56 protein-coding genes, 1 tRNA gene, 1 other RNA gene and 3 pseudogenes are annotated in these 57,671 nt (G+C 40.4%); 32 read left to right on the top strand and 29 right to left on the bottom strand.

Annotated elements, in window-relative coordinates:
• Nucleotides 1–55: 55 nt before the first annotated feature.
• The 9 genes and pseudogenes from FTV38_RS05695 to pal all read left to right on the top strand — a co-directional run bounded on the left by FTV38_RS05695 (nt 56) and on the right by pal (nt 6,737).
• Nucleotides 56–538, top strand: a complete 483-nt coding sequence (locus FTV38_RS05695; RefSeq protein WP_180021910.1) for a hypothetical protein — start codon at nt 56–58, stop codon at nt 536–538.
• A gap of 24 nt (nt 539–562) precedes the next feature.
• Nucleotides 563–688 carry a hypothetical protein gene (locus FTV38_RS18040; RefSeq protein WP_257228669.1) on the top strand — a complete coding sequence of 42 codons (126 nt, stop codon included), beginning with the start codon at nt 563–565 and terminating at the stop codon, nt 686–688.
• A gap of 66 nt (nt 689–754) precedes the next feature.
• The gene (ybgC, locus tag FTV38_RS05700; RefSeq protein WP_078190367.1) at nt 755–1,162 is read left to right on the top strand and encodes a tol-pal system-associated acyl-CoA thioesterase; all 408 of its coding nucleotides are present in this window, start codon (nt 755–757) and stop codon (nt 1,160–1,162) included.
• Nucleotides 1,163–1,189: 27 nt separating this feature from the next.
• Nucleotides 1,190–1,888 carry a protein TolQ gene (tolQ, locus tag FTV38_RS05705; RefSeq protein WP_078192037.1) on the top strand — a complete coding sequence of 233 codons (699 nt, stop codon included), beginning with the start codon at nt 1,190–1,192 and terminating at the stop codon, nt 1,886–1,888.
• Nucleotides 1,888–2,337, top strand: a complete 450-nt coding sequence (gene tolR / locus FTV38_RS05710) for a protein TolR (protein ID WP_180021912.1) — start codon at nt 1,888–1,890, stop codon at nt 2,335–2,337. Before tolQ ends, tolR begins: the two co-directional genes overlap by 1 nt.
• 3 nt (nt 2,338–2,340) lie before the next feature.
• On the top strand, nt 2,341–3,684 hold the full coding sequence (gene tolA, locus FTV38_RS05715; protein ID WP_180021915.1) for a cell envelope integrity protein TolA: 1,344 nt from the start codon (nt 2,341–2,343) through the stop codon (nt 3,682–3,684).
• A 271-nt stretch (nt 3,685–3,955) separates the two neighbouring features.
• Nucleotides 3,956–4,261, top strand: a pseudogene (locus tag FTV38_RS05720) (cell envelope integrity protein TolA); the annotation flags it as partial.
• Between the two features lie 554 nt (nt 4,262–4,815).
• Entirely contained in the window at nt 4,816–6,099 is a 1,284-nt protein-coding gene (tolB, locus tag FTV38_RS05725) for a Tol-Pal system beta propeller repeat protein TolB (RefSeq protein ID WP_180021973.1), read from the top strand.
• Nucleotides 6,100–6,167: 68 nt separating this feature from the next.
• Complete coding sequence (pal, locus tag FTV38_RS05730) at nt 6,168–6,737, top strand: peptidoglycan-associated lipoprotein Pal (RefSeq protein ID WP_168378062.1); 570 nt, start codon at nt 6,168–6,170, stop codon at nt 6,735–6,737.
• 234 nt (nt 6,738–6,971) lie between these two features.
• On the opposite strand, the gene FTV38_RS05735 is transcribed toward pal, so the two are convergent.
• A complete protein-coding gene (locus FTV38_RS05735) occupies nt 6,972–7,169 on the bottom strand; it encodes an NF038105 family protein (RefSeq protein WP_078190373.1) in 198 nt (65 codons plus the stop codon).
• A gap of 184 nt (nt 7,170–7,353) precedes the next feature.
• Between FTV38_RS05735 and FTV38_RS05740 the strand changes: the two genes are divergently transcribed.
• From FTV38_RS05740 to FTV38_RS05760, 5 genes are all read left to right on the top strand, one after another.
• Complete coding sequence (locus FTV38_RS05740; protein ID WP_078192041.1) at nt 7,354–8,328, top strand: class 1 fructose-bisphosphatase; 975 nt, start codon at nt 7,354–7,356, stop codon at nt 8,326–8,328.
• Nucleotides 8,329–8,380: 52 nt separating this feature from the next.
• A complete protein-coding gene (locus FTV38_RS05745; RefSeq protein ID WP_078192042.1) occupies nt 8,381–9,157 on the top strand; it encodes an RNA methyltransferase in 777 nt (258 codons plus the stop codon).
• Nucleotides 9,158–9,317: 160 nt separating this feature from the next.
• Complete coding sequence (locus FTV38_RS05750; RefSeq protein ID WP_180021974.1) at nt 9,318–9,932, top strand: RNA polymerase sigma factor; 615 nt, start codon at nt 9,318–9,320, stop codon at nt 9,930–9,932.
• Nucleotides 9,929–10,249 carry a hypothetical protein gene (locus FTV38_RS05755; protein ID WP_078190377.1) on the top strand — a complete coding sequence of 107 codons (321 nt, stop codon included), beginning with the start codon at nt 9,929–9,931 and terminating at the stop codon, nt 10,247–10,249. Before FTV38_RS05750 ends, FTV38_RS05755 begins: the two co-directional genes overlap by 4 nt.
• Nucleotides 10,239–10,643 (top strand): DUF3106 domain-containing protein, encoded by a 405-nt coding sequence (locus FTV38_RS05760; RefSeq protein WP_078190378.1) that lies wholly within the window; start codon nt 10,239–10,241, stop codon nt 10,641–10,643. The genes FTV38_RS05755 and FTV38_RS05760 overlap by 11 nt, the downstream gene beginning before the upstream one ends.
• A gap of 88 nt (nt 10,644–10,731) precedes the next feature.
• Here FTV38_RS05760 and FTV38_RS05765 read toward each other — a convergent pair whose 3' ends face one another.
• The 4 genes from FTV38_RS05765 to cxpE form a co-directional block, all read right to left on the bottom strand.
• Nucleotides 10,732–13,146: a CSLREA domain-containing protein gene (locus FTV38_RS05765; RefSeq protein ID WP_180021917.1), complete on the bottom strand. Its 2,415-nt coding sequence runs from the start codon at nt 13,144–13,146 to the stop codon at nt 10,732–10,734.
• A 24-nt stretch (nt 13,147–13,170) separates the two neighbouring features.
• Nucleotides 13,171–14,982, bottom strand: a complete 1,812-nt coding sequence (gene rbtA, locus FTV38_RS05770; protein ID WP_180021919.1) for a rhombotarget A — start codon at nt 14,980–14,982, stop codon at nt 13,171–13,173.
• Nucleotides 14,983–15,100: 118 nt separating this feature from the next.
• On the bottom strand, nt 15,101–15,805 hold the full coding sequence (hda, locus tag FTV38_RS05775; protein ID WP_078190380.1) for a DnaA regulatory inactivator Hda: 705 nt from the start codon (nt 15,803–15,805) through the stop codon (nt 15,101–15,103).
• A gap of 18 nt (nt 15,806–15,823) precedes the next feature.
• Nucleotides 15,824–17,041: a chloramphenicol efflux transporter CxpE gene (gene cxpE, locus FTV38_RS05780; RefSeq protein ID WP_180021921.1), complete on the bottom strand. Its 1,218-nt coding sequence runs from the start codon at nt 17,039–17,041 to the stop codon at nt 15,824–15,826.
• Nucleotides 17,042–17,175: 134 nt separating this feature from the next.
• Here cxpE and purM point away from each other — a divergent pair, with 134 nt between their 5' ends.
• Both purM and purN read left to right on the top strand, forming a co-directional pair.
• Entirely contained in the window at nt 17,176–18,246 is a 1,071-nt protein-coding gene (gene purM / locus FTV38_RS05785; RefSeq protein WP_078190382.1) for a phosphoribosylformylglycinamidine cyclo-ligase, read from the top strand.
• A 9-nt stretch (nt 18,247–18,255) separates the two neighbouring features.
• A complete protein-coding gene (gene purN, locus FTV38_RS05790; protein WP_180021923.1) occupies nt 18,256–18,885 on the top strand; it encodes a phosphoribosylglycinamide formyltransferase in 630 nt (209 codons plus the stop codon).
• A 75-nt stretch (nt 18,886–18,960) separates the two neighbouring features.
• On the opposite strand, the gene FTV38_RS05795 is transcribed toward purN, so the two are convergent.
• Nucleotides 18,961–19,770: an alpha/beta fold hydrolase gene (locus FTV38_RS05795; protein ID WP_180021925.1), complete on the bottom strand. Its 810-nt coding sequence runs from the start codon at nt 19,768–19,770 to the stop codon at nt 18,961–18,963.
• Entirely contained in the window at nt 19,767–20,792 is a 1,026-nt protein-coding gene (gene sppA / locus FTV38_RS05800) for a signal peptide peptidase SppA (RefSeq protein ID WP_078190385.1), read from the bottom strand. The genes FTV38_RS05795 and sppA overlap by 4 nt, the downstream gene beginning before the upstream one ends.
• A gap of 127 nt (nt 20,793–20,919) precedes the next feature.
• On the opposite strand from sppA, the gene FTV38_RS05805 reads away from it, so the two are divergent.
• Nucleotides 20,920–21,891 carry a lysophospholipid acyltransferase family protein gene (locus FTV38_RS05805; RefSeq protein ID WP_180021926.1) on the top strand — a complete coding sequence of 324 codons (972 nt, stop codon included), beginning with the start codon at nt 20,920–20,922 and terminating at the stop codon, nt 21,889–21,891.
• Between the two features lie 31 nt (nt 21,892–21,922).
• Here FTV38_RS05805 and FTV38_RS05810 read toward each other — a convergent pair whose 3' ends face one another.
• The 3 genes from FTV38_RS05810 to FTV38_RS05820 all read right to left on the bottom strand — a co-directional run bounded on the left by FTV38_RS05810 (nt 21,923) and on the right by FTV38_RS05820 (nt 26,400).
• A complete protein-coding gene (locus FTV38_RS05810; protein ID WP_180021927.1) occupies nt 21,923–24,382 on the bottom strand; it encodes a DNA internalization-related competence protein ComEC/Rec2 in 2,460 nt (819 codons plus the stop codon).
• Between the two features lie 106 nt (nt 24,383–24,488).
• Nucleotides 24,489–25,172: a lipoprotein-releasing ABC transporter ATP-binding protein LolD gene (lolD, locus tag FTV38_RS05815; protein WP_180021928.1), complete on the bottom strand. Its 684-nt coding sequence runs from the start codon at nt 25,170–25,172 to the stop codon at nt 24,489–24,491.
• A complete protein-coding gene (locus FTV38_RS05820) occupies nt 25,165–26,400 on the bottom strand; it encodes a lipoprotein-releasing ABC transporter permease subunit (RefSeq protein ID WP_078190389.1) in 1,236 nt (411 codons plus the stop codon). The genes lolD and FTV38_RS05820 overlap by 8 nt, the downstream gene beginning before the upstream one ends.
• Nucleotides 26,401–26,426: 26 nt before the next feature.
• Here FTV38_RS05820 and FTV38_RS05825 point away from each other — a divergent pair, with 26 nt between their 5' ends.
• Nucleotides 26,427–26,996: a PilZ domain-containing protein gene (locus FTV38_RS05825; protein WP_078192054.1), complete on the top strand. Its 570-nt coding sequence runs from the start codon at nt 26,427–26,429 to the stop codon at nt 26,994–26,996.
• 7 nt (nt 26,997–27,003) lie between these two features.
• On the opposite strand, the gene FTV38_RS05830 is transcribed toward FTV38_RS05825, so the two are convergent.
• Nucleotides 27,004–27,909: a DMT family transporter gene (locus tag FTV38_RS05830; RefSeq protein WP_168378072.1), complete on the bottom strand. Its 906-nt coding sequence runs from the start codon at nt 27,907–27,909 to the stop codon at nt 27,004–27,006.
• A gap of 5 nt (nt 27,910–27,914) precedes the next feature.
• On the bottom strand, nt 27,915–28,403 hold the full coding sequence (locus FTV38_RS05835) for a YaiI/YqxD family protein (RefSeq protein WP_372491130.1): 489 nt from the start codon (nt 28,401–28,403) through the stop codon (nt 27,915–27,917).
• A 266-nt stretch (nt 28,404–28,669) separates the two neighbouring features.
• On the opposite strand from FTV38_RS05835, the gene FTV38_RS05840 reads away from it, so the two are divergent.
• Nucleotides 28,670–29,602 (top strand): hypothetical protein, encoded by a 933-nt coding sequence (locus tag FTV38_RS05840; RefSeq protein ID WP_168378073.1) that lies wholly within the window; start codon nt 28,670–28,672, stop codon nt 29,600–29,602.
• A 286-nt stretch (nt 29,603–29,888) separates the two neighbouring features.
• On the opposite strand, the gene FTV38_RS05845 is transcribed toward FTV38_RS05840, so the two are convergent.
• The 4 genes from FTV38_RS05845 to FTV38_RS05860 are packed head-to-tail and all read right to left on the bottom strand — an operon-like array spanning nt 29,889 to nt 32,944.
• Nucleotides 29,889–30,761 (bottom strand): alpha/beta hydrolase, encoded by an 873-nt coding sequence (locus FTV38_RS05845; protein ID WP_180008944.1) that lies wholly within the window; start codon nt 30,759–30,761, stop codon nt 29,889–29,891.
• A 25-nt stretch (nt 30,762–30,786) separates the two neighbouring features.
• Nucleotides 30,787–31,485 carry a BON domain-containing protein gene (locus tag FTV38_RS05850; RefSeq protein WP_078192932.1) on the bottom strand — a complete coding sequence of 233 codons (699 nt, stop codon included), beginning with the start codon at nt 31,483–31,485 and terminating at the stop codon, nt 30,787–30,789.
• Between the two features lie 60 nt (nt 31,486–31,545).
• Nucleotides 31,546–31,953: a YraN family protein gene (locus FTV38_RS05855; RefSeq protein WP_180021975.1), complete on the bottom strand. Its 408-nt coding sequence runs from the start codon at nt 31,951–31,953 to the stop codon at nt 31,546–31,548.
• A gap of 46 nt (nt 31,954–31,999) precedes the next feature.
• A complete protein-coding gene (locus tag FTV38_RS05860; protein ID WP_180021929.1) occupies nt 32,000–32,944 on the bottom strand; it encodes a penicillin-binding protein activator in 945 nt (314 codons plus the stop codon).
• Nucleotides 32,945–32,954: 10 nt separating this feature from the next.
• Between FTV38_RS05860 and rsmI the strand changes: the two genes are divergently transcribed.
• Together rsmI and FTV38_RS05870 are read left to right on the top strand one after the other, a co-directional pair.
• Nucleotides 32,955–33,797, top strand: a complete 843-nt coding sequence (gene rsmI / locus FTV38_RS05865) for a 16S rRNA (cytidine(1402)-2'-O)-methyltransferase (protein WP_180021930.1) — start codon at nt 32,955–32,957, stop codon at nt 33,795–33,797.
• A 104-nt stretch (nt 33,798–33,901) separates the two neighbouring features.
• A complete protein-coding gene (locus FTV38_RS05870; protein ID WP_180021931.1) occupies nt 33,902–34,324 on the top strand; it encodes a hypothetical protein in 423 nt (140 codons plus the stop codon).
• Between the two features lie 133 nt (nt 34,325–34,457).
• Here the strand turns inward: FTV38_RS05870 and FTV38_RS05875 are convergent, their stop codons facing one another.
• The 6 genes from FTV38_RS05875 to FTV38_RS05900 form a co-directional block, all read right to left on the bottom strand.
• On the bottom strand, nt 34,458–34,706 hold the full coding sequence (locus tag FTV38_RS05875; RefSeq protein WP_078189169.1) for a hypothetical protein: 249 nt from the start codon (nt 34,704–34,706) through the stop codon (nt 34,458–34,460).
• Between the two features lie 174 nt (nt 34,707–34,880).
• Nucleotides 34,881–36,125: an FAD-dependent monooxygenase gene (locus tag FTV38_RS05880; protein ID WP_180021932.1), complete on the bottom strand. Its 1,245-nt coding sequence runs from the start codon at nt 36,123–36,125 to the stop codon at nt 34,881–34,883.
• Nucleotides 36,122–37,330, bottom strand: a complete 1,209-nt coding sequence (gene ubiH, locus FTV38_RS05885; RefSeq protein WP_180021933.1) for a 2-octaprenyl-6-methoxyphenyl hydroxylase — start codon at nt 37,328–37,330, stop codon at nt 36,122–36,124. Before ubiH ends, FTV38_RS05880 begins: the two co-directional genes overlap by 4 nt.
• Nucleotides 37,331–37,712: 382 nt before the next feature.
• A complete protein-coding gene (locus FTV38_RS05890) occupies nt 37,713–38,888 on the bottom strand; it encodes a tetratricopeptide repeat protein (protein WP_180021934.1) in 1,176 nt (391 codons plus the stop codon).
• A 190-nt stretch (nt 38,889–39,078) separates the two neighbouring features.
• Nucleotides 39,079–40,413 (bottom strand): Xaa-Pro aminopeptidase, encoded by a 1,335-nt coding sequence (gene pepP / locus FTV38_RS05895; protein ID WP_180021935.1) that lies wholly within the window; start codon nt 40,411–40,413, stop codon nt 39,079–39,081.
• A 102-nt stretch (nt 40,414–40,515) separates the two neighbouring features.
• Nucleotides 40,516–41,133 carry a UPF0149 family protein gene (locus FTV38_RS05900; protein WP_180021936.1) on the bottom strand — a complete coding sequence of 206 codons (618 nt, stop codon included), beginning with the start codon at nt 41,131–41,133 and terminating at the stop codon, nt 40,516–40,518.
• 64 nt (nt 41,134–41,197) lie between these two features.
• Here FTV38_RS05900 and FTV38_RS05905 point away from each other — a divergent pair, with 64 nt between their 5' ends.
• From FTV38_RS05905 to ssrS, 3 genes are all read left to right on the top strand, one after another.
• Entirely contained in the window at nt 41,198–41,749 is a 552-nt protein-coding gene (locus FTV38_RS05905; RefSeq protein WP_078189180.1) for a hypothetical protein, read from the top strand.
• 2 nt (nt 41,750–41,751) lie between these two features.
• Nucleotides 41,752–42,039: a cell division protein ZapA gene (locus FTV38_RS05910; protein WP_168378082.1), complete on the top strand. Its 288-nt coding sequence runs from the start codon at nt 41,752–41,754 to the stop codon at nt 42,037–42,039.
• Nucleotides 42,040–42,138: 99 nt separating this feature from the next.
• A non-coding RNA gene (ssrS, locus tag FTV38_RS05915) (6S RNA) lies at nt 42,139–42,321 on the top strand.
• A gap of 472 nt (nt 42,322–42,793) precedes the next feature.
• On the opposite strand, the gene FTV38_RS05920 is transcribed toward ssrS, so the two are convergent.
• Both FTV38_RS05920 and FTV38_RS05925 read right to left on the bottom strand, forming a co-directional pair.
• A complete protein-coding gene (locus FTV38_RS05920; RefSeq protein WP_168378083.1) occupies nt 42,794–43,258 on the bottom strand; it encodes a hypothetical protein in 465 nt (154 codons plus the stop codon).
• A gap of 90 nt (nt 43,259–43,348) precedes the next feature.
• The gene (locus FTV38_RS05925; RefSeq protein ID WP_257228674.1) at nt 43,349–44,545 is read right to left on the bottom strand and encodes a YncE family protein; all 1,197 of its coding nucleotides are present in this window, start codon (nt 44,543–44,545) and stop codon (nt 43,349–43,351) included.
• A 329-nt stretch (nt 44,546–44,874) separates the two neighbouring features.
• Here FTV38_RS05925 and FTV38_RS18370 point away from each other — a divergent pair.
• Nucleotides 44,875–44,976: pseudogene (locus FTV38_RS18370) on the top strand (IS5/IS1182 family transposase); the annotation flags it as partial.
• A gap of 88 nt (nt 44,977–45,064) precedes the next feature.
• Here FTV38_RS18370 and FTV38_RS05930 read toward each other — a convergent pair.
• Entirely contained in the window at nt 45,065–46,669 is a 1,605-nt protein-coding gene (locus FTV38_RS05930; protein WP_180021938.1) for an isocitrate lyase, read from the bottom strand.
• Nucleotides 46,670–47,352: 683 nt separating this feature from the next.
• On the opposite strand from FTV38_RS05930, the gene FTV38_RS05935 reads away from it, so the two are divergent.
• From FTV38_RS05935 to FTV38_RS05950, 4 genes and pseudogenes are all read left to right on the top strand, one after another.
• Entirely contained in the window at nt 47,353–48,345 is a 993-nt protein-coding gene (locus FTV38_RS05935; RefSeq protein ID WP_078191331.1) for a LysR family transcriptional regulator, read from the top strand.
• A gap of 129 nt (nt 48,346–48,474) precedes the next feature.
• On the top strand, nt 48,475–49,803 hold the full coding sequence (locus tag FTV38_RS05940; protein WP_078191332.1) for a hemolysin family protein: 1,329 nt from the start codon (nt 48,475–48,477) through the stop codon (nt 49,801–49,803).
• Nucleotides 49,804–49,856: 53 nt separating this feature from the next.
• A complete protein-coding gene (locus FTV38_RS05945) occupies nt 49,857–50,135 on the top strand; it encodes a hypothetical protein (protein ID WP_180021939.1) in 279 nt (92 codons plus the stop codon).
• Nucleotides 50,136–50,402: 267 nt separating this feature from the next.
• Nucleotides 50,403–51,742 (top strand): annotated as a pseudogene (locus tag FTV38_RS05950) (CitMHS family transporter).
• Nucleotides 51,743–51,839: 97 nt separating this feature from the next.
• Here FTV38_RS05950 and FTV38_RS05955 read toward each other — a convergent pair.
• Nucleotides 51,840–52,346: a hypothetical protein gene (locus tag FTV38_RS05955; RefSeq protein WP_078191335.1), complete on the bottom strand. Its 507-nt coding sequence runs from the start codon at nt 52,344–52,346 to the stop codon at nt 51,840–51,842.
• 195 nt (nt 52,347–52,541) lie between these two features.
• Here FTV38_RS05955 and FTV38_RS05960 point away from each other — a divergent pair, with 195 nt between their 5' ends.
• The 3 genes from FTV38_RS05960 to FTV38_RS05970 all read left to right on the top strand — a co-directional run bounded on the left by FTV38_RS05960 (nt 52,542) and on the right by FTV38_RS05970 (nt 54,288).
• Nucleotides 52,542–53,276 carry a hypothetical protein gene (locus FTV38_RS05960; RefSeq protein ID WP_180005427.1) on the top strand — a complete coding sequence of 245 codons (735 nt, stop codon included), beginning with the start codon at nt 52,542–52,544 and terminating at the stop codon, nt 53,274–53,276.
• A 169-nt stretch (nt 53,277–53,445) separates the two neighbouring features.
• Nucleotides 53,446–53,531: transfer RNA gene (locus FTV38_RS05965), tRNA-Leu, on the top strand.
• Between the two features lie 304 nt (nt 53,532–53,835).
• On the top strand, nt 53,836–54,288 hold the full coding sequence (locus tag FTV38_RS05970) for a hypothetical protein (protein ID WP_180021940.1): 453 nt from the start codon (nt 53,836–53,838) through the stop codon (nt 54,286–54,288).
• 61 nt (nt 54,289–54,349) lie between these two features.
• Here the strand turns inward: FTV38_RS05970 and FTV38_RS05975 are convergent, their stop codons facing one another.
• The 3 genes from FTV38_RS05975 to ftsH all read right to left on the bottom strand — a co-directional run bounded on the left by FTV38_RS05975 (nt 54,350) and on the right by ftsH (nt 57,617).
• A complete protein-coding gene (locus FTV38_RS05975; RefSeq protein ID WP_078191338.1) occupies nt 54,350–54,664 on the bottom strand; it encodes a DUF5713 family protein in 315 nt (104 codons plus the stop codon).
• A gap of 87 nt (nt 54,665–54,751) precedes the next feature.
• Entirely contained in the window at nt 54,752–55,606 is an 855-nt protein-coding gene (folP, locus tag FTV38_RS05980; protein ID WP_218950251.1) for a dihydropteroate synthase, read from the bottom strand.
• Nucleotides 55,607–55,718: 112 nt separating this feature from the next.
• A complete protein-coding gene (gene ftsH, locus FTV38_RS05985; protein ID WP_078191443.1) occupies nt 55,719–57,617 on the bottom strand; it encodes an ATP-dependent zinc metalloprotease FtsH in 1,899 nt (632 codons plus the stop codon).
• Nucleotides 57,618–57,671: the final 54 nt, after the last annotated feature.

A 57,671-nucleotide genomic window follows, 5' to 3' on the forward strand; every position in this document is an offset into this window, starting at 1 on the left:
TCAATTACGCAGAATAATTCGGTACTATTGAACATTAGGACTAGAGTTGTGAGTTTTGTGTGGTAACTCAACTGATGGCTCTAGTCTTCTTATTTTCAAGTTTATTTCTTATCCGCGATTCGGGTTAACTATTAAACAATCGCCTTCTGCATATCATATAAAAAACCTGAGCTTCAACTATACTTCTGCCCTCATTTTTATTGGGACGTACTATCACGACGACGTACAAGCTTTGGTCAAGGAAAACTTTAAGCCAGCAAAAATTAATACATTTTATTTCAGCCTCTCATTCTTTGCTTTAGTCATACTCGTTTATGTGTTTTTCTGGATAGATCTAGCTAATAAACTTTTACTTATGTTAGTTATTGGCCTTGGCTTTTGCTGCTTAACGTATATGTATGAATCTTTAAAGGCATTACTCCCAAAGCAACAGAAAAAGAAAATGGAAGAAACTCACTTTCATATTGCGGGATATTTAGCAGCTCATCTACAGGATTTTGTCGATGCAAAATTTAAATTAGATGAACAAACAAATTAAAAGTAGTCTCTTTTTTAACCAATAATGACAAATACGAAAGTTAAAGATTTACGTGAGTTGAAACCTTGTGCCATTGGACTGATGACTCACGGTGCTAAACTGCCCGTCATTGAAGCACTTGACGAATCATTGAATTATCGCCATTTTTAAATGCTCTAATTCTATGCTGAAGTGCAGAACAATATTTTTCAGATTTTATAAAGACGGAACACTCTCATGGCGAATAAATTCGAATTCAACATTCGTGTATATATTGAAGATACAGATGCAGGTGGTATTGTTTACCACGCAAATCATATTCGCTTTATGGAACGTACCCGCACAGAATGGCTGCGCGCTTCAGGTGTAGACCATTATTGGCATCAAAAAGATTATAACTTTGTCGTTCATAAAATTAATGTGAAATATTCACGCCCTATATTAATGGATGACCTGATTACTGTTACAGCAAGTGTAGTTTCGTGTAAGGCTACGTCATTTGTGTTGCAACAAAATATTTATCGTGGTGATATTATGCTGGCATCAGGTGAGGTAGAATTGGCATGTATCAGTGCAGAGATGAAACCCCGTCGCCTTCCTGATGAAATACGTGAACTGATTCTGAAAGAATTGGAACAAGATTAAAAAAATTATTTGGCACATGTAGTAACTATGGCAACTCAACTAGAATCAACACTCAAAGTTTCAGACCTCATCTTACAAGCAAGTCCTGTCGTACAACTGGTAATGCTCCTGCTGCTCTTAGCTTCGTTATTCAGTTGGTATCTGATTGCCAAGTTACACATGAGTTATAAAAAAGCGCAGGCTGACGATGAACATTTCCAAAAAATATTTTGGTCTGGCGCCGAACTCAATACTTTATACAACAATGCTCAGCTCAACTCGAAACGTGTTGGCCTTGAAGATGTTTTCTATCAAGGTTTAGGCGAGTTTTTCAAACTTAAAAAACGTAATGCCAGCGCAGAACAATCAATTGAAGGTACAGAACGTATTCTTCGTGTGGGTTTAAGCCGTGACCAAGGACATTTAGAAAATGGTTTAGGCGCGCTTGCGAGTATTGGCTCGGTTGCACCCTATGTCGGTTTATTCGGTACCGTTTGGGGCATTATGAACGCCTTTATTGGTTTAGCAGATGTTGACCAAGTCACCCTTGCTACGGTTGCTCCTGGTATTGCAGAGGCATTGATTGCAACGGCCATTGGTCTTTTTGCGGCAATTCCTGCTGTACTAGCATTTAACCATTTCACAGCCAAAGGTGAAGCCGTTTATAACGATCGTGCTCTTTTTGCCGAAGAAATGGTTGCGTTATTACAACGCCAGTCTGTAGGTTCAACTCAGGACAATGACTAATGGCTATTCAACGTTCTGGACGCTTTGAGCGCATCAAAAAACCATTAAAAAGTGACATGAACGTCGTACCATATATTGATGTCATGTTAGTTCTTTTGGTGATTTTCATGGTCACTGCACCTATGATCACCACAGGTGTCAAAGTCGACTTACCACAGGCAAATGGCACGCCTATGCAAGCGGAAGATAGTAGAGCGATTGTTACACTGAAAGCAGATGGCACGATCACTCTCGAAGATAAAAATCATCAAGATGATGTACTCACACTCGATGAACTAAAATCTGTTTTAACTGCTTCACAAAATGAAGCGAGCGAACAGAAAAAGCAAATGAGTGTCCTGATTAACGGCAGTGAATCTCGTCCTTATGGTGAAGTCATGAAACTCATGTCTGCCCTTCAAGATGCAGGTTTAACACAAGTAGGTTTACTGACTGAGCCATTAAAATAATTTATGAAAGATTTCAACAAGCCGCCTTTTAAACAAAAAGCCGTTGCGATTGGTTTCACACTAGGTGTGCATATCGTCGCTGTGGTTGGCTTACTTTATCTTGGCATGAGTAAACCACCTGAGCCCCCTAAAAAAATAACCACTGTTTTGGTAAAACCGGAAGATTTAAAACCTGTAACACGTGAAGTCACTGAGTTTGATGAAACCGCGCATGAAAATGTAGCTGAACAAATCACGCAAACAGCAGAACCTAGCGTTGAACCGGCACCCGAGATTCCAACGGCTGCACCACCTAAGCCAGCAGAACCACCTAAGGCAGATCCACAGATTGCTGCTCAACAGGCACTCGCTGCGGCAAAAGCACAGCAGCTTGCTGAACAAAAAGCTGCGGACAATGCAAAACGTGCTCAAGAACAAGCTAAAGCTGCTGAAGCTGCAAAACTAAAAGCACAACAAGAAGCCAAAGCGGATGCAGCTAAAGCCAAATCCGATGCGATAGCCAAAGCCAATGCTGAAGCCGCTAAACGTAAAGCCGATGCTGATGCCAAAGCCAAGGCTGAAAAAATCCGTGCCGATGCTTTAAGAAAAGCAGAAGCTGACAAAGCCAAAGCTGCAGCAACGGCAAAAGCCAATGCAGATGCAAAAGCCAAGGCCAATGCGGATGCTGCAAAACGTAAAGCAGATGCAGACGCGAAAGCTAAAGCCAATGCGGAAGCTGCAAAACGTAAAGCAGATGCTGATGCAAAAGCTAAGGCCAATGCAGAAGCTGCAAAACGTAAAGCAGACGCCGATGCAAAAGCTAAAGCCAATGCGGAAGCTGCAAAACGTAAAGCAGATGCTGATGCCAAAGCTAAGGCCAATGCGGAAGCTGCAAAACGTAAAGCAGATGCTGATGCGAAAGCCAAGGCCAATGCAGAAGCTGCAAAACGTAAAGCAGATGCCGATGCAAAAGCCAAGGCAGATGCAAAGGCTAAAGCCGATGCCGAAGCGCGTGAACGTGCAGCTGAGGAAGCCAAAGCATCATCTGCGCGCAAAGCCGCTGAAGAAGCTGCGCAGAAAAAGGCTGAAGCGAAGAAAATTGCCTCAACTGCTAAACGTGATTTTGAAAATAAAATTCGTCGTGCATGGGATACGCCAAGTGGTTCATTAGGTAAGACAGCAACTGCTCGCATTCAACTAAATGATGATGGTTCAGTTCGATCTGCTGTTGTGAATTCAAGTGATCCTGATATGGAAGCCAGTATTAAAGCGGCTATTCGTCAAGCCGCACCTTATCCGATGCCATCGGATCCTGATGCTAGACGAGAAGCTCGTTCAATTACCTCAACTTTCACATCTGCACGTTAATTTTTAAAATCCCTGCATACATTGTGGGGATTTTTTATTTACTGAATTATATAACATGAAAACATTATTTTTATTTTCGACACTCTTATTTATAAGCACCCAGACATTTGCCGAAAATCGTTCAATTTACATCCCCTCTTCGACCATGCCTGACCATATTCCACCTGAACAATTTAATGCTTTGCTGATGGATCATGCTAAAACAACTCAACCTGAGAAATCAGTACAGGACGTAAAAAAGCCTCTTAAACCCATTTCACATGCTCTAAATGAAGAAGATGCAAAGAAAAAAGCGGAAGCCAAGAAAATCGCTTCAACAGCTAAACGTGATTTTGAACATAAAATCAAACGTGCTTGGGATACACCACCTGGCTCTAGCGGTAAAACGGCCATTGCTCGCGTGATTTTATCTAAAACAGGTGCTGTCCAAGCAGTCATCGTAAGCTCCAGTGATCCTGATATGAAAGCCAGTATTGAGGCTGCAGTTCGTGCTGCTGCACCATATCCGATGCCTAGCGACCCAGATGCTAGACGTGAAGCACAAAGTTTTACCTCTACATTTAGATCTTCAAATTAAGTTTGATAAATCCGTGCATTGCTTGCGGGGATTTTTTTGTGGTTAAGCAATGAATCACCCCATACCCATTTTTTCTTATCTTCAATAGATCAAGTTTCATCGCTGGTATGATGTTTATTTTTAAGCTTCTACATCCATCCCCCCAGTTCCCCCCCTTTCCTAAAATGAATACTCAATCGATTGTACCTGTGTGTTTCAATACTTGAGCTTTTATAAAGCTCTAGCCCCGACTAATTGATCCATTCTTGTCTTCGTTCTATATAACGCCGTGTATGTGGGACTCAGCAACATCAAGTATTACTAAAATTTTCTAAACACTTGATTCAAAAATAGAATGTTATAACTAAAGAATTATCATTTTCATTCCAAAATGTGATGTTGTGTTCATGATTTTTAAGCTAGACTTGACGAAACTCGGATAAAATCTCTGCATTTTTCACAGTGTTATAACAGTTCAGTCATATTTTCATGCTTTTAATATCCCAAAATCATGCCATTATGTGACACAACCAAATACAGACAATAACTCACATTTTTAGAGTAATTAGCGAATGATGGAAATGACGCGTAAACATCTTCTTTGCTTAGCCGTATTCACTGCTTTGAGCCCAGTTTTAGTGACTCAAACGCATGCGCAGCTTCACCTCGAAATCACTAAAGCTCCTGAAGAAGCACCTAAAATTGCGATCGTGCCTTTTAGTAATGACTCAAATATTTATCCAGTGGTTGAAAATGACTTGAACCGCTCAGGTAAATTTACCAGTGCCTCTAAAAACTTACCTGCAACTGCAACAATAAATTCACCTAATGCAGAAGCATGGAAAGCTGCGGGCGTATCCTATGTCGTGACAGGCACATCAAAAACAACGGCTGATGGCTCTTATGAAATTCACTACCAACTGTATGATGTTGAAAAAAAACAATACCTGTTAAATGAACTACTCACTGTACCTGCTTCACGTTATCGTCAAGCAGCGCATATGATCAGTGATGCAATCTATCAAGCTTTAACTGGCATTCCAGGTGACTTCAGCGGCCGTATTGCCTATGTATTGCGTAATGCAGCAACACCAGATCAGCGCTATACCCTACAAATTGCAGATACGGATGGTGAACAACCCCGTACCATTTTGACTTCACGTGATCCAATCTTGTCCCCTGCATGGACACCTGATGCGAAAAAGCTAGCCTATGTTTCATTTGAAACCAAACGCCCTGCGATTTACATCCAAGATTTAGCAAGTGGTAACCGTGAAAAAGTAGCAAGTTTCCGTGGCCTGAATGGTGCACCAAGCTTCTCACCTGATGGTAAATCAATGTTATTTACCGCATCGATGCATGGCAATCCTGAAATCTATCAAATGGATTTACAGACTCGCCAATTAAAACGCATGACCAATGACACAGCGATTGATACAGAAGCACGTTATGCACCTGACGGTAAATCATTTATTTTTACCTCTGACCGTGGTGGCTCTCCACAAATTTACACCTACAACTTAAGTGCTGAAAGTGTCAAACGCTTGACTTTCCGTGGCGCTTTCAATGCACGTGGTACGTTAAGTGCGGACGGTAAAAAATTAGCTTTGGTACATCGTCCTAGCGGTAGTAACTATAAAGTTGCGGTTCAAGACATTGGTTCTGGTGTAACCAATATTTTAACACCAACAAGTTTAGATGAATCCCCAAGCTTCTCACCAAATGGTCAAATGGTGGTGTATGCAACCCGTGAAGCAAACCGTGGTTTGCTCTCGATCATGTCTTTAGATGGCCGTTTCCGCATGAACTTACCAAGTGAACAAGGTGAAGTTCGTGAGCCAGCTTGGGCACCGAAATAAACACTGCATGATTTATTCAACAATAACTTTTTAATGAAACATCATAAATAACCGTCATGGAGATTAATATGAAAGCAATGAAACTGATTGCATTACCTGTTTTAGCTACAGCATTAGTAATGACTGGTTGTGCCAGCCGTAAACCTGCAGCAGATGTACAAGCAGGACAAAACCCAAATGGCTCAACCACTGTAAACACTTCAGGTTTAAGTGAAGATGCAGCACTCAATGCACAAAACCTTGCGGGTGCATCATCGAAAGGTGTAACTGAAGCGAATAAAGCATTTTTAGCGAAGCGCGTAGTACACTTTGACTACGACAGTACAGAGCTTAGCAATGAAGACTTACAAACCCTTCAAGCTCACGCTCAGTTCCTAGTTGCTAATGCAAACTCACGCGTGGCTTTAACAGGTCACACCGATGAACGTGGTACTCGTGAATACAACATGGCACTTGGTGAACGTCGTGCCAAAGCTGTTGAAAGCTTCCTGATTACAACAGGTGTAAGCCCTAACCAGCTTGAAGCAGTCAGCTATGGTAAAGAAATGCCAATCAATGCGGGTCATGATGAAAATGCATGGAAAGAAAACCGCCGTGTAGAAATTAACTACGAAGCTGTTCCTCCACTACTTAAATAAGACTTGAATAAGTCTGAGCTAAAAAAAGCACTCATTGATGAGTGCTTTTTTTATTTATATCGTTTCATTTGCATCGTTCTGTGCTTTTACTCATTTTAGCCCTTTAACTCAGGATAAATTCAGTTAGCGACTTTAGAACTTTAAGAAAATATCCAATGAAAATGCAAGTGAACGACTTTAAAAACGAGATCCTTAGCTTTACCAACTAGAAAATTAGCTTAACAATCCAAATCATTACGCTTCTGCTTCTGGATGTTCAGCATTTTCTTTTTCTGTTTGCATCGACTCAATGAGGTCATGTTTATTGAACTTTTTATACTCTGCTTTAGCTTCGTAACTGCTCCAAGCAGCTTTTACGGTATCCGCAGAAATATCGTCTAAATTCAATCCCTCAGTTGCAGTCGGAGTCGCATCAAATTTTTGTGTGGTCATTGTTGTGCTCCCTGTCTTTCGATTTATACATTAGATTCAACATAGCATGTTATTCAGGACTTGCAAGGGTAAAATCACGACAAATAGTCTAGTTTAATTTTTCTTTTCCATCGTTCTCATCTAAAATGTTGCACAATCACATTTTTATCATTTTTGATAAATTAATATTTGGAGTTTTCCGGTTATGTCAAATCTCACCCTTTCCCAATTTCTACAACAACAAAGTGGTAATCTTACTCCTGCATTAGCACAAGTTATTGAAACAATTGGTAATACATGCAAAGACATCGACCTTCTTTTACAAAAAGGTGCTTTGGCTGGTGTATTGGGTAGCGCGCAACACGAAAACGTTCAAGGTGAAGAACAAAAGAAACTTGATGTCATTTCAAATGATTACCTCATCGATGCATTAAAAGTTCATCCACATGTCGGTGGTTTGGCATCTGAAGAATTAGATGAATTCACACCAGCTCAAGAAAATGGCGATTATCTTGTCTTGTTCGACCCATTAGATGGTTCAAGCAACATCGATATCAACATGTGTGTTGGCACAATTTTCTCAATTCTTCCTGCAAAAAATGCCGTAACACAAGCTGAAGATTTCATGCAAGCGGGTGTTAACCAAGCGGCTGCAGGTTATGTATTGTATGGCCCATCAACAATGATGGCTCTAACTGTCGGTGCTGGCGTAGTCTTTTTTACTTTTGATCCAGAAAGCAAAGAATTCTTATTAACTAAAGATGCGATTGCGGTTGCAGCAGATACTAAAGAATATGCAATTAATGCATCGAACCAGCGTCACTGGGAAGAACCTGTAAAACGTTATATCGACGAACTGCTTGCAGGTAAAACTGGCCCGCGTGAAAAAGACTTCAATATGCGTTGGGTCGCATGCATGGTGGGTGATATTCATCGTATTCTTTGCCGTAGCGGTATCTTCATGTATCCATACGACTTCAAAGATCCGAAAAAAGCAGGTCGTCTACGTTTAATGTACGAAGCAAACCCAATGAGTATGTTGATGGAACAAGCTGGCGGTGCTTCTACAACAGGCCGTGTTCGCATTCTAGACATCCAACCAACAGAACTTCATCAACGTGTTCCTGTGATTATTGGTTCTAAAAACGAAGTTGACCTAGTTACGTCATACCATAATTAATTTCTTATAACGAAAGTCAGTATTTTTGCTGACTTTCGTGGATATCTCCCTCATGGCTCTGATTTATCTCGAATCAAAAGACAACCCGAAAATTAAGCACCTCCGTGGCTTAATCGAACAAAATGCCTACCGTAAAAAACAAGGTCAAACTGTTTTGGAAGGCACACACTTGGTGTTGTCATGGTTAGACTCAAAACGTCCAATCAAATCGATTTTCACCACTGAACAAGCAATTAACCATGCTGATTTCGACCGCATTGCGGAACAATATCAAGGTGCTGTGTTCATTCTAAGTGAATCTTTATATAAAGATATCAGTACACTTGGAACATCTATTGCTTGCTTAGCAATTGTGGATTTACCAAGTTCAAGTGAAGCGCTTAACTTCAGTGAAGACACCTTAATTTTAGACAATATTCAAGACCCCGGTAATGTAGGCACCCTACTCCGTTCTGCTGCCGCGGCGGGTATTGAGCAAGTTGTTTGTACCAAAGGCTCTGCATCGCTCTGGTCACCGCGTGTATTACGCGCAGGTATGGGCGCACATTTTTCATTAAATACCTTTGAAAATATTGCCCTTGAAGATATTTTGACGAAATTCAAAATTCCAGTGTATGCAACAAGCTCACATCAGTCTGAAAACCTATATAGCAAAAATTTACGCAAACAATGTGTGTGGATTTTAGGCAATGAAGGTCAAGGTGTTTCTGAGTATGCATTACAACATGCCGAAGCCGTAGCGATTCCTCAACCGGGTGGTCAAGAATCACTAAACGTAGCCATTGCTGGCTCGATCTGTTTTTTTGAAATGGTACGTCAGCGTCAGTAAAATCGTTATTTTATTGTATTTAGCGCTTAAGCCTGAAAAAAATAGACTACACTAGAAAAAATAATAATTCTTTTTGTCAACCTAACCGTTATTTCCATCGTTATTTGTATATGAATATGGAAATAATGGTGGGTATCCGATGACAGGATTTTCCATCTCTATGGATTTAGCACCCAAAAAGTCCGAGACGCAAGACAGCAGTGTTTTAAAAAGCACAGCTGAGTCTCGCCTGAAAAACTTCATGAATGAAGTGACGGGGCGTGCTTTAGTAATGATGGAAAGTGCAACGCACGGTCAACATGGCATTGCCATGGACTTGGTGCAAGAAGCCTTTATTTCCTTACATAAAGCTTATGCTGAAAAGTCCACAGAGGAATGGTATCCCCTGTTTTACACCATTTTAAATAACAAGCTGCAAGACTGGCGTCGAAAAGAAGCACGTCGTTCGCAGCCGTTTTCCTTATTTAGAAAAGTCAGCCTAGATGACGATGATGTCGAAATACAGGATGTGGTAGATGAATCTACACCAAACCCTTTCGACTTTCTGGATCAGGCTGTCACTGCAGAAGAAATACAAAATGCTATCGCAGAACTTCCAGTCCGCCAGCAACAAGCATTTATGTTGCGAGCTTGGGAAGGCTTTGATACGCATACAACTGCAGAAATTATGAATTGTTCCGAAGGCAGTGTGAAAACACATTACCACCGTGCCATTCAAGGTTTACGTACCGCTTTGGCACATTTGAATCCACATATGGGAGGATCATCCGAATGAAACAAGATGATTTCTTAAAGCAAGTAACTTCCAAACTTGATGGACTCGCACAGCACCATAAAGACAAAGCAACTGTCATGAATAACGTGCTTGAAGATATTCATCAGCGCGAAACTTCTCGTTATGGTTTCTGGAAAATGTCTGGCTTTGCACTTGCAGCAGCAATTGCAGGTTTTGTCATTTTACCGAATGCGACTGTACTGGATGACAAACCACAAAATCAGGTGATTTCAACCCCTAAGCTCTCCCCTCAAATGGTGGAAGATCTTGAAATGTTGATGGTTCTGGGTGAGGACAAAGTTCCACATGGCAGCTAAAAAATTAGCAATAGCATTCTGTGCTTTTAGTTTTTTGCAAACCAGTTTTGCTGGCTTTGATCGCTTTTGGATTTTTTCAAAAGATGCTGATACTCAAGTCAATGAAACTTGGGATTCTCTATCTGAAGCAGAACAACAGGCTTTAATTAAAAAGTATCAGGCACTCAAAGAGATTCCTGCAGATCAACGTGTCAGCTTGCAACAGCGCATGGATTGGTTCACCCAACTTCCAGACAGTGAAAAGCAGCGTATGCGCGAAACATGGCAAAAAATGAGTACTTTAGAACGTAAAGAACTCGCGACACGTATGCAAAAAGCTAGTCCTGATGAACGACCTGCTATTCGCGATGAGTATATCAATAAATATTTACAGCCTATCGCTGTCGTTCACTAATCAAAAACAACAGTATGTTGTGATAATCAAATCAATTACATTAGTTAAGTTATAAAAAAAGCCTCTTATCGAGGCTTTTTTTATTGTATTACTTGCTCAACCGACGCTGACGATACATACCTAAACCAATCAGTGTCAACAGCCCAAATAATCCCATCGAACCACCGCCGCTAGAAGAAGAATTGGTGTTTTTCGCGGTATTCTTAAGGGTCAAAATTGCATTGTTTGATGCAATGGCGTCACTATCGACAACGCTATATTCAACAGGATAGTCAAACTGACTAAAGCCATTTTTTACAGAGAAGGTAATCTTGCCACCGTAGCAAGTTTCCTTTAAATAACTTGCTGGGCAACTGCCACTATACTCAGCTTCAAAGTTTAAACCTGCTGGGATTTTCGTAAAACGAATTGGGATAATTTGACCTTCTTCATTTTTATGCCATACCGATTTACCCGTTGGCATAGATGTAACTGGACCATCACCATCATCATTAGCATTTTCTAATAAATTATTGACGGTAACAGACAAATTATTTGACGGACTAATTGTATATTGAGCAGCTTTGGCCACTGGGGTCATATTTTTAAATGCCACACGGACCACACCAGAGGATTCCGCCTGACTCCCTGTCTTTTGTTTTAGCGTATATTTACAAAAACCGTATTCGGTAGGTGCTGTTGTTGCTCCACTAGTGCGATATATAACGATTTGTTTTATTCCCGCATCCCAATCACAGTGCAGGTCATGTGGTGGATTACCTACGATACTTGCTTCGCCTGTACTAGACACCGTAATTTCACTACCAATGCCGATTGGTGAAGTCGTCACGGTATAGTTGTCAGCATTTAAGGCAATTTGTCGTGTTTCAGCACTACCATTCACAGACTCTTCTTGAGGTAATGATGCCGGGAACGGATCAAAATAAACCGCACGATATTTAAGGTTATTTTTTAATGCACTTAATACCGCTTCGTACTTTGTTAAATCATCCTGATTGGCAACTTTATATTCTGCATAATCTGGATCGTCGATATCCTTTTTCAAAGCATCAATTGTATTTTGATACTTATCTTGCAGAGCTGTTAAAGACTCATTGGTAATATCTGCCATATCTGCTGCGGTTAAATTCATTAACTCAACCGAACCAATATCACATGTGTTTCTTTGCGTAGGTGATAACTGTAAAGTACCATCTGTGATCCGCAAAATGCCCCGTTGATCCGCATCACTACAGCCGTCTAGGCCAAGATTGATCAAGTCAAAACCACTGCCGATTGCTTTCGGGTAATACAAAGGTAAATACAAGTTATAAGCAGATTTTGTTTGTAGGGCGCTTAATAAAGTCCCCATAGCATAGCTACTTACATCATGGTTTTGCAGAAAGCTTTCCGTACTATTCAGTACACTTTCGGGTAAATCACACTGTGCGGCTGCCAGTTCAAATGCATTATTACTTGCAACAAATTTTTGGCCATTATCAGGTACAGCATTATTGAGATAGCGACAAGATTTCCCACCAGTATTGTAGGCCAATACATTGAAATACCAAGCCTTTGTACCATTGTTATCATAATAATAGGTACTAGCCGCATTGTTCTCGACTATTGTATTACTGGTTAAAACGAAGCTAGAAAAAGCACTTAAACGATCCGTTCCCTGAGAAATGGCACGGATAATACTACCCGTACTTGGATTTGCTTGGTTTTTTGCAATCGTATTTGCTGTCAGTTCAACCTTGGCATTTCCACAGAAGTCCATCACACTATTGCTCGTCGATGAACCATTTTGAATAATACTGCTTTGCTGGAACACAATTTCAGGCTGGGTATCCCCCAAGTTGCCGATACAGTCCATAGCTACCACACTACCTTTAGGTGCGACGTTACCCTGAACTAAACTGCTCACCAATAATGTTTTTTTCGACATATTATGCGCAACGGAGTAGATCGCACCGCCAGCAACTTTGGCCTGAGAGTTTTCAATTGCACCATTATTTAAGGTAAATGCTCCCCCTAAATACAAGGCACCACCTCGATCTTCTGCCATCCCGCCAGTAAGGCGTACATTATTGACGATAAAGTTGGCTTCTGAGCGTGAAGTATTAAAAATACGCGATTTGCCTTGGGCATTAATCGTCGTTCTAATATCTTCATAGGCAGGAAATTTCTGCGTCAGTAAATTTTTTGAATCATAGTTAAAGCGACTTTTCCCCTCTATCACGATCTGATTTAGAGGAACTAACTCACCTTTGGTCAGAAGATATTCACCTGCTTCAAGTTGAATATAATCGGTCTGCCCATTATTTGGATTACCGACATTACATCCACCAAAAGATTTGTTTTTACGTGCAGTTTCAATCGCTTCACGTAAAGAACATTGATTGAGATTTTCACCATTTTCATCATCAAAGGTCGTAACTTTGATGATGTTACTTGTCGCTGCCATAGATGACATAGCCGCAAGGACCATGACCGCCAGCAATCCTTTTTTATAATTTTTCATGTGCTGTCCTTAATTCTATCCAGACTATTTTTTAAAGCGACGAAATCCAACTAAGCCAAGCAGCGCAAAAATACTCGCCCAGCCTAGAGCACCACCCGAAGTTTTAACGGTTTTACTTTCCATTTCATTGTTTGGTTCTTGGAAAATACGCACTTCTGCAGCTAAATAATTTTTTGCCGAAGTATTAAAACGGGTTGAAGACGTCACCACACGCAATTCAAAAATATCTGCGCCATGCCAATTTCCATTTGGCGTGTATTCAAAATCACCATTCAAATTCAGGGTAAATTTACCTTTAGATTCGGTGCTTTGTACAATTATTGGGCAACCATCTTGCCATGGCTCACCCGTTGAATTTGCCATACCCATCACTTTTGAACATTCTTCTTTTGGAATTAAATCACTGTCACCTAATGCATCTAAAATATTAAACTTGGCTACTTCACCTGTACGAATGTCTTTACCTAATCGAGGCATGCTCACAGGAACCACAATTTCTATAGCCCCACGATCACACCAAACATCATCCAAATTACGATTTTTTCCACGCTGATCAGAAGACTCGCAATACACATGATGCTCATTGCCATCTGCTGTGGTCTTCCCCTTATTTAATATCGGGCTTGAGAAAATAGTTTCGTAATCTAATAAAATACGAGGACGTAAATAACCAATAAATGCGTTATTTGCTGTGGTAAATGCACAAAAAAGTGCATTACGATCTTCTGTTAAGGTTTTACAGCTACCTTCATCTTCACCCGCGATTAAACTTGTCCCAGACCATACATCATTTAAATTTGCAGCAGGCCCAACAGGACAACTCGCAGCCACTAAGTTGTTATAAAAAACAGATTGGTCTGTTCCTGAGTTCACGACTTTACAATCTTGAGCGGTACCACTGAGCGCATTACCAATCACCACACTATTGGCTAAATAAGCATGCTCAGAGGTACTATTTAGTTCGATACCGCCACTGTTCTTCAGTACTGTAATATTATTGAGTGCTAAACCATCACGTAAGTTGACAGCAAAACCTTTGTTTTTGAAAAAGGTACTATTGGCAATGATATTTTGAGGGTTACTGAACACCAACTTGCTGATGTCTGCGAGCCCATTTTGATTGTAAACAATCGCTCGACCAGAAGTGCTTTCATTATTTTTAAATAAAGATGTATAGATTTCATAAGCCGGTGCTTCTGAGTAAATTGCACCACCATCTACCGCTTTGTTGTTTTGAAAAATCGTGGTTCGTATATATAGACGGCTTGCTACAGCTGCGCCATCTTCTGAAAATCCAACATTGTAGATTGCACCACCAAGTCGTGCATAGCCATCTTCAAACTTTACATTTTCAAGTGTAAGTTTTTCATTATTAAAAATGATGCCGCCCTTATCAGCACATTGATCTTGCTTACATCCTTTAAATGAAATTTCTTTAAAATTGATCGCAAGTAGTTCTTTTTCGCCATCATTAATATTAAAAATTTGATCCTTGCCCGTCATTTCAATGACGGCATTATTAAGACCGAGTACGACATCTTCATTGACGTTACTGTCATACGCCGTTTTCAGATTCAGTTCTGCTTTAATATCAATTTTTTTAGTGAGTTTATAAACTTCATTTTTTTTCAGAGAAATTGAGGCATAGGCGTCTTTACCCCCGCAACCATTATATCCGGCTTCTGGCATACCATTATTGATATATTCTATGGCTTCACGAAGTGAACATTCCTTGTCATCCTTTACAACATCTTCAGTGGTTGTAACGATAATTTCTGCGCTAAATGCATGACCTGCTATGAGAAGCATGCCAATGCCTATGCTCTGTTTGAGCATATCCATCTCCTTAAATATTTTTTATCTTTTTATTCTTAAGTTGCACAATCCTTGCAACATTAAAATATTTTTACGTACTTTGTCACAGCTTGAGTAATTACTCAAGAATTTTTATTGCTTACCGATATTCATCAATTAGGGCAAAAATCTGTCTTAAATTTGCATGACTCAATTTGACTTTTTCACCTTTTAACATCTGAATCAGTTGTTCTAAAGAGCGAAGTAAAATAGACGCCTGATGCGGCCCATGTGCCAACAAATAATCCACAATTTGTTGATCCATATGGATGCCACGTCGCGCTAAAACAGAGTTAACGAGCGCTTGACGGTCTGCGTATAAGCTACCATTCGGCACTTTCACACTAACAGCCTGAGTTAATCTAGACTGTAGGTCTGGCAGTTCAAGTTTGAGTTCAATTGGCGCCAGTCGAGATGAAAAGACCAATTGACCACCTTCTTCGTTATTATAGTTAATCAGGTGAAAAACGGCTTTTTGCCAATGTGGAACTCCACTGATGGCTTCAATATCATCCAAAGCCACTAAGTCATAGCGATCTAGCGAAGTAATCGCTTCAGTGGGCGCATCGAGCAATTCAAGCAATGAAACTTGAATTGCTGATTTGCCAATTTCTAAATAGGAGTCACATATTGCAGACAGTAAATGGCTTTTTCCTGTGCCAGCTCCACCATAGATATAGAAACGATTCATTAAACCAGCATGTAACTGACGAACACCATCGATTACATGCCCCCAACTCGGCCCAGAAAAATCACTAATTCGGGCATCGAGTTGTGGTTCTATATCTAGCTGCAATTGACGCATATCTATATTTTGGCCTTATCAATCTTTATGTTCTGATCTTTCAATGTTACTCGAAATTTCAGGATCTTGCAGCGAATTTGCAGACTGATTTTTGAGCTCAATATCGACAGCAACTTGATTGGTTTCTACGTTTAAAGTGCCACTTGCAGCATCATTTACGACAAGTACATCATTTCGGTATAAATTACTTTTCTCGTAATTTTCGCGAGCATGACGTAATAAGACCACAATAATCGCTGCAACGGGTAGTGCAATGAGCATCCCGAGGAGTCCTGCCAATTGCGCGCCTGCAAGGACTGCAAATACCACTGCCACAGGAGACAAACCAATTTTGTCGCCTAATAAGAAAGGCTGTAAAATATAACCTTCTATTGCCTGCCCTACCATGAATACCACCAGTACTAAGGCCAAATGCACCCAATCCAAACCGAATTGGAACAAACAAGCCACAATTGCCGAAATAATACCAACCGCAAAACCCAAATACGGAATAATACTGGCTAGACCCGCAATCATCCCGATGATGATGCCAACCTCAATACCGACTAATTGGAGTCCAACCGCATAAACAACGCCCAATAAGAACATTACCAAGAATTGGCCTTTTACAAATGCGCCTAAAACTTCATGACATTCGCCCACGATTGTGAGCGTGCTTTTTTCATATTTACGTGGAATAAGTCGACGCATGTTTTCTAACATACGCTCCCAATCTAATAAGAAATAGAAAGCTATGATTGGAATTAAGACAATCGTGCCACCAATCTGTATGAAATTCAGACCCGATTGTGCCACTTTTAACAACATGGCTTGGATACTGTCTGCACTATAGTTGGTTTGAATATACTCCATGATCGCTGCTGACATTTGCTCTGTATCAATTTCCATCGGTACAAGATTAAATGTCTCTGATAACCACGGCAGGAATGTATAGTTGACCCAATGAATATTGCTTGGAATATTGTTTTTCGCATACATCAACTGTTCCCATACCAGTGGTACGAGGAACCACATTGAAAGGAATATAGCGACACCAATTCCAATAAAGACCAAACTGATAGATAACCAGCGCGGCAAGCCAATATTATGTAATTTATCGACTAAAGGGCTAAATAAATATGCAATTAGAAATGCGCCGATAAAAGGAACAACTACAGGCTTTAATAAGTATAAAACCCATATGATCAATGCTATCCCAGCAAGAATAAATATTCGGCGCAAGGTGCGATCACCCATATAAAGTCACCTTTTTTCAATGTAATCGTTATAGAAAGGAAAATATTTTAATAAAGATAACATTTTAGTGCGAAATAGCATAAGAGTTTTGCATATTCAGGTTATAATCCCCGCGCGAATGCGGAGACTTCATTATGAGCAACTCAACTTCTACCCCAAACACTGGTTTAAGCTACAAAGACGCAGGTGTCGACATTGAAGCGGGCGACGCGTTAGTCGATCGTATCAAATCTGTCGCGAAACGTACTGCACGTCCTGAAGTAATGGGCGGCCTAGGCGGCTTCGGCGCTCTTTGTAAAATTCCTAAAGGTTATGAAGAACCTGTTCTCGTATCTGGCACAGATGGTGTTGGTACAAAATTACGTTTAGCATTGAATTTGAACCGTCATGACACAATTGGTCAAGACTTGGTTGCAATGTGCGTAAACGATCTTCTTGTATGTGGTGCTGAACCACTCTTCTTCCTTGACTACTATGCAACTGGCCACCTCAACGTTGACGTTGCAGCAAATGTTGTGACTGGTATCGGTGCGGGTTGTGAACTTGCAGGTTGTGCATTGGTTGGCGGTGAAACTGCTGAAATGCCAGGTATGTATGAAGGCGAAGACTATGACCTTGCAGGTTTCTGCGTAGGTGTAGTTGAGCAAAGTAAAATTATTGATGGCTCTAAAGTTAAAGCGGGTGACGTTTTAGTTGGTGTTGCATCTTCTGGCGCACACTCAAACGGTTACTCACTTCTTCGTAAAATTTTAGATGTGAAAAACGTTGACCTTACTCAAATCGTTGATGGTCGTCCACTTGCAGATACAGCAATGGAACCAACTCGTATTTATGTAAAACCAATTCTTCAGTTATTGAAAGAAGTTGATGTACACGCAATGGCACACATCACTGGTGGTGGTTTACCGGGTAACTTACCTCGCGTACTGCCAAATGGTGCTCAAGCGGTAGTCAATGAAGCATCTTGGGAATGGCCAGAATTGTTCAAACTACTTCAAAAAGAAGGTGGTGTTGAACAATTTGAAATGTACCGCACATTTAACTGTGGCGTGGGTATGGTTCTCGTAGTTGATGCAGCAGATGCTGACAAAACTGTTGAATTACTCAACAGCCTTGGCGAAAAAGCATTCACAATGGGTCACATTGCAGACAATGCTGAATCTGTTGAAGGCGCTGACGAAAAAATCCGTGTAGTTTTCGCATAAGCAACGTTCATGATTAAAATTGCTGTACTTGTTTCAGGCAGCGGATCTAACCTGCAAGCCCTGATCGATGCCAATCTATCAGGTCAAATCGTTGGGGTAATTTCCAATAAACCTGATGCTTTTGCACTGCAACGTGCAGAAAAAGCAAAGATTGCAACTGCAGTCATTGAACACAAACAATATCCAAGTCGTGAAGCTTTTGATGATGTGATGCATCAACAACTGCTCGACTGGGATGTTGACTTGGTGATTTTGGCAGGCTTTATGCGCATTTTAAGCCCAAAATTTGTCAAAGCATGGGAAGGGAAAATGATTAACATCCACCCTTCTTTGTTACCAAATTATAAAGGCATGCATACTCATCAACGTGTGTTAAACACTGGTGATGTCTTCCATGGCTGTACAGTTCATTACGTGACTGCAGAGCTAGATGCCGGCCAAGCGCTTGCTCAAGGTGTGCTTAAAGTCAATGTGCATGATCATGCTGAAAGTCTGGCAGATCGGGTTCACGTGCTTGAGCATGTGATTTATCCTCAAGTCGCAGAATGGATCTGTAATGGTACGATCCAACATACTGCTGATGGGGTGTTATATCGCAATCAACCGATGCAAGCACCTGTTCAATTCTGCAAGTTTTAAAATCAGTTTTTATCTATTTTAAAAAGAAATAAAAAACGCATCCTCGGATGCGTTTTTTTATTTGAGTACATTCAATCATTCGTGTTTGGCATGAACCGCTAACATTTGTTTGATTAACTCAACCGTTTCTACTGGTTTTTCTAATGGAAACATATGACTGCCGCTAACCACTTTAAATGGAATCGCAAATTTTTTCTCGACCATTTGGGGAAAGTGACGTGCCAAAAATGGCCCCTGCTCTGCAATTAACTGCTGTACAGGTACTTGCGGTTGAGCATGAGGTAACCACCACAGTGAAGGATTGGTTCGAAAAATATGAACTTCATCATCACGTGAAATCGTCAACTCCACCCCACCACGCAGTTTATCGTCCATCAAGGCATGATCAATATAAGCTTGATAACAGTCTGGATCGAAATCTTTATAAAAACCTTTCGGCCTTAAAAGCTCTGCTGCTTGTTCACGGCTGTCCCAATGATCACGACGACGCTTCGACAATCCTGCTGGGGACATTTTATCGAGGACTTTAAGTTTGAGGAGTTTTGCGATGTGCAAAGCAAAAGACTCTTTCCCCATGATCATAGGCGGATCAATCATTAACACTTGTTCAAACAATTCTGGGCGTTGTAAAGCAGCCTGAAATGTTAAAACCGAACCTAATGAATGACCTAATCCAATCACCTTACGACCATTGGCCTGACGCACAATACTGTCAATGACTTGCTGTGTTAAGCTTTTCCAATGGTTATCGATTGGGTAACGCTTATCTGGCCCAAGTAACGGCACATAGATCACATCATATTCATCACTCAGTAAATCAAACAATTTTTGATAAACCAGTGATGGCACGCCATTGGCGTGCGCAAAATGAATTAACGGTTTCATTGTAACTTCGTGCTGTTTTCAGATTGAACCTGTTGTGACAATGCACTTGCCAAACCTTGACCAAATGAACTTCCCATACGACCTAGCACAGAATCAAATGGGCTGTTTTCAATGGTATAGTTCACAGCTTTTTCAGTTTTCAATTCCCGTTTCAGGCTATTTAAACTACCTGTACGGTCAGCAATACCCAGCTTCACAGCCTGATCACCTGTCCAAAATAAACCTGAGAAAATAGCCGGATCATTCGATTTTAATTTCTTACCGCGACCTTCTTTCACGGCATTAATGAAATGTGCATGAACGTTATCGAGTACACCTTGAACATGTGCTTTTTGTGCAGCATCGACAGGTTGAGTCATGGATAAAATCGCTTTGTTCTCACCCGAAGTCATGGTGCGATCTTCTACACCAAACTTTTGCATCAAACCACTAACACCATAATTCGGCATAATCACGCCAATTGAACCCACTAAACTTGAAGGGTTGACAATAATTTCATCTGCGGCAGACGCAATATAGTACGCACCTGAAGCACCAGTATCACCAATAATGGCATACAGTTTTTTATCGGTATGGGCTTTTTTCAAGTACTGAATTTCTTGCCAAATTTCATCAGACTGAACAGGTGAACCGCCCGGTGAGTTAATATTTAAAACAACCGCTTTGCTTTGTTTATTTTCATAAGCTTTTTTCAAAGCTTTGATGGTATTTGCACTGTTTACACTTTGCTTGTCCGCTGCAATGGTCCCAATGATATCAACCACGGCAATATGTGAACCCGCTGTTGCTGCAGGATCAGATGACGACATGCTGCAACTTTTTGCCATCGCAATGATAATAAATAGCAAATAAGCAAAGGTTAAAAATTTAAAAAATATACCCCATCTACGTGCTCTACGTTGTTCTTCAACGGAAGAAAGCACGGCTTTTTCTAATATTTTCCATTCATTTCCAGTTGGCTGCTGAATATTGTTTGAAGAACTTTGCTGTTTTTCTTCAGGTTTTGGTGGCCATTCGGACATAAAAAAACCCATTTGATCGTTAATTTGTAGTCATTATATACACGCTAATCGCTATAACTGTCTAATCAATTCATTTTCCCCTATAATTATTTTAAATTTTCTTTCATTTCTTTCAGACTTAAATAAGATGACCGACCAAAATTCACAGGACACCACATATCACCTGTTAAAATTTATCAGCCGTCAACCTATTCAAATTTCAAGATTAATTGCAAAAGGTTTGGCTGGGTTAGTCAATGTTTTAAAAATCTCTAAAACCTACTCTACGATTCAACGCAATCTTAAAATTGCATTGCCTGAATTATCAGAGTCAGCTCGCATTCAACTCACTAAACAAGCGATTCGAAACGAACTTTGTTCTTATTTTGAATTTTTTAATATTTGGGGTGCAAGTACAGAAAAAAATATTCAACGGATTCATCACGTACATGGCGCTGAATATTTACATGAAGCGCTCGCCCTAAAAAAAGGCGTTGTACTCGTAGTACCACATTTTGGTACTTGGGAAATCATGAATGCATGGGTTGCGCAGTACACTCAAATGACCATCATGTACAAGCCGGTAAAAAGCGAATCTGCCAACAATTTTGTCCGTGCTGCTCGAAGCCGTGAGCAAGCAATATTGGTTCCTACGGATGAATCAGGTGTACGTCAGATTTTCAAAGCCTTAAAACAAGGTGGGACGACGGTGATCTTGCCAGACCATACCCCCAATGCCGGCGGCGAAATGATTCCATACTTTGGTATTCCACTAAAAACCAGCAACTTAAGTGCAAAACTGATTCAAAAAACCAAAGCACGTGCGCTCTTACTATATGCCATTCGTAACGATAATCATGGTTTTGATATGCATATCGAACCTATCGATGAGAACATTTATCAAGGCAATGCAGATGATGGCTCAATAGTTATCTTTAAAGCAGTGGAAGATTTAATTCATCGTTATCCAGAGCATTATCACTGGAGCTATAAACGCTTTAAAGCCAATCCAAAATTGAGAAATCTATACAATATTAGTGATGAGGAAGCCGCTCAACGCATTCGTGATATTCGTGAGGAATATCAAAGACAGCAAAAAATTAAAAATGTGACAGAATGACATTTTCAAGCAATACACTTGAAGCAGTTTTCTATTCAGATTCTTTAGATAGCCTGCGATACCGATCGAGCCATTTATACTTTGGCCGCTCTTCAATTAGTTCAATTTGTTGTTTATTTTGCTTGAAATGGATACTTCCACTTTGTGCAGTTTGCAAAAGTGGAATGTCTAATTGTTTGAGACGTGTTTGGGTCATCTTTGCAGGATGTCCATAACGATTAAATCGCCCCGCAGAAGCAATCGCCAACTTGGGCTTAAAATGGTTTAAAAACGCATAGGATGAACTGTGCCGACTACCATGGTGTCCGAGCACCAAGACATCGACTTTTAGGTCTGGATAATCACTTAATATTTGATATTCCGTCTCCCAACCCGCATCCCCCATCAATAGAAAATGTCGTGGCCCATTGACGCCTTTGACCGTCACATACAGTACACAAGAGCGTTCATTGGCATTCCATTTGGCATCTGTCAGATCTTCAGGCTTTGGCGAGAGTATTTCAAAATAGACTTGCTGATCCCAATTCCACTGCTGACCACGCTGACATAAGCGCTGTGGAGCTTGGTTTATGGTTTGTACCCGCTCATTACTTGAAAGCTGCCCAATATCAAGCTGTTGCTCCAATGAGAAAAAGCCACCACTATGGTCTTGATCTAAATGAGTCAATAACACCCGATCTAGTCGATGGACACCTTGCACACTCAAAAATGGCCGGATGATATTTTGCCCAACACTAAATTGACTTTCATCATAGTTTCCACCGAAGTCTACCATCATATGATGATCTACAGAACGGATATAGATCGCCTGCCCTTGCCCCACATCTAAAATTGAAAGTTGAAAGTTTGCTGAATTTCTCCATGGGATAAACAGAGCAAAAAAGGCAATGACCGCCCAATATTTTGGCAAGATACCTTCAGGTAAAAATAAGATTACTATAACGAGTATCAACAGTATGATTTGAGTTGACGTCAATGCGACATCTTGCATTTTTGGTGCAAAGAGTCGATCTAAGCCATAGAGAAATACATGTAACACTTCTAAACACAGATCATTGAATAAAAAAACCAAATGCGCTAAAGGTGTAGAAATATAAGAAAGTGCCCCTCCGATGATATCTAAAGGAACCACCACTACCCCTAACCACGGGATGGCAAATAAATTACTTAATGGGCTAATCCACGTGACTTGCTTGAAAAAAATCACCATCAATGGAAATAAGGCGATAAAGATTTTCCATTGTGATTCCACCATCAACCACATTGAATGTTTTAACTTTTGCCAAAAACTGGCTTCCGCTTGAGCCAGTAAATGCTTCCTTAAGGTTTGATAAATCCGCAGTAAAATAAAGCATGCGCCATAAGACAACCAAAATGCCGCGGATAAAATACTAAAGGGATCCATAAGCAATAAAATTGCGGCACTAAAAACCAGCAGTTGAAAAGGCTGAATGGTTTGCCGTAACAAAAGCATGCTACTTGCGACAAGGCAAATCGTCAGTGTTCTCAGCGCCGGTATTTCAAAACCGGTAAATGAACAATATAGAAGGACACAAAATATAAAGGGCACGACCAATACATATTGTTTGGGCCACTTGAGATAAATTTTGGGACAATATTTACGGATACCTAACTGCATCGCCCAACAGAGCATGCTGGCAAAAACCAGTACATGCGGCCCAGATATCGCTAATAAATGACTCATGCCAAAACGTTGAAATAATTCACTGGTGCCTTCAGTGAGTAAACTTTTATCACCTGTAAGCAGCGCTAACAGCAAGCCATGATTCTGCAGCGGTTGTTGGTATATAAACGCTCTTAAATATAAACGCTGCTGTTCGACTTTTATTTTGAACTGATGTAACACACCTTGATGTCGTTGATATTGCTGGCCATAACCCATCGCAGTCATATGTTGAGGTGGTATCAATTCAACCGACTTCACCTTTAAACTGGCATGTATATTTTGCTGTATGCTCCACCTTTCTTGGTCAAATGCACCTTCGGTCACATAGCTTTGGGTAGGTCGTAACTCACCATACATACGATAGTATTGTCCAGGGACCAACTGAATCGTCTGTTCATTATTTTGCAAAATTGACTTGGGTAAATACGCCATAAAATATTGAATCTGCTGATTCACATTGAGCACTTCAATTTTTTGCTGAATTGCTTGGTCTTTGAGTTGGCTGATCTGTGGAATATACGCAATAAACTCGCCTTGTCTGCTCTGATGTTCAACCAATGCCAAACGCTGATCGAGTTGAGTATTGGCGAAACTAAAACCGAGAATTGAACCTATGCAAAGATTTGTACTGAGCTGTAAGATTTTCGAAAAGATACTTTTTAGTTTTGGTGAAATGTAGAGCTGTAGCACTAGCCAAATCAGGACAATAAAAAGCAACTGAGCTGTCGAGAGTTGTGGATTCCAAAACATGAAACCCATAAAAGAAATACCTAAAATCCAGCCAATACAAAAACTTTGTAACATGAGTCGTCATTATTTTTATTATGTGCTGGCAATAATAAAGCCCACCGAGGTGAGCTTCAATCAAACAATCTTAATCCACTAATTTTTTACAAAATCAATTTAGCGCTTAGTCATCTACCCATAAACCATCTTGCATATGCAAAATCGCATCAGCAGATTGAGCTAAATATTCATCATGGGTCACAATTAGCATTGCCATGTTAAATTCTTTACGTAACTCAGACAGCAACTCAAAAATCCTCACCGCGGTTTTGCGGTCTAAGTTCCCTGTTGGCTCATCAGCCATCATCAACTTAGGTCTTGCTACCAATGCACGAGCCAAAGCCACACGCTGACGTTCACCGCCTGAAAGCTCACCCGGTTTGTGCGTCATACGATGCGAAAGTCCAACACGTTCCAACAGGTATTCAGCTTGCTGCTTGACTTCTTTGAAATTACTCGACTTACGTAACATTAATGGCATCGCCACATTTTCAAACGCGGTAAATTCAGGCAACAAGTGATGAAATTGGTACACAAAACCCAAATGTTCATTGCGAATATAACCACGCTCTGCTTCACCTAAAGTGTCAAAGCGTTGACCATTAATCAACACTTGACCCGATGTTGGACGATCCAAGCCACCCAATACATGCAACAACGTACTTTTACCAGAGCCACTTGAACCAACAATTGAAACAAACTCACCTGCTTTGACTTGTAATGAAAGTCCGCGAATTACATCGACTGTAGACTTACCATCAGTAAAAGATTTGGTAATTTTTTGGGCATCTAAAACTAAATTACTCATAGCGTAGAGCCTCTGCAGGTTGAACTTTAGCTGCACGTAAAGCCGGATAAATAGTCGCGATAAAGCTAAGACCCAATGATAAGGACACAATCACCACAACATCTTGCCATCTTAAATAAGACGGTAAATAGTTAATGAAGTAAGCATCAAACATATTTAAGCCCAGTGTTGTATTCAACCAACCAACTAAATTACTAATACTAGATGCAGCGATAATCCCTAAAATTGCCCCAGACACCGTACCAATCACCCCAATCACTGTACCTTGCACCATAAAGATCCGCGTGATTGTAGCCGGTGAAGCGCCTAGTGTACGCAAAATGGCAATATCGGATTTTTTATCAGTGACCACCATCACCAATGAAGACACGATATTAAATGCTGCAACCAATACAATCAGGAACAGCAATAAACTTACCATTGCCTTTTCCATTTGAATCGCACTGAACAGGTTGCCGTGTGTATAAGTCCAATCTGAAGCATAGAAGTTTGCTGGTAGATCACGCACAATTTCTTGAGAGACTTGTGGTGCTGCAAAAATATCATCCAACTTCATACGGATGCCTTGTGCACCATCTGGCAGTCTTAATAAAGTCGACGCATCGTTCAGGGCCACATAGCCCATCATCGAATCAACCTCTGCACCAATACTGAAAATACCCACAATTTTAAATCGTTTAAAACGCGGAACGACCCCAGCCGGCGAAGGAGTTGCTTCGGGAAGCACCAAGGTCACACTGTCATTCAAGCCTAAACCTAAGGCATCTGTCATTTGCTTGCCAAGGACAATACCAAACTCACCTTTTTTCAGGTTATCGATACTGCCTTCCACCATATGGTCTTGGATAATTGATACCTTTTTTTCATACTGCGGTTCAATCCCACTGACCATAATGCCAGACACTTGACCTTGTGCCGTCAACATTCCCTGTAATTGGGTGAATGGTGCGACCCCTTGAACATGCTCATGTTGCTCAATTTTTTTTGCAAGTTCAGGCCAATTTGTTAAAATTTGTGTTGAAGAAACAGTGGCTTGAGGTATCATTCCTAAGACACGAGTTTTCAGCTCACGATCGAAACCATTCATCACAGATAAAACTGTAATAAGGACTGCCACACCAAGCGTGAGGCCGATCATGGATACCAGAGCAATAAAAGAAATAAAGTGGTTACTGCGCCGAGCGCGAGTGTATCTCAACCCTATATACAGCGAGATTGGTTTAAACATAACCATCTAGTCCGAGGTAATATATTATGGAAAATTTACAGCATCAAAGTGTTCAAACTGAACGCCGTGTAATGTCGCGTATCGATGCTGCTTTGCGCATCAACTATCAGATTATCTCTGATGATGTTGCACTGAATGATCCTTACGATCCTAATTTTGTATTGCCGCGCTATTTTCTACTACTTGCTGAATTAGATCAATTTGATCATGCACTCAACTACGAATTAGAACAATTAGCTGAGAAAGATCAACAAATTGCTCGAATCTTATCCTTATTTAACCAAAAGTTAAACCTTATTACGGGTTCTTTATACGACGCAATTGTACAAAGCATGTTACCAGTGCCTGAGCATGTGAATTTTTCAGAGACTGGTTTGAGCTTTTTTAGCGAACGCGCGATTAAAGAAGGTACTTATATCCATGTGACCTTAAGCCACCCTGAAAATTTCTTCCATATTGCGGCAACAGCACAAGTGGTTTATAGCCGTGAAGAAGAAAGCAACTTGTACCGTACGGGTGCCTATTTTATCACACTGCTCCCTCAAGACCGCGTCAAACTTGCAGAGTGTATCGCACTGACCCAAAACAAAGAGTGATTTTTAATCAATGTTTTAATTTGTGGGCGAGCTCTCTGTTCGCCCGAAAATCTTTATAAAAATAAACAAACAAGCCTGATAATAGAATCACAGCACCAAGTAAAACCATCAATGATAATTTTTCATCATTCAGTAAAGCACCAAAGAGCATAGCAAGCATGGGTGTGAGTACCGTTGTTAAAGACAAAGTTGTCGCCTTGATGTTTTGTACCAGTTTGAAATAACAAAACATTGCAATCAATGAAGCCATAATCACTGCATAAAATAAGCCAATGAGCGCTTTAGTTGAAGGCATCTGTGTCGGTGCATACTGCCATATAAACGGTAGCATCGCGGCAGAAAATAGTGCTGAGATAAGAATCGAACCTGTGGCTTGAGACATGGGCTGCAAAGGTGCATTGACTTTTTTCACCCAAAAAATCGACATACAGTAGACGAACACGCTCATTAACATTAAGACGATACCAACAGGCTGTACATGCTGATCACTGCCGCCTAAGCAAATAATGGCTAAACCACAGACGGCAATCAACATCCCAATCCATTGCAAGCGATGCAGATAGGTATGAAAGAAGAAACGACCGATCAGACCCGTCATAATTGGTGCCAAACCAAACATCAGGGCAATAATGCCTGAGCTGAGATAGGCCGTTGCCATATAGGTAAAAATCTGAGAACCAATAAAACTAAACGCCCCCGCCAAATAACTGTGCAGCGAGGTTTTATCCATCGGCAGTTTATGTTTAAAAATAAACAATAATGCGACAGCCAAGGGTAATGCGATAAAAAAGCGTAATGTCAGTGCCCAAAACGCATTGATATCACTGACACTCCAAACGATGGCAAGTGGCGTGGTCGACCAAATAAAGACCAACAACGCATAGGTGGTCGCTAGATTTGTTTTAGATGGCATGGTTTTTACTTCTGCGCCGTTTTTCGTTTTTGCTTTTGAATGGTTTGATCTAAGCTACTAGAAAATTCGCGCTTATCTCGTTCTGAAATCGGTGCTGGACCACCAGTTTGCACACCTGCGCCCCGTAATGTATCCATAAAGTCGCGTAAATGTAGACGAGCTTTGACATTTGCTGTGGTATAAATCTCACCGCGTGGATGTATCGCTATACCGCCCCGCTCAATCACTTCAGCAGCAAGTGGAATATCCTGTGTCATCACGATGTCGTGCTCTTTCATGCGCTGAATAATTTCTTTATCCGCGGCATCTGCCCCGCTCATGACTTGAATTGAGTTAATCCGCACCGAAGGCGTTATCCCAACATTTTGATTGGCGACAAAAGTGACTTCTAACTGGTAACGATCAGAAGCCCGAATAATCACATCACGTAAAATGCGTGGTAACGCATCTGCATCCACCCATAATTTAAATGGCAGCACTGATTTTCCATTCACTTTTAAACATGACTCATAGTAACAAATCTACATGACATTTTGGGGATCTGCATCCGCTGAATGGATCTACATTTCTCTAATTATGAGAATCGAAAAGCTGCAAAATGAGTCCAACTTGGGCTTATTTTCCAATGCTTTTACATTTAAATCCTACTGAAAACATTTTTTATGCATGATTTCATGATAAATATGACGTCGGTGACTTGAAAATTTCAAATAACCCTCGATTTATTAATTATGAAACCAACCCAATATCAATTGTGCATATGAAAAAACAAAATAGCCCTGAAATTATCACTATTGAAGATCAAACTTTTGGTAGTCATGTTGAACATTGGAATTTGCTCACCGGCAACCCGACAACGGATGTACCAGTTTGGCTGGGTCAGGCATTGGATGCACCCATTATGCCGATGGGCTTATGCGCACAAGAATCTGATATGGATCAAAGTACCTGGCTGATTCAAGGTCCATCACAAGCGTCGATTCAACTGTGCCAAGTGATTGCGGTAGAAAATAATAAACCTAAAGCCGTTAAAACTGCATTTCCAAGTTTTGATAGCCCATATAAAACCAAAGCCACCATTGAACGTATTATTACCTGTAAATCCAATACGCAAGCTGTGCTTTGCCTCGACTTAGGCGCAAATACCAGTGTGTATGCTTTTGATAGTTTATATAGCGTCAATCACGACCAATATGAAAAAGATGCAAGCTACAGTGTGCAACTCAATGCTTGGGCCTATGAACTTGAAGCTGTCGCTGAACATGAACAGCTCGTCGTTGACGATCCTGCATCGATAAAACATCATCGTGCTTTAAACGATATCTTGACAGCAAATAATGGTGTTGCCCCTGCAGACTTACACGAACAGATTAAAGCGTGGCAACCGAAGTCTGAAGATGACAAAGCACCAGTCACCGTCGATTTTTCTAAAATGGTTGCATACCTATATGGTGAAAATCTTGGCCAAGAAGACGAAGCTTGGTTCCAAGGGCATATTGTTGGCAAAACTGCCATGCAATTTAAAGAGCAAGACTATACGCTGTATGATGTGACCTTAATCCACGAAGAAAACCAAGAAGCGGTGATTGTTCGTGTTGCAACACGAAATCCGGCGCATAAAGATTTCAATGTTGGGCAATATATTCGTGGCAATCTGTGGATACAAGCCAATATTTACGCGAAATCTGCCTAATTGGAATTCAAATCTAAGAAGAAAAAAACCACCAAAATATGGTGGTTTTTTTTATTACTTAAATTAGTATTTAACGTCAAACACTAAACTTCTTTCATAAATCAATTTTAAATCAATACTTAATTCACAAAAAATATTCCCTCTCCTTTTCAAGGATGAGCATAATTACGCGCAAGAAGGAGAGGATTTATATGAAAAATTTCCCTCATCTTAGAGGAAGAAGGGCTTTCAGTATTAATCTTGCTACGAATTAATGATCATTTTTTTGACTTATGAAAGCTATCTACTAGCGTGGACTAATTTCATCGAGTACACGCATGATTTCAGCTTTGGTTTTAAAGAAGCGACTAAATAAACTCGAAACTGAACCAATCATCGTGATGTGCCCAACACGTGGGATTTGAATCAACTGACTGTGGTTGCCTGAGGCTTTTAATCGACGATCTAAATCTTCACTATTGCTATAGCCAACGATATTGTCTTTATCCGCAGTAAATAGATAATGCTTCACTTGATTGTGCTCAACAAAATAATACGGCATCACTTGTTGATACGGTACATTTTGATCAAAGGCATCTGCACAAATCGGATCACCTTTATAATCAAAATGATATGGCCCTGCCAATCCCACAATTGCACGAATATTCTCTTTCACTTGTAGCTGATAAGGCGTCGGATGATACAGTGCAGACATGACATTAAATGCCCCTGCCGAATGTCCCATTAACACCACATTTTCCACTTCAATCTGCAACTTATGCTGAGACTGCGTCAAATAGTTTAATGCAAGGCTAAGATCATCAATTGAAGCCGGAAAAATATATTCAGGTGCGAGATGGTAATTAATGACAGCAACATCGAAGCCTTCTTTGGCAAAAGCTTCACCAATGAATCCATAATCCTTTTTGTCACCATGCATCCACGCTCCACCATGTACAAACACGATGAGTGGACGTTGCTGACGAGGTGCTGACGTGCGATACAAATCTAGGCGATGGCGCGCTTTTAGACCATAAGGGATATTGTTTTGAACATGATATCCTTGTTTGGGTGTCAGTCGATTTAATGCATAACTGCCAAAATCATATAACCGAAAATTTCGGTATAAAGATTTAGCCAAATCCATTTTTTGCTGAAGCCGCAGAGACCATTGATTCATATTTTACAGCATCATTTCCGACATTTTATTGAGCATTTGGATCGACAGCATCCGGATCTATCGCTACAGGCGTTTGTACTTCAGGTTGCACATTACCTACAGCAGGTGTGGTGTAACTTGAGTTAATTGAACGTGCCTGTGGATTTGGGTTCTGATCAATATTATCGATTAAAGTGACAATTCGCGTTACATTACCCACTTGTTGCAAGATTTGATTTAAGTCTGTGATTTCCGCACTGTTTAAACGGCCCATCACATAAAGAACAGCATCTTCAGTATGAATGTGTACTTTGCTGTCAGATACCACAGGCGCTTTCATAATCAAACCACGGGTATTCGCAGTGACCGCAGTATCTTGCATGATGGTGCTATAGCTGATCTGATTACCCACTGTAATATAGTTATGTACAGTTTTGACATCACTCATTGAACGGACATTTTCTTCTGCCAATTCTTTTAAATGATTATCTGGCACCTGCCCAGTCAATAAGACATTGCCATGAAAACTTTCAATATTGACACGTGACTGTTTAAAACGAGTATCTAATTTATATAAGTTAATTTTTGCTGTTCGAACAATGGAAGAGTCAATAAAAACTTGTCCCAATGAGCGTGCGCCGCTTTCAGTTCCTACAGGTGCTGATCCTGTTCCATTCGAAATAAAACTCGCACAGCCAGATAAACTTGCGACACAAAGCATCGTTATTGCAATACGCTTAACCACTCAGCACGACTCCTCAAATTTCCACACGTATTTTTCTATGCGTTTACACAGTTTGTTTTATCAGAGATTAATCAACTCTTGATCAAAAGTAAAAGCATTTTCAATCCATTGCTGATGATACGGGTATTTAGAAAAATCTTGCTGTAGTGTTTTTGCAAAGTGTTGATAAAAATCAAAACAAATTGCATCAAAGCGACAATAATAATTTTGAAAATGTGACTGTTCATTTAAAAAAAGCAACGCAGTCTTCATCATCTTACGTTGTTTGTGAATGGAAATACTTTCGACGGCTTGGGCATAGCGGGTATTTGAACGGGCTTTAACTTCGATAAACACCAATTCTTGACCACGTGCAACGATCAAATCAATTTCACCATAACGACTATGATAATTCTGTTGCACCTGTACATAGCCTTGCTGCTCAACCAAACGCAGCGCTTGCCGTTCTGCCCACTGCCCCAGATTCATCTGTCCCAAATTCATCTGCTCTAAGTTTAGCTGCATCGTTTCATCCCTAAAGTGAGATCGCCACGATGCCTTTTTTACTTCGCTCATAGCAGTGAGGAACACGCTGAATATTGTTTTGACTAATTTTGATTAGCCCTGTTCGCCCCTGAAACTCAATGCTTTTTAATTTCGGTTCTTGCAAATATTGTTTTGCGATATGCCATGTGTCTCCGCCAAAAGCTAAAAGACGTTGATATGGCATATCTACAGGGTTTTCCTCATAAGCTCGGATCAGGTCAGGCCAACGCGCGTCATGCAAGGCAGGTGCATCACAAAATTTCAGCCCTACAGGAATGGGCTTAGTGGCTTCAATCGCATTGGCGACGCTATATAGTTTTGTTTTAGGTAGTTTTTTTTGACTGTTTATCCATCCATTATTGCCTAGCAACAGCACCCCTTGATTTTTGTCTAGCTTCGTTGGGAGTTGTTCAACCACTTGAATAGGCACTGAACTTTGGCTGATTAAGGACATGAGCAGTAATTCATGTTCTGCCTCAGTTGCGGGCTGACGTAACACTAACACTTGCGCTAATTTGTCTTTTTCGAAGACTTTTTGGAGTGCTAAAGCATCATCACGTTTCGATAGACTGTACTGCCAGACGTTTGGAATTTGGCTCGTCGTTTCATTTAAAGCCAACACGCGGACTTTAGGCTTTGCTTTTACAAGTGCTTCAACATCTTGGCGTGCTAAAGGGCCAATCACCAATTGAGTTTTTTTATTTACCTGTTGCTTCAATATCGCTGCAATTTGCTTTTGATTTGAATCTACAAACTTAATGGGCACGTTGTAGTCTGACGATTGATATGCGCTATTGAAACCTTGCTTAATACTGGATGCGGCTCGCGCCATAGGGCCAGATTCAGGTAGAATGACCAAGACGTCTGCCTGTGCAGCAGTAAACAGACTGCTTAAAAGGCAAAGACCCAAAATTTTGTTCTTATTATCCAACATGGAGAAACCTATGAGTGCTCAGTTATTTGTTGTTGCAACTCCAATCGGGCACTTAGATGATATTAGTTATCGTGCAATTGAGGTATTGAAGTCGGTTAAAATTATTGCCGCCGAGGATACACGAACTTCCGCACAATTACTTAAACATTTTAGTATCAATACGCCTTTAACTGCCTGCCACGACCATAACGAAAGCAACAAAATCGACCAGCTGATTGAACGCCTAGAAAAGGGTGAAAATATGGCGCTGATTAGTGATGCAGGCACACCATTGATCAGTGACCCCGGCTTTAAACTGGTTCGTGCTGCACAAGAAAAAAATATTCGTGTCATTCCTGTGCCGGGTGCCTGTGCTGCCATTGCAGCTCTCAGTGCTGTCGGCCTACCCAGTGACCGTTTTAGTTTCGAAGGCTTTTTACCGTCTAAACAGTCACAACGTCTTTTAGCACTCGAAAAACTGAAAGACGAAACTCAAACCATGATTATTTATGAAGCGCCGCACCGTATTGTGGATTGCCTAAAAGATATGTCGAATGTCTTTGGTGCCGATCGTCCTGTAGGCTTTGCACGTGAAATTACCAAAACATTTGAAACCATTAAAAAAATGTCGTTGGGTGAATTGGTTCATTTTGTCGAATCTGATCACAATCAGCAAAAAGGCGAAATCGTATTGGTGATTGGTGGTGCGACCGAAGAAAAAAACCTAGAGCAAGAAAAGTTAGACAAATTGTTGACCCGTTTACTTCAAGACTTGTCCGTTAAAGCTGCCTCTCAGTTGGCGGCAGATTTAACTGGAATTAAAAAGAAAGTAGCCTATCAACGTGCTTTAGAATTAACCCAAGCGAACGATTAAGCTTAATTTTTTTTATTTTTAATTTGAACCGCTTATGGGACCTACGGGTTCCATAAGCTATCCCATACAATAATTTAAATAGAATGAAAAAAGTTGGTTATAACATGTCCATAAATCTGTCTGTCAAAAAACCACTGATGTCCATTCTCTTTAATCTGGTTTGGCTCACCGCCCTTGCACATATTATTTATACTGGCATTCAACCCTATCCGCACTGTATTAGTGGCGAGCAAATGACGGCCGATCATAGCGCGATTGCGATGGTCTGTGGATATTGTTCCCTCTATTTTGTAGTCGGTAATTTACTGAAACTGAGCCAATTTTGGGATAGGCATCGTTATTGGGCTTATATCATTTTGAGTGCGGTATTACTTTTTCAATCTTTTGTCGCTGCTGTGGCGGCCATGCATGCACCGCCGTATATTGCTGCATTCATTATCAATTGTATGTTTTTGCTTTTACTGCATTTTGTGTTTTATCCTATTTTCGCGATCAGTCGTAAATATATGAAGCCAAAGACGGCTTGAAGCGACTTCACATCTTATTAACGACTTAACTTCTTGAGCAAACATGCTACAGAGTTAAAAAATGAATGACGTTCATCATCGCACAAGCGAATGAAGCAAAAAAAAACACCACATGACGTGGTGTTTTTTCATTTTAATCTTTTGCCGATTCGTCTGGAGGGACTTCGGTAATACGACCACCACGCGCTAAGAACGCAGCAACTTCATCTTCAAGCGCCTGACGTTGTTTTAGTTTTGCAGTCACTGTTAATGTTTCAGCTTCAGAGGTGTCACCATCAGAGGCAGAATCAGCTGCGTCACCTGCACCTTTTTCAGCTGCTTGTGCTTCATCTTCATCAACTACTGAATCTTCTGGATCATCATAATCGTTCATATCAGTCATTGTGTTCTCCCCGCGAATGACTTCTGTTTGCCAGCGAATGGCTGGTTTTAAATTAACAGAAATTTAGCAATCTCTGAGCATTTCGACTAGTACCCACAATCAAAAAATCGTATCTTTTTTAATCAAAATCGTAACCTTGTTTATACGACTGTCTAAAAAATATCAGACTTTGACCTAAGCTGCGTAGATTGTATCTTTTAAAATACTCAGACCATTGGCTTGAGCCATAAACGCATCTTTTAGAACAGTCTGATTTTCCACTTGTTTTAAACCAAAGTTTCGCGCCCACACCACAGGTGAAAAAGTGGTGGTTTCTAACCAACCAATCGCGGACATACTATGCATCATGGCATCGTTTTGCCCTTTACGACGGTGTTCATATCGCTTCAAACTTTGTTCATGTGCCCACACACCCCGTTTTTTATCGGTCAAAAGCACATCGCAAAGCACTGCTGCATCTAAACAACCAATATTCACGCCTTGTCCTGCAAGCGGATGAATCACATGGGCCGCATCACCAATCAACGCCAGACCATCATGCACATATTGCTGTGCTGCTCGCGCTTTCAATGGAAATTTAGCACGCGGTGTTGCTTCTAAGACCTCGCCGAGCATGTGATGGCTTTCTCGAGTGAGCAACGCAGTAAATTCCACATCGGATAAAGCGACATATTCATCGGCATAATCATCTGGTAAGGTCCACACAATGGATTGCCAATAACCGCTTTCCTCTTTTTTCAGACTCGCCATCGGCAAAAATGCCAAAGGCCCAGTTTCTAAGAAAATTTGACGCGCTACATGCTGATGCGGTTGGGCGGTTTTTATTGCACAGCTCACACCGGCTTGTTTATAGTCCAGCACATCTAGATCGATGAAAGCTTGCTCACGGACAAATGAGTTTGCACCATCTGCACCTATCACCAGTTTTGTTTTGAGCTGTGTACCATCTGCGAGGTGGATGATCCACACACCAACGCCGCGCTCAACTCGACTGACCTTAACTTGGGTTCGGTAGTCTTCAAGCTGTTCTAGCATGTTTTCTTGAATGGCTAAATTCAATACACTTGGTTCAACCATTGAACCTAAAGCTTGCTCAACTGATGGTGTTTGATCTGCAACATGACCAAAATTGATTTCTCCATAGCCATTTTTATTCCACACCTGCATACCAGTATAAGGCTGCTGACGGGCAAGCTTTTCCCAAACGCCCACAGTCTTGAGTAAATGAATGGTGGCTTGACTGAGCGCCAAAACTCGAGGATTCGCAACACTTTTGGTTTTTTCTGCATCCAAAATAGGTGCCGCATCCAATACCGTAGCCTGCACACCGCCTTGCGCCAAAAGCAATGCCGTTAAGCCACCGACCAAGCCACCGCCTACAATAACTGCATCCAGTACATTTGTTTGATTTAAACTCATGCTTTTAGCCCCATTGCATAATTCGCGACCAAAGGCTTAATCCCCGGAATGGTGTCAAAGGCAACTAATCCAGTATTGCGAATGAGTTTTAAAATTGGGTTCTGGTTGCTAAAACCACGAACAACTGAATCACAGAATTTAATCACCCGCTGCTGATCAGTCAGGCGCGATTTTTCATAATCCAGCAGCATAGCTGCATCGCCCAAATCGGCATTTTTTTCAACTTGCTCTGTTAAATAACGGCGCAGTACATAGGCATCGCGCATACATAAGTTAAAGCCCTGACCTGCAACTGGGTGAATGGTATGCGCTGCATTGCCCATCAGCACCACACGGCCGACAGCTTGTTTTTCTGCAAGCACTTGGGATAATGGGAAGCTGAAACGTTTACCCGTTTTTTGGAATTTACCTGCACGGTCGCCATAGGTTTCTTGTAAGGCATCTAAGAAGTGCTGATCATTTTCATCACCCATCCACTCGCCTTCAGTTCCTTTAGGAACAGGCCAAACCACTGAGCGGCGGTATTCACCCGGAAGTGGCAATAGCGCTAACGGGCCAAGTGGACTAAAGCGCTCGAAACCGACATGAGCATGCGGTTTAGAGGTTTGCACCGTAGTGACAATCGCCACTTGGTCATAGTCATGTTCTGATGCGCCAACGCCTAGGGCTTTGCGGCAGAATGAATCACGGCCATCTGCGGCAATCACGATTTTAGATTGTAGTTTGAGCTGTTCTTCAGCACGCTGTGCTTCTATATATGCAAAGTCTGCATCTTGCATCAGTGAAGTCACTTGTACGCCATCAATTAATTCGATTAATGGTTGTTTTTTGACTTCTGTGAGCAACACACGACCGAGCCATGCATTTTCAATGACTTGTCCAAAGCTTTCGACTTTTTCTTGTTCTGCTTTTAGTCGTGCCTTACCAAAACTGCCTTGCTCTGTAATATTCACCTCTAAAATAGGCGTGGCATGTTCTTGCAAAGCATCCCACAGACCAAGTTCTTGATAAATCTGCACCGTACGGCGTGACAAGGCGCTGTTTCGCGCATCAAAACTAGAGTGATAAGGCGCAAGGTTTGCATCATCATAATTTGGGTATTTAATGGCTTCTAAAAGTTTTACGCCAATTTTGGCTTTGGCCAACATGAGTGCCAGACTTAAACCGACCATACCACCACCGACAATGATGACTTCTTGCTGCATGCTTACTTCCTTTTTTATCAAGTATTCGAATTTAGGAAATTCACTCGAAATACATATAATCTGTAATGGATTTTATCTTACATCAAGGGCATGATTTTTTATAATGAAATACAAATTTGTTGCGGGTATTTGCACTGAATAAATACAAAATAAATCATCTCTCGCCGTAAATATTCATCTCAAAAAATAGCGAATCACTTAAAATCACAATAAAAATGACTGAGCCGATTAAATTTCCGGCTCAACCACAGATCATTTTAATTTCAAGCATCAGCTTCCTCATTCAAATGATTCACATCGCCCTTCATAAAAAGTGCCTTGTTATTCTGCCTAACTGATGTTACGCAGTAACATCAGTAATTTAAATAAGGTGCTTAGGAAGTTAAGCATTAAAATACTGGATTAATTTCTGTAATCGAATTTCTGCATCTTGATTAAAAGCATTCGCCGCTTGGTGATACCAGCGCTTTGCTATCTTTAAGTCTAGATTTACACCATTACCCAGCTCATACATTAAACCAATTTTATAGGGGGCAATTGCACAGCCTTGTTTTGCCGATTGCTTGTACAAGTTCATAGCTAGATTATAATCTTGATCAAGAATTTCGCCCTTTTCATATATTTCAGCAAGGGCCGTTCTTGCGTTTATATTTCCCTTTTCCACTGCCTGATTCAGCAGATCTAAAGCGATATGAATATCTGTTTTACATGGATTTTTGAACAACAGCACCGCTAACTTCAGCATCGCTGCATCATCCCCCTGATCAGCCGCTTTTTGATACCATCCTTGTGCTGTTAAATCATTTTTCTCGACGCCGCATCCCGTTTCATACATTTCACCCAATTTAATTTGGGCTGCAATATCCCCTCTTGAGGCTAAACTCAAATAATCATCATAAGTACGCTGATTGTTATACTTAAACTTTATTTTCTTTACTGGATTATAATCACTATCAAAGATTTCAAAACCGACATAGTTTTTAAAGAGTTCAATCAATAACAGCCGAACCAATTGAGTATGATAAATTAAATGATCCTTTTCGCTAAAATAATAATACTGATAATAGCTTTCCAAATCTTCATTGATTTCTTCTTTTAAACTGTTTAAATCAGTCATCCATTTTTTTTGAATTTTGCCATTTTCAACATATTCGTATAAATATCTTGTTGAAAAGTTTAACCATTCTTTTTCAAAATCTTGTATTTGCCCATCCATGTAAAGTTCATCTTCTTCCGCTTGAATGACACATCTAATTTCTGCACCCTCTTTATAAAGCGCATAGCTATAGCTTGAATTTGTGTCTGCAAAATCAAAGAATATCATCCATTTAATCGGTAACCCACTGCTCAGCAAGCTGCTCCATTTTTCAGGTTCAGTAAAAGCAAAATGCGCTAATCCGGCACTATTGATACAAACAACATGATCCGTCAGCCACTCTATATCTAATGCAGATTTTGAGTTTTCTTCAAAATAAACCAGCCAATCATTTACCAGTCTTTCTATATCCTGTTGATTGCCATTAAAGGGAATAACCACCCCAGCTTTTCTAACGCCCATAATTATGATTAAAATAAAAAATTTATACGATTAATTTTAAAAGACTTATATCTAATTTTTGTAAAAACTTAACATCAGAAAATCAACTACATTGCTAATTAACATTGTCTGTATGATTAGTATTTATATGACTGCTTATAGATAAAAAAAAGCCGATCATCTGACCGGCTTTTTTAATTACTATATTAACTTAAGCGGCTTTCGCTTTCGCCATCAGCGCTTCAATCTCTTCTACAGATTTCACCACTGCAGCGGTTAAAACACGTGGACCATTTTGAGTTGCTACAACATCATCTTCAATACGGATGCCAATCCCACGCCATTTTTCATCCACTGTTTCATCATCTGGCGCAATATAAAGACCTGGCTCAACAGTCACAACCATACCTTCTTCATAGGCACGCCATTCACCGTCTTGTTTGTAAGAACCGACGTCATGCACGTCCATACCGAGCCAGTGACCTGTTCCATGCATATAGAACTGGCGGTAACTTTCTTTTGCGATGATTTCGTTAATATCGCCCTGCATGATGCCAAGATCCAGCAAGCCTTGAACTAAAATACGCACTGCAACGTTATGCGGTTCTTTATAAGAGTTGCCGATACGCACAGCATCAATCGCCGCAATTTGCGAATCGAGGACAACATTATAAAGTGCTTTTTGTTCAGGGCTGAATTTACCGTTGACTGGGAAAGTACGGGTAATATCTGAGGCATATAGCTGATATTCACATGCGGCATCAATCAGTACCAAATCACCATCTTTTAATTCTTTATCATTTTCCACATAGTGCAGAATACAGCCATTTTCACCACCACCAACGATGCTGTTATAGGACGGTACACAACCATTTTGACCAAAGACATAATTCAGTTCTGCTTCTAGTGCATATTCCATCATGCCCGGTTTAACCGTTTGCATGGCGCGGGTATGCGCTTCTGCTGAAATATCCGAAGCAATCTGCATCAGTTCGAGTTCATCATCAGACTTATGCAAACGCATTTCATCGATAATGCGATCCAATTGAATGACTTGTGCAGGCGCACTTGCACCCTTACGTGATTCACCGCTTGCAGCTGCAATCCACTGCGCCACACGAGCATCAAAATCTGCTTGCTGCCCAATACGGTAAAATAATTTATCTTTATTTTGTAATTTTTCTAAAATTTCTTCGTCTAATAAATCGATAGCAAAGGCTTCATCCGCGTCATAGTCATCAATCGCACCATCAATACCCGCACGGTAACCATTCCAAATTTCCATTTCACGGTCACGTTCACGGCAGAACAAACTATAGCTATAACCTTCTTCTTCGCTATCAAAGGTTTCAATCACTGCAACCGCTTCAGGTTCAGCAAAACCTGTTAAATAAAAGAAACTACTATCAGCACGGAATTTATAGTCAGCATCTCGGTTTCGCATGGCTTCTTTGCTCGTGGCAATAATTGCGATGCTGCGTAAGCCCATTTCACCTGCAAGGATGTCACGACGTTCCTGAAAATCTGCTTGAGTTAATTTCTTCATTGATATGCTTCTTATACGCTTGGACTATGATTGATTTAATAGGATGATGAACTCCAAAGATAGAGCCCATCATCTATTAATTATTGATGCAAAAAGAATGCCTTAACTTGGACGGTGTGGTGTGAACATTTCAACCACATTGCCCGCTTGAGCCGATGAATTTTTAGCACTCAGCTGTAACAACGGTGTTTCTGAAACATCTACTTTGGTACGTCCCATAGATAGGCTTACTGGGATTAAACGAACAAATTCGTATAATTCCTGATAGCTTTCTTCACCTTCTTCATCATCATCTGAATCTTCAAATTCTACTGAAGCGACATCTTGTAAATGCTCAATCAATTCTTGTTCATTGGTACGCAGATGTCCTGCCGCCAAACCAAAACCAAGAACCACACCTGCACACCAGTCTGCCAAGGCTTGCACACGCTCACCAAGTAAGTGATCATCATCTGGTAATAAAGGAAGATAGTCGAGTTCATGATCTGAAAGAGAATGAGCTACATCTTCTGCTTCTTCAGTTAACAATGCCAATGCATCTTCATCTAATTCAGCAACATCAAGCGTTGCTAAAATTTGTTGCCACTCTTCACGACTCGGTGGTTGTGACACACAAACTATACCGGTGAGTAAACCATGTAACTCACTTGGGCTTGAAATTTCTTCAATTTTAGAAAAATTGTGGGACCAATCTGACCAACCTGAAATATCGTCTTGCATTCGCTTATCCAATCTCTATACTTCGTATATATTACCTTTGTTTGCAAGACTGTGCGACTACGTTATGTTAGAAGAATTACAGCGTCTCCAAGCGCATATTAGCGTTTTAAAAACGCGACTGGCGCAATTTGAAAGCGAAAATGGTGCCTTACAAGATGAGAAAAACTCATCTAATGAGCAGCATCATGCTCAAATTGTACATAAGAACGGCATTATCACCTCGAAACAAGAAGAAATTGAAACACTGAATGAGCAATTAACTGATTCACGTGCTCAACTTCAACAGCTCAATACTGATGCAACTGCTTTGGCTGACCGATACAGCCGCCTCGAAAAAAGCTGTACTGATCTAAAAAATCGTTTTCAGGAAATTTTGGCAGAGCGTAATGAGTTACGTATCGTCAAAGAAAAAATGCAAAATGAACAACGTCATGCTCAGCAAGAAATTCAAGGTTTAAAGCAAGAACGTGAACGTCTGCTTCAAAAAAATGAACATGCCAAAGCCAAAGTTGAAGCGATTATTCAACGTTTAGCCATTTTAGGTACTGCTCAAGATCAACATGCACAAGAAATTCAACAATTGGCGCATCCGACTGAAAGCAATGAGGAAGTTTGATCATGAGTGAACAAATTGCAGTTGATTTAAAAGTTCTAGGTCATAGTTTCCGTTTAGCGACGACCTCTGACCAACAAGCAGATTTAGAACGTGCAGCGCAGCTGCTGAATGACAAATACGATGAATTTCGTCGTAAAGCGCCACGTATGGAACCAAGCAAGTTGATCATTATGGTCGCACTTGAGTTAATGCAAGAAGTCCTGTCGATGAATAAGAGTTTGCAAGAATATGCAAACTGCGAACTTTTGTTGCAAAATATTTTGGAACAAGTGGAAGAATTGACTGATTAATCGGTGGTTTAGTGATTATACTTTGCCCGATTGCTTCATTTTAAACACTTTGTCAGCGTTTGGTGATTTGCCAATAACGCTGAATTCGTTATACTGAGTACATCTCTGAGGTGTTCGCCAGCTAGGTCTAATCCCCTGCCGATACTTAAACTTATGGATGTGTTCTGTATATTCTGAGCGTATGCCCTCCTCGTGTGGGAAACCCAGCGAGTGTACGTCGCGTCCACCTTGAACTCATCGGGTTCAGGGTCACGACATTTGCAGCGGCATCTTCGGAGTGTTTATCTTCCAAGTCATTAAATGAATTTTCAGCATTCAACTCAATTCAAAAATATTCTAAAAAATTCACTATTCTATTTCTGCGCTATTCGACTCCTGTTCTTTTCTTAAAAACTGATGTTACGCACATAAAAGTAATTTCGCATTTTTAAAATAATTTTAAGCCTATTCGACGGAGTCTTACATCTAAGGATTAAATAAAGAGATTAGCCTTCGGCTGGAGATACTTTTGTTTCGACAAAAGTACCCAAAACCATTGTCATCCGCAAAACTCGTTCACTACCGTCAAATTATTCAAAGCATCACAAAAACATTTTTGATTAGAAGTAGTCCTGTCTTAAACACTTGCGGATGACGTTACCGCGTATCGTTGTTTTATTTGAAGCAAATTGCGCTTTGATGTTACTGCGTAACATCAGTTAAAAATTTTTATTCAAGTTTGTTCACCTTCAAAAGCTGATTTAATCCGCCTTATTCAATTTTTGAGTTGTTCCAATTTAGCTTGCTGCCCATCTAAAAATCGATCCATTTCGGGAAGTATTTGGCGTAAATATTGAATAGATGAAATAGCTTCATCCACGTTCACGACGCCTTTTTCAACCAATCTGTATTGCTGCTCGAGTAAAGCGAGTACTTGATTTTGATTCGGCTGCTGCCCCTGACTCATCTGTGTGTTTATTTGCTGAAATTGTTGAAATACCTGTTCACGTTGCTGTAATAACTGGGTGTGCGTTTCATTATCTTGTCTTTCTTGTTTGGGTTTGGAACTTGAATGCTGTAAAACATTTTCCGTGGTTTGATCTGAATGTGTTTCGGACACTTTTTGTTGATCTAAAGGTAGCTGTTCATGAACCTCCTGCTGCCGTGGTTTTAAAAACTGAATCATCAACCATAAAATTAAACTAAACGTCAAACCTAAAACAATCCATTTTTTATTCATGATGCAGTCTCTAGACACCTTCTGATATTTAAAAAATTCAGAGCCGATTTGACTCTGAATTTACCTTTTTATTTAATTTTATCTAAATTATTAGTTGCCCCATCCTGCTGGCGCATAACCCAAACGAACACGCTGTGGGTGATTGCCAACTGGAACTGTGATGACTTTTTCACCTGTTGCAAAATCAATCACGGTTACTGCATCTGTGGCACTTTCAGAAATGACACAGCGTTTACCATCTGGACTTTGCGTTGCCCAATACGGTTTGCCTGCAGCAATCAATTTCGCCGCGGTCAAAGTTTTACGATCGACGATGGTGGCATAATCATCCATCGTTCCTGCAACACATAGTTTTTCACCATCTCCACTGATCGAAAGCCCATGATGACGTGAGTCATTTACCCATTTCGTGCGATCAGAGGGAATAGTTGTAATTCCAGGAAGCTGTGCAATGCGTGTGACTTTGCCTTGATTGAGATCATATTCGACCAAGCCATTAAAAAATGAGACTTGTGCATAGATTTTGGATTCGTCTTTGCTAAACACAATTGGACGCACAGCGTTCGATAGGTCTTTACGGCCAAAGGCATCCAATGCAGGACGAAAATCAATTTTCTTCAAGACTTTAAAATTATTAGCATCGGCAATGGTGATATAGCGTTTGCCTTTAGTGAAATCCTGCCACGCTGCATCCATTGAGGTTTCCACATTACCTATGGCTGAGTTAAGAATTTTTGTGCCACCATCAAAGTAAATATTTTCATGTGGCTTATCTCCTGTGGCAAAGCGCCCGAGCTCCTTGCCTGTGTTGATATCGAGTATATGTACGACATTTCCTGAAGATGCTGATACTGCAACCTGTTGCCCATCAGGGGATACTGCCATATGGTCTGCTCGAAATCCCTCAACGGGTGTGCGCCAATTAATTTTCCCTGTTGTAATATTAATCGAGACAACATCTGCAAAACTTGGGCGTGATGCAACTACCGATTTGCCATCTGGTGTGGAATACATGTCATCGACCAATTGATCATTTCCCTCTCCTGCTGTATTACGAATATAGCTATAGGCGATTAATTTTACTGGGTTGAGGTAAATTTCAGTGAGGCGTTGTTTTTTGTCGGGCACCATATTGATGACACCAACTTTCTGATAGTTTTTTGCAGGATTGATCACTGTAACCGTACCATCCCAATTATTGCCGACAAAAAAGACTTGCTGGCTATTGGGTGGAACGGGTGCAGTGGTTGTCGCTGCGAAAATAAGTGGCGACACCGTAACTGTCATACAAAGAAGTGTCCTGATCCAGAGATTTTTTTCCATTTTTATTGTCCATTCATTTGTTTTTATGCATACCTTTTGACCAAAGCCATAAGATAAGTGTCGCTTTTTTAGCGCAAAGAAAGCTTATTAAATATACAAGTGTAGATATAGCGTATTTGTTTTAATTCCGATGAGTTGTTGATTAAAGGCGCACAAACCTGCCACTAAAGGCTTCTTCAATAATGTAATATTCTATCTCTGCTCCATTCCACCACTTTTCTTTGCTTCAAATATTTCATTCAAATCTTTTCAATTTCAAAAGCTTATTTAAGAGTTGTCCCAGTTTGGCTTGCTATCTATCCAAAAAAACAATCCAGAATACATTTGCAAGACTCAAGCAGAACTATGAAAAATCAGTTGCCTTAGCTTACATATTTATTTGGCTGTCATTATGAAATATCAACAGAACCTAAATTCAACACGATTTTAAAGCCATAAAAAAACCCAGCTTTCGCTGGGCTTTTTTTCGAATCAGTTCAATGCTTAGTGAGCAGCGAATTGGTTCATTGTGTTTTTCGCATCGTCACCCGCTTTAAGCGCGTTGTCACCAGCGAAGATTTCTTTGTGGTCGTCACCGATGTCAGAACCAGCCATTGCTTGGTGTTTAACACAAGAAATCGTACCGCGGATTTCTTTACGTTGAACGCCAGCTACATAAGCAAGCATACCTTGGTCGCCGAAGTAACCTTGAGCAAGCTCGTGAGTAGAAAGCGCAGCTGTGTGGTAAGTCGGAAGTGTAATTAAGTGATGGAACACACCCGCTTCACGAGAAGCATCTGCTTGGAATGTACGAACTTTTTCGTCAGCTTCAGCAGCTAATTCAGAGTTATCGTACTCAGCGCTCATTAATTTAGCGCGGTCGTATGCAGATACGTCTTTACCTTCAGCAACCCAACGATCGTACGCTTGTTGACGGAAGTTTAATGTCCAGTTGAATGATGGAGAGTTGTTATAAACAAGTTTCGCATTTGGAACAACTTCACGTACACGGTTAACCATGTGAGCAATTTCTTCAACGTTTGGAGTCGCAGTTTCGATCCAAAGAAGGTCAGCACCATTTTGAAGGCTAGATACACAGTCAAGTACAACGCGGTCGATTTGCGTGTCTGGACGGAACTGATACAAGCCAGAAGCAAGACGTTTTGGACGGTGAAGTTTACCGTTACGCTTGATTAGGATTTCGTCTTCTTGAGCTTCTGAAATGTCAATTTCAGTTGTGTCTAAGTAGCTGATGTATTGAGAAGCGATGTCGCCTGGCTCTTTAACCACTGGGATTTTTTGAGTCAAGTCAGCGCCTTCAGAGTCAGTACGAGCAACGATGATACCGTCATCAAGACCCATTTCTAAGAATGCATAGCGAAGAGCGTGGATTTTCGCGATGAAGTCTTCGTGTGGAACTGTAACTTTACCAGCTTGGTGACCACATTGTTTAGCGTCAGATACTTGGTTTTCGATTTGTAGTGCACAAGCACCCGCTTCGATCATTTTCTTAGCTAGTAAGTAAGTCGCTTCTTCGTTACCGAAACCAGCGTCGATGTCCGCAATAATTGGCACAACGTGAGTTTGGAAGTTGTCGATTTGAGCAGTGATTTCTGCAGCTTTAGCAGTATCACCTGCTTCGTTTGCTTTTTTAAGCGCACGGAATAAGTCGTTTAATTCTTTCGCATCAGCTTGGCGAAGGAAAGTGTAGATTTCTTCGATCAATGCAGGAACTGAAGTTTTTTCGTGCATAGATTGGTCAGGAAGTGGACCGAATTCTGAACGAAGAGCTGCAACCATCCAACCAGAAAGGTAGATATAACGACGTTCAGTTGTACCGAAGTATTTTTTGTTCGCAATCATTTTTTGTTGTGCGATAAAACCGTGCCAGCAACCTAATGATTGAGTGTATTTGCTAGAATCAGCATCATAAGCAGCCATATCACGACGCATAATTGCAGCTGTATATTTCGCAATGTCTAAACCAGTTTTGAAACGGTTTTGCATTTGCATACGTGCAGCATCTTCTGGGCTAATATCGCGCCAAGTGCTTCCGAATTTTGCTTTTAATTCACGGATTGCATCAATCGCTGTTAAGTATGTAGACATGATATGTTCCTGTAATAATATTAGGATTTTTCTGCAACGTAAGGCTAAAATCATACCCTCGAATGATTGTTCAGATTTAGAACACTTCGTTGCGATAGACACAGAGTAGATTGACTAAAAAAATTAATCCAATATTCTGCATTAATTTTCAGTATTTATTTAAAAAATATGTAGATTAAAGTCGTATTATAATAATTAACCAATATTCAGAAGTATTTGTATTTAAATAATTTTATCAATAAATTTGGCTGATTATTTTGTCTATTTTACAAACACTCTGATGAATTATTCTTCATTAGACTTAAGTCGACTGAGCATTCACTTTAAAAAAAAACAGCATTTTTTACGCCTTTTTTGCCCAAATTTACCAAACTAAATGCATGGTTATTCCGTCCTCAAATGATTATGTAAATGAGATATTTCATCTTACTTTTTAGTTTTATGAACATCACTTCGCATAATCAAAATTGCTCCTTATTTTTATTATATTTATTTAAAAATATCGGTCTAAACAGGTAATAAGTGTTTAAGAAATATGTGCTGTCGCTTCAGCAAATTTGTCTTAAAACTGCCGAATTTTAGTACAATAGTACACGTCATTTTTTCATCCATTTTTTACACAAGCCTTAGTAGTTATGGCATAATCAGATAAATTTCATGATTTTATTGTCGGTATTTATTTTATGAATCTGGAGCGGGTCGATCTCAATCTATTAATTTATCTTGATGTACTTCTTCGTGAAAAAAATGTGACTCGTGCTGCCGAGCAACTGGGTGTAACTCAGCCCGCGATGAGTAATATTTTACGTCGTCTACGCAACTTATTTAATGATCCACTTCTTATTCGTTCTTCAGAAGGTATGACACCTACAGAACGTGCGCTTGAATTACAGCCACGTATCCGTGATGCACTTTCTGACCTTTCGATGATTTTGGAACCCCGTACCGAGTTCCGCCCTTACACCTCAAATCGTGTCTTCCGCATCATGACTTCAGATTATGCTGAAGCAACACTGGTGCCGCGCCTAGTAAAAGCTTTGCGCTCAGAAGCACCCAATGTGGTTCTCGATTTTTTAACGCCTAGTGATGTGTCTTATCGAGATATGGAACAAGGTAAAGTCGACTTGGCGATTAACCGCTTTAATGAAATTCCGCAAAGTTTCCACCAAGTTTTGGTCTGGCGTGACAGTTTTTCATGCCTTTTAAATGCCAAGCATCCTGCTGCAAATAATTTAAACCTGAAGAGCTATCTAGATGCACAACACATTTGGGTATCTAAAACAGGTATGGGTGTCGGTTTTGGTGTCAATCCTGAAAAACAAGCGGGTCTAGGTTGGATTGATCAGGCTCTAGAACGTATTGGCCAAAAACGTAAAATTTCAGTTTTCACCCGTCATTATCAAATGCCAGGCTTATTGGCCTCGAATGTTGACTTGGTTGCGACTCTGCCAAGCCGTATTGCTCGCCTTCAAGCCAAAAGTCAAAACCTGTTACTTCGTGATCCACCATTCTATATTCCTGAATTTGAATTAAAAATGGCGTGGTGTCCGTTACTTCATCATCACCCTGCTCATCGCTGGTTACGTCAACTTATTTTGTATGTTGCACGTCAAATGATTGAAGAAGAAAACCGCGAATACTTAATGAATAACTCTCAGTTTTCACAGTATCAGTAATTAATTCTTTAATTCCTTATTAATTCAAACGTATACTGTCACTATATAGGTAGTAGTTAAGACTACTACCTTGCCCATTTTTGTGTTAGAAATACAGAAAAATAGAATGAATCACAAACAGGTGTATTCGTGAGCCTTTTCCAAAATATTGTCATTATTATTCTCCTGATCGTCGGTGCGGGTTTTCTTTCCTTAACTGAAATTGCCCTCGCGGGTGCACGAAAAGTAAAACTTAAAATTTTGGCTGAATCTGGAGATTCACGTGCACAACGTGTGCTTGACTTACAAGCCAACTCAGCAGACTTTTTCGCCGCATCACAAATTGGCTTAAATGCCGTAGCAATTCTCGGCGGTATTTTGGGTGAAGGTGCTTTTCGTCCTTATTTCATAACCTTAGTCACTCGTTTTTATCAAGGTCCGTGGACTGAAACCATTGGATTCACACTGTCGTTTACTTTAGTCACATCCTTATTCATTCTATTTGCTGATTTGATGCCAAAACGTTTGGCGATGATCGCACCTGAAAAAATTGCCGTTGCTGTTGTTGACCCGATTCAAATCTTTATTAAGGTGTGTAAGCCAATGGCGTGGGTGATTAATGCCATTGCCAATTTGTTGTTTCGTTTATTTAAAGTGAATACAACACGTGATGACAATATTACCTTTGACGATATTTCAGCCGTGATGGATGCCGGTGCTCAAGCTGGTGTACTACAAAAGCAAGAACACCACTTTATTGAAAACGTATTTGAGCTGGAAGAACGTAACGTCCCTTCAAGTATGACTACACGTGAAAACGTGGTGTACTTTACCCTAAAAGAATCAGAAGCCAGTATTCGTCAAAAACTCGCTGAATTTCCATATTCGAAGTTTTTGGTCTGTAGTGAAAATATTGATGACGTGATTGGTTATGTAGATGCTAAAGATATTTTGGTTCGTATCCTGAACAATCAGTCACTTTTACAGCTCAACGAAAATACCATTCGTAATGTCCTCACGATTCCAGATACTTTAACACTGTCCGAATTACTCGATCGTTTCCGTTCAACCAAAGAAAAATTTGCCGTAGTAATTAACGAATATGCGTTGGTTGTCGGCGTTATTACCCTCTCCGACATTATGATTACCGTGATGGGCGACTGGGTAACACCGATTGAAGCAGAACAACAAATTATTAAACGTGATGCGGATTCTTGGCTTATCGATGGCAGTACACCAATCGAAGATTTAAAGCATGCCCTCGCTTTAGATGAAATGCCCGATGAAGAAAACTATGAAACCCTTGCGGGCTTTATGATGTTTAAACTGCGTAAAATTCCACGTCCAGCGGACTTTGTCACCTATCATGGCTACAAATTTGAAGTTGTGGATGTAGACCACTTTAAAATTGACCAATTATTAGTGACCCGCTTACAACAGGCTGAAACTGAACTAGATACACCAGAAGAATCGGATTAATTCGATTCTTTTTTTTCTAAAACAATAAAATATAAATACGATGGAATACGAAGATGTCTTTTTCACTTAAAGCGATTTTGACTTGCTTTAGTTTTTATACTGGGGCTTATCTGATCTATTATTTTTTTAAAGCTCATCCACAACCTTTATTTCTATTGCTCGGTGTTACACTGATCGCCACTGCGTGGTTTTTAACGCCTTATCCCTATGAACGCGGTCGACAACAATATGACGAAACCATGCGTTTTGGTCTGTTTTTTTATAATCCCTTAATTTTTTGGTTCCGATTATTTAGTTGGCCGATTCGGACCCTACTGTCTATTTTTGCATAAGCGTACTTGTTGTGATCAAACTGGATCTGCACAGCACTTACAGTTCTCTACTGATGTTGAATAAATGTAAACAGACCACTTTTTTTGAATACAAATTAAAATAAATCGAAAAACCGCCCTTCCCTAATACCTTCATTATTAATGACTATTTCCCACTAAAATAGTGATGTATTTCACATTTTCTCACCTTTGTTTTGACTGATGAATTTTCTCTTTATGCTCTGCCCTTGGATTTAAAAACAGCTTTATATTTCAAAGGAATGAACCATGTTAACCGTACTCGGTTTGGGCATGATCTTGTGCTTTATGTATTTGATCATGTCGAAACGCTTAAGCCCACTTGTCGCACTGACTTTAATTCCCCTACTTTTTGCCTTGATTGCGTGGTTACTTGGTTTTTTTTTGACAGCTTGTCACACATACAAATAAATGAAATTGGCGACATGATGATAGAAGGTGTAAAAAAACTTGCACCGACTGGCATCATGCTGCTTTTTGCGATTCTGTATTTTGCCATCATGATCGATACAGGATTGTTCGATCCTTCGGTGAAATTTATTTTAAAAATGGTCAAAGGTGATCCGTTAAAAGTTGTCCTTGGAACCATTACCCTGACGTTAATTGTCTCTTTGGATGGAGATGGTTCTACAACCTATATGATCTGTGTTGCTGCCATGCTGCCACTCTATAAGCGCCTAGGTATGAGCCCATTTATTATGGCATGTTTGATTATGCTCTCTAGCGGCATTATGAACCTTACGCCATGGGGTGGGCCTACAGCCCGCGCCGCCAGCGCACTTCATGTCGACCCAAGTGATGTTTTTGTTCCGATGGTTTTACCGATGCTATTTGCCATCGGCTGGTTGTACTTTTTGGGAACCATGTATGGTCGAATGGAAAGAAAGCGTCTGGGAATTGTCCAATTGGATATCAGCCATGGTGAAAACATTCAAATTTCAGATAATCCAGAAGCCAACCGCGCAGATCTAAGTTGGTTCAATGCACTGTTAACCGTCGTTCTGATGATTTGTCTGGTTTTTAGTATTTTACCTATGCCTATTTTATTCATGGTGGCTTTGTGTATTGCGCTAGTCGTCAACTACAAAAATGTCGACTTGCAGAAAAAATTAATCGCACATCATGCAGGTAGTGCTTTAAATGTGGTCGGTATTATTTTTGCTGCAGGTATTTTTACCGGTATTTTAGCTGGAACAGGCATGGTAGAAGCCATGTCTAAAGAACTCGTGGCAATTATCCCTGAAAGTATGGGTCCCTATTTAGCACCGATTACTGCTGTCATTAGTATGCCGATGACTTTCTTTATGTCGAATGATGCTTTCTATTTTGGGGTTTTACCAATTCTTTCCGATGCTGCCGCTCATTATGGAATTGCACCTGTAGAAATGGCACGTGCCTCCATCGTAGGGCAACCTGTACACCTACTCTCTCCGCTTGTCCCTTCAACCTATTTACTCTGTGGACTTGCGGGGATCGAGTTTGGACAACATCAGAAATTTACCATTATCTGGGCTGTAATCACCTGTTTTGTCATGTTAGCAGCAGGTCTGATCTTTGGAATGTTTCCGTTTTATTCGAGCTTAACTTAAAAAGTGAAAGATAAAAAAAGCACCATCAGGTGCTTTTTTTATGCTTAACAATACAGAACTAGCCAGTGCTTTACACTCACAGGTTCATTTGTAGTGGTTAATGCTTTGAAATTAATGCTTCTAGAACTGCTTCATAATGTATGCGAATGTCATCTTCTAAAATTTTATAAACATTGTCGAATTGCACCATTGGCCAGCCTTCTTTCCAAAATGGGAAAATGTTATGCAGGTCATGAGTCACCGTTGCGTCTTCACGTACAATCGCTTGTGCAACTTGTGACAGTACTTGTGCAGTTTCGGCACCATCAATCGCTAAATAATCGATACCACGAACTTTCAAAATACGGATACGATCTTTTTTGTAGCGGATTTTTTTACTTTGGCCTTCATTTAAGCCTAAAGCCAAAGTCACAGCTTCAACAAATTTATCTTCAAATGCTTGATTTAATTTTACCAAAGCTTGTTTGTGTGCTTCTTGACGACCAGCTTTTCCCCCACTACGAATCACTTCATTTGCTTCAGTATTTAAAACATCTGATTTCATCGACTGAAGAATGTCTAGAATTTCGATATCGCTTAATGTTTCAGGAGAATGATCAGTCATAAACTGCCTATAAAAACTTAATATTCAATAATCATGTATTTTCGCATAAAAGAAGGATGAAAACTGCGACCTTCGCTATAGAAATTGCGTTTTCTCTTATAATGTTCAGATATACAACATGATTTAGAAAAAAATTCTGTCAAAAATATCGAAATCAACTATATTATTTTCACGCTTTAATACTAACGTCACAATATGGCTCAAAAGAAACAGGCTGCTCTTTACCTTCAACAACTGAAACAGCAATATCCAGCAGCCTTTAAACATAATTATTTATTTTATAGCCAACTGAAAACTCAAGGCATTTTAGACGAACTCAAAGAGCTTATTCCTTGGGTTTTGGCGGCGATGATTTTTATTTCTTTGAGCATGAGTATTGGACATGCAGTGCAACTGTATTTTCCAGAAATGAGTGAGTTTCGAGCTCATGGTATTGCTGTACTGAGTATTATGCTGTTTTTCATGCTGGTTGTACCCTTAGTCATCAAGCAAATCAAGCACAGTTCAATGTCCCTGTATCAAAGTTTGAAGAATACGCCGTTCAGACTTGCGATCGTGATTTTATTACAGTTACTCAATATCGCCTTTTTACAAAGCACCTTTGTTCAATCTGTATTGTTCTTTTTCGCCATGAGTTTCGGCTTTGTGCGTTTTTATAAAGAAAATCTATTCAAAGGTGGAAGTAACACGCAAGAATACTATTTTCTGCAAGAAACACGTCGTATTGCATATTGGTCGTATAAACAAATGCTTAAAGCAAAATTACGTTTGTCGCTCAGTAATCCGAATCAGGCAAATCATAAACAGTTATCTGAGCGCTTTACCCTGTTCCAAAATTTGCACATACAAATGCTGCATCAGGAAAATCAGCTATGTAAAAAGCTAAAGCACCAAAATGTTGAACATTATCTTGATGAGTTAATGAAATAAGCTGGCATTGATATAGTGCAAAAAACTTTAAATCACTGCCCAAAAAGTCATTCAATACATCGCTATTTTTGAATATTTTCAACTTATATGCATGAATTGATTGATTTTAAAACAAACACCATCAAATACACTTGCCAAGCTTCATTTCGTCCTCTATTATTGCGCACATGCCCGAGTGGTGAAATCGGTAGACACAGGGGATTTAAAATCCCCCGCCCACAAAGCGTGCCAGTTCGAGTCTGGCCTCGGGCACCATTCTTATACTTCTAAGATTGGTGCAATAAAAGATCCAGCAATTTGCTGGTTTTTTTATGCCTAAAATTTATAAATCTATTATTATTCAATGCCAATACCTTCAGATTTTGATCTCCCTGCACTACAACTCAAGCATCCCGATGCCTTTTATCAACGGCTGCTGTTTGCGCATTTTAAAATTATCAATCTAACGCCCACTGCACCCGTTTTAATCTTTAGCTTTTGCCTGATACTTTTTATCCCCCTTAGCAGCGCAGTACTTGGCCAGATGCTTTCGACGGCATTTTCAATTCACGACCCAAACATGGCGTTTAATCTTGGTATATTGATTATTCTTCCTTTAATCTATTGCTATGTCTGGTATGCACATTATCAAGCACGTTTTAGCAGCAAGTCCGCAGTTCAACGCCTGCAAATACAACTGTATCTCCTTGGCGGATTAACACTTATCCTCGCTATAAACTTTAAGTATCTACAAATAGATGTATTAAACCTCATCAGTCTCTGTGGACTTTTTTTCAGTCTCTTTTTATGTGTATTTACTGAGTTATTTTATAAACCTGAAAGCAGCGCCATTGAACGAGTAAAACTACAAAAGCTTCGCCAACTGGCATATTGGTCTTATCAACAATCCTTAAAACAAAAAGAGCATCAAACGTATTTCTACGCCATTCATCTACAAGCCATGCAAGAAGAACAAAAACTATCAGCATCGATCAAATCATCCTTTAAAGATTTTATAGACAAAGCCCAATGAATTGTTTAAATCCCTAGACACAAAAAAGCCCTGTCACTACAGGGCTTTTTTTAAAGTTCAATTACCATTCTCGGTTAGCAACCAACTCTTCCATTTCAATATCCATATGGCCTTCATCTTGCAGCACCATCATCATGGCTTCTGCAATATAATCTGCAGCCGTATCATCCAAAGACGAATCTAAATCTTCAAATTGAGGTTTCATCTTATTGAGCTGTGCAACCGTTTCATTGGCAAAATGGTAGATATCAGTTGAACTTAGATCTGCTTTTGCAATTTTCTTCGCAAATTGAACAACCAATAACTTCACCTCTGCAACCAACACATCTGGGTAATATTCATCATCAAACATGGGTAGCAGTAAATCTGCAAACATACGAAACTCTATCACAAAACATTCAGGGCGCTTATATAACACAAATACTACAATTCACCAAATTTATTGGGATTCACTATTTTCAAATCACACCGCGTTCTGCATGGCTTGCCAAACACGTATCGCATCTACTGTTGCTTTGACGTCATGTGCGCGAACCATACATGCACCTTGTTGAATGCTAAGTAGATGCGCTGCAACCGAGCCTACAGCGCGATTTTGTGCATCTGCACCGCCAAGTGCTTCACCGATAAAACGCTTACGTGATAATGCCGACAAGATCGGATAGCCCATGTTATTCAATTGATAGAATTGCTGTAAAAGCTTTAAATTTTGCTGCGCATTTTTAGCAAAGCCGAAACCCGGATCAATCATAATTTTTTCTGCACGTACACCGGCGTCTAATGCATCTTGCACACGTTGCTTTAATTCATCGATGACGTCAGCCACGACATCTTGATACTGATCTAGATTATTCATCGTGGTGGGTTCGCCACGCATATGCATAATGATCACTGGAATATCCAGTTTTGCAGCGGTTTCTAAGGCATTCGGCCGAGTTAATGCACGTACATCATTCCAGATATGCGCACCTGCTTGAACCGCTGCCTCAATCACCTCAGGTTGTGAGGTATCGATAGAAATCACTACATTGTGTTTAGATAAGGCTTCAACGACGGGTACGACCCGTCGAATTTCTTCTTCAACCTCAACAACAGATGCACCCGGACGTGTTGACTCACCACCTACATCAATCACTGTCGCACCATCCGCAATCATTTGTAAGGCATGTGCTATAGCTTGGTCTTTACCATTGTGTTTGCCACCATCACTAAAAGAGTCCGGTGTGACATTTAAAATTCCCATCACATGTGGCTCTGACAAATCTAATTGCAAATTACCACAGTTTAAAATTTTATTCGGCAAAGACACCAACTTCATATTACACATCCCAGATTTTGCTATGCTTATTTTAACGCTAAGTTTGCTCAGCATTTCGCTCACATGCATTTATTTTCATATAAAAAAACCACCCGAAGGTGGTTTTAAATTTTTATGCTTTTGGCAATGACGGTAATGGTGGTGGAACATCTGGACCATCCGTTGGTGTTACATCAATCACTGGATTTTCAGCGATGTACACTTTTGGTGGTTGTGGTTCACGACCTTCCATAATGTCACGGATTTGATCACGATCAATGGTTTCCCATTCAAGTAATGCTTTCACCATGGCATGCGCAATATCCTTGTTATTTTCAAGAATGTCGCGAGCAACTTTATATTGTTCATCTAAAATACGGCGAACTTCACGGTCAACTTCAAGCTGCGTTGCTTCGGAAATCACACGACTTCCTAAACCACCCATGAATGACTGCTGTGAGTCATCTTCGTAAACCATGACGCCCATTTTATCGGACATACCGTATTTAGTGACCATTGCACGTGCCATTTTTGTTGCACGTTCAAAGTCATTTGAAGCACCAGTCGACATTTGGTTAATGAAGACTTCTTCTGCAATACGACCACCAAACAAAATTGAAAGTTCATTCAACATTTTGTCTTTGTAATGGCTGGTTTGGTCATGTTCAGGCAACTGCCAAGTCACACCCAGTGCCCAACCACGTGGCATGATTGTCACTTTATGCACAGGGTCTGTACCCGGCAAGATTTCAGCAACAATCGCATGACCTGCTTCATGATAAGCCGTCGCACGACGTTCTTCTTCACGAATCACCATCGATTTACGTTCAGGACCCATGTAAAGCTTATCTTTTGCATCTTCAAAGTCATGCATATCGACCGTATTCTTGTTACGACGTGCAGCAAACAGTGCCGCTTCGTTTACAAGGTTAGCCAACTGTGCACCCGAGAAGCCCGGTGTACCACGTGCTAAGACTTTGACATCTACACCAGTCACAGAAGGTAATTTTTTCAAATGTACATTCAGGATTTGCTCACGACCTTTAATATCAGGTAGAGACACCATCACTTGACGGTCAAAACGACCTGGACGAAGTAAAGCTTTATCCAATACGTCAGCACGGTTTGTTGCAGCAATGACGATAATACCTTCGTTGCCTTCAAAACCATCCATTTCAACCAACATTTGGTTTAATGTTTGCTCACGCTCATCATTACCACCACCTGTACCTGAACCACGGTGACGACCAACGGCATCGATCTCATCGATGAAAATGATACATGGTGCATGACGCTTTGCTTGTTCAAACATGTCACGGACACGAGACGCACCCACACCCACGAACATTTCAACAAAGTCAGAACCCGAAATACTAAAGAACGGTACTTTCGCTTCACCCGCAATCGCTTTAGCAAGTAAAGTTTTACCTGTACCCGGAGGACCAACCATAAGCACACCTTTCGGAATACTTGCACCAAGTCGTTTGAACTTAGATGGATCTTTTAGGAAGTCAACGATTTCAACAACTTCTTGTTTAGCTTCATCACAGCCCGCAACATCAGTAAATGTCACTTTGATTTGATCTTCAGAAAGCATTTTTGCTTTTGACTTACCAAAACTCATTGGGCCATTCTTACCACCAGCTCCACCACCCATGTTGCGCATAAAGAACATGAATAACAGAATGATTAAAAGAACAGGGAAACTTGCAATCAGAAGTTGCATCAAAATACTTTGACGCTGTGGCGCTGTACCTTCAACAACAACATTGTTCTTGATTAGGTTCGGCATAAGTTCAGGATCTTGAACCGCAGGACGGATACTTTCAAACTCAGAACCGTTTGATTTTTCGCCACGAATTCTTTCGCCATCAATGGTGACTTGTTTAATCTGACCCGCATTTACGGCTGCCACGAACTCAGAATAGTTCATCGCGGTCGGTTGATTGCGGTCACTGACGTTGCTGAAGATTAAAACCAGCACGCCTAGGATAACCAGCCACAACACGGCATTCTTAAAAAGATCGCTCAAAGCTTTATTCCCATTTCTATCTAATTCGTTCAATCCCATTTACATGGGTGACTC

This window comes from Acinetobacter sp. YH16044 (assembly GCF_013417145.1).
Classification (GTDB): Bacteria; Pseudomonadota; Gammaproteobacteria; order Pseudomonadales; family Moraxellaceae; genus Acinetobacter; species Acinetobacter amyesii.

Bases quoted from the DNA above. Each gene is read 5' to 3' on its own strand.
- lolD (WP_180021928.1), bottom strand. From the start codon at position 25,172: ATGAGTAATTTAGTTTTAGATGCCCAAAAAATTACCAAATCTTTTACT.
- FTV38_RS05970 (WP_180021940.1), top strand. From the start codon at position 53,836: ATGGCGTTTAATCTTGGTATATTGATTATTCTTCCTTTAATCTATTGC.
- FTV38_RS05755 (WP_078190377.1), top strand. From the start codon at position 9,929: ATGAAACAAGATGATTTCTTAAAGCAAGTAACTTCCAAACTTGATGGA.
- FTV38_RS05935 (WP_078191331.1), top strand. From the start codon at position 47,353: ATGAATCTGGAGCGGGTCGATCTCAATCTATTAATTTATCTTGATGTA.
- FTV38_RS05920 (WP_168378083.1), bottom strand. From the start codon at position 43,258: ATGAATAAAAAATGGATTGTTTTAGGTTTGACGTTTAGTTTAATTTTA.
- FTV38_RS05840 (WP_168378073.1), top strand. From the start codon at position 28,670: ATGAAAAAACAAAATAGCCCTGAAATTATCACTATTGAAGATCAAACT.
- FTV38_RS05805 (WP_180021926.1), top strand. From the start codon at position 20,920: ATGACCGACCAAAATTCACAGGACACCACATATCACCTGTTAAAATTT.
- FTV38_RS05875 (WP_078189169.1), bottom strand. From the start codon at position 34,706: ATGACTGATATGAACGATTATGATGATCCAGAAGATTCAGTAGTTGAT.
- FTV38_RS05735 (WP_078190373.1), bottom strand. From the start codon at position 7,169: ATGACCACACAAAAATTTGATGCGACTCCGACTGCAACTGAGGGATTG.
- FTV38_RS05945 (WP_180021939.1), top strand. From the start codon at position 49,857: ATGTCTTTTTCACTTAAAGCGATTTTGACTTGCTTTAGTTTTTATACT.
- hda (WP_078190380.1), bottom strand. From the start codon at position 15,805: ATGCGTCAATTGCAGCTAGATATAGAACCACAACTCGATGCCCGAATT.
- ubiH (WP_180021933.1), bottom strand. From the start codon at position 37,330: ATGCAGCAAGAAGTCATCATTGTCGGTGGTGGTATGGTCGGTTTAAGT.
- FTV38_RS05765 (WP_180021917.1), bottom strand. From the start codon at position 13,146: ATGAAAAATTATAAAAAAGGATTGCTGGCGGTCATGGTCCTTGCGGCT.
- FTV38_RS05745 (WP_078192042.1), top strand. From the start codon at position 8,381: ATGGCTCTGATTTATCTCGAATCAAAAGACAACCCGAAAATTAAGCAC.
- rbtA (WP_180021919.1), bottom strand. From the start codon at position 14,982: ATGCTCAAACAGAGCATAGGCATTGGCATGCTTCTCATAGCAGGTCAT.
- FTV38_RS05905 (WP_078189180.1), top strand. From the start codon at position 41,198: ATGTTAGAAGAATTACAGCGTCTCCAAGCGCATATTAGCGTTTTAAAA.
- FTV38_RS05900 (WP_180021936.1), bottom strand. From the start codon at position 41,133: ATGCAAGACGATATTTCAGGTTGGTCAGATTGGTCCCACAATTTTTCT.
- FTV38_RS05975 (WP_078191338.1), bottom strand. From the start codon at position 54,664: ATGTTTGCAGATTTACTGCTACCCATGTTTGATGATGAATATTACCCA.
- FTV38_RS05820 (WP_078190389.1), bottom strand. From the start codon at position 26,400: ATGTTTAAACCAATCTCGCTGTATATAGGGTTGAGATACACTCGCGCT.
- FTV38_RS05855 (WP_180021975.1), bottom strand. From the start codon at position 31,953: ATGAATCTGGGGCAGTGGGCAGAACGGCAAGCGCTGCGTTTGGTTGAG.
- FTV38_RS05910 (WP_168378082.1), top strand. From the start codon at position 41,752: ATGAGTGAACAAATTGCAGTTGATTTAAAAGTTCTAGGTCATAGTTTC.
- tolQ (WP_078192037.1), top strand. From the start codon at position 1,190: ATGGCAACTCAACTAGAATCAACACTCAAAGTTTCAGACCTCATCTTA.
- pal (WP_168378062.1), top strand. From the start codon at position 6,168: ATGAAAGCAATGAAACTGATTGCATTACCTGTTTTAGCTACAGCATTA.
- tolA (WP_180021915.1), top strand. From the start codon at position 2,341: ATGAAAGATTTCAACAAGCCGCCTTTTAAACAAAAAGCCGTTGCGATT.
- FTV38_RS18040 (WP_257228669.1), top strand. From the start codon at position 563: ATGACAAATACGAAAGTTAAAGATTTACGTGAGTTGAAACCTTGTGCC.
- FTV38_RS05870 (WP_180021931.1), top strand. From the start codon at position 33,902: ATGTCCATAAATCTGTCTGTCAAAAAACCACTGATGTCCATTCTCTTT.
- FTV38_RS05795 (WP_180021925.1), bottom strand. From the start codon at position 19,770: ATGAAACCGTTAATTCATTTTGCGCACGCCAATGGCGTGCCATCACTG.
- FTV38_RS05925 (WP_257228674.1), bottom strand. From the start codon at position 44,545: ATGACAGTTACGGTGTCGCCACTTATTTTCGCAGCGACAACCACTGCA.
- FTV38_RS05810 (WP_180021927.1), bottom strand. From the start codon at position 24,382: ATGTTACAAAGTTTTTGTATTGGCTGGATTTTAGGTATTTCTTTTATG.
- ybgC (WP_078190367.1), top strand. From the start codon at position 755: ATGGCGAATAAATTCGAATTCAACATTCGTGTATATATTGAAGATACA.
- FTV38_RS05825 (WP_078192054.1), top strand. From the start codon at position 26,427: ATGGAAAATTTACAGCATCAAAGTGTTCAAACTGAACGCCGTGTAATG.
- FTV38_RS05740 (WP_078192041.1), top strand. From the start codon at position 7,354: ATGTCAAATCTCACCCTTTCCCAATTTCTACAACAACAAAGTGGTAAT.
- FTV38_RS05890 (WP_180021934.1), bottom strand. From the start codon at position 38,888: ATGGGCGTTAGAAAAGCTGGGGTGGTTATTCCCTTTAATGGCAATCAA.
- FTV38_RS05845 (WP_180008944.1), bottom strand. From the start codon at position 30,761: ATGAATCAATGGTCTCTGCGGCTTCAGCAAAAAATGGATTTGGCTAAA.
- FTV38_RS05760 (WP_078190378.1), top strand. From the start codon at position 10,239: ATGGCAGCTAAAAAATTAGCAATAGCATTCTGTGCTTTTAGTTTTTTG.
- cxpE (WP_180021921.1), bottom strand. From the start codon at position 17,041: ATGGGTGATCGCACCTTGCGCCGAATATTTATTCTTGCTGGGATAGCA.
- FTV38_RS05750 (WP_180021974.1), top strand. From the start codon at position 9,318: ATGGATTTAGCACCCAAAAAGTCCGAGACGCAAGACAGCAGTGTTTTA.
- FTV38_RS05830 (WP_168378072.1), bottom strand. From the start codon at position 27,909: ATGCCATCTAAAACAAATCTAGCGACCACCTATGCGTTGTTGGTCTTT.
- tolB (WP_180021973.1), top strand. From the start codon at position 4,816: ATGGAAATGACGCGTAAACATCTTCTTTGCTTAGCCGTATTCACTGCT.
- sppA (WP_078190385.1), bottom strand. From the start codon at position 20,792: ATGTCCGAATGGCCACCAAAACCTGAAGAAAAACAGCAAAGTTCTTCA.
- purM (WP_078190382.1), top strand. From the start codon at position 17,176: ATGAGCAACTCAACTTCTACCCCAAACACTGGTTTAAGCTACAAAGAC.
- purN (WP_180021923.1), top strand. From the start codon at position 18,256: ATGATTAAAATTGCTGTACTTGTTTCAGGCAGCGGATCTAACCTGCAA.
- FTV38_RS05930 (WP_180021938.1), bottom strand. From the start codon at position 46,669: ATGTCTACATACTTAACAGCGATTGATGCAATCCGTGAATTAAAAGCA.
- folP (WP_218950251.1), bottom strand. From the start codon at position 55,606: ATGAAGTTGGTGTCTTTGCCGAATAAAATTTTAAACTGTGGTAATTTG.
- FTV38_RS05960 (WP_180005427.1), top strand. From the start codon at position 52,542: ATGGCTCAAAAGAAACAGGCTGCTCTTTACCTTCAACAACTGAAACAG.
- pepP (WP_180021935.1), bottom strand. From the start codon at position 40,413: ATGAAGAAATTAACTCAAGCAGATTTTCAGGAACGTCGTGACATCCTT.
- tolR (WP_180021912.1), top strand. From the start codon at position 1,888: ATGGCTATTCAACGTTCTGGACGCTTTGAGCGCATCAAAAAACCATTA.
- FTV38_RS05880 (WP_180021932.1), bottom strand. From the start codon at position 36,125: ATGAGTTTAAATCAAACAAATGTACTGGATGCAGTTATTGTAGGCGGT.
- rsmI (WP_180021930.1), top strand. From the start codon at position 32,955: ATGAGTGCTCAGTTATTTGTTGTTGCAACTCCAATCGGGCACTTAGAT.
- FTV38_RS05860 (WP_180021929.1), bottom strand. From the start codon at position 32,944: ATGTTGGATAATAAGAACAAAATTTTGGGTCTTTGCCTTTTAAGCAGT.
- FTV38_RS05955 (WP_078191335.1), bottom strand. From the start codon at position 52,346: ATGACTGATCATTCTCCTGAAACATTAAGCGATATCGAAATTCTAGAC.